This is a genomic window from Pseudomonas sp. BF-B-15, from assembly GCF_019946675.1.
Classification (GTDB): Bacteria; Pseudomonadota; Gammaproteobacteria; order Pseudomonadales; family Pseudomonadaceae; genus Aquipseudomonas; species Aquipseudomonas migulae.
The window spans coordinates 1-52,720 of record NZ_JAGYFZ010000036.1; the positions used below are offsets into that span (position 1 = coordinate 1).

37 protein-coding genes are annotated in these 52,720 nt (G+C 59.3%); 20 read left to right on the forward strand and 17 right to left on the reverse strand.

Annotated features, from left to right (window positions below; translation table 11 throughout):
* Nucleotides 1-88: 88 nt before the first annotated feature.
* From glgX to KGA97_RS13850, 4 genes are all read left to right on the forward strand, one after another.
* Nucleotides 89-2,248, forward strand: a complete 2,160-nt coding sequence (glgX, locus tag KGA97_RS13835) for a glycogen debranching protein GlgX (RefSeq protein ID WP_223480932.1) — start codon at nt 89-91, stop codon at nt 2,246-2,248.
* 215 nt (nt 2,249-2,463) lie between these two features.
* Nucleotides 2,464-3,222, forward strand: coding sequence for a PIG-L deacetylase family protein (locus KGA97_RS13840; RefSeq protein ID WP_192227257.1), 759 nt, complete (start codon nt 2,464-2,466; stop codon nt 3,220-3,222).
* Nucleotides 3,223-3,636: 414 nt separating this feature from the next.
* Nucleotides 3,637-4,437 (forward strand): endonuclease/exonuclease/phosphatase family protein, encoded by an 801-nt coding sequence (locus KGA97_RS13845; RefSeq protein WP_008041048.1) that lies wholly within the window; start codon nt 3,637-3,639, stop codon nt 4,435-4,437.
* A gap of 417 nt (nt 4,438-4,854) precedes the next feature.
* On the forward strand, nt 4,855-5,922 hold the full coding sequence (locus KGA97_RS13850; protein WP_223480933.1) for an autotransporter outer membrane beta-barrel domain-containing protein: 1,068 nt from the start codon (nt 4,855-4,857) through the stop codon (nt 5,920-5,922).
* A gap of 144 nt (nt 5,923-6,066) precedes the next feature.
* On the opposite strand, the gene glgB is transcribed toward KGA97_RS13850, so the two are convergent.
* The 3 genes from glgB to KGA97_RS13865 form a co-directional block, all read right to left on the reverse strand.
* A complete protein-coding gene (gene glgB / locus KGA97_RS13855) occupies nt 6,067-8,298 on the reverse strand; it encodes a 1,4-alpha-glucan branching protein GlgB (RefSeq protein WP_008035616.1) in 2,232 nt (743 codons plus the stop codon).
* Nucleotides 8,299-8,300: 2 nt separating this feature from the next.
* Complete coding sequence (gene treS / locus KGA97_RS13860) at nt 8,301-11,642, reverse strand: maltose alpha-D-glucosyltransferase (RefSeq protein ID WP_223480934.1); 3,342 nt, start codon at nt 11,640-11,642, stop codon at nt 8,301-8,303.
* Between the two features lie 166 nt (nt 11,643-11,808).
* Nucleotides 11,809-13,803, reverse strand: a complete 1,995-nt coding sequence (locus KGA97_RS13865) for an alpha-1,4-glucan--maltose-1-phosphate maltosyltransferase (protein WP_223480935.1) — start codon at nt 13,801-13,803, stop codon at nt 11,809-11,811.
* 216 nt (nt 13,804-14,019) lie between these two features.
* On the opposite strand from KGA97_RS13865, the gene KGA97_RS13870 reads away from it, so the two are divergent.
* The gene (locus tag KGA97_RS13870) at nt 14,020-14,187 is read left to right on the forward strand and encodes a hypothetical protein (RefSeq protein ID WP_192227263.1); all 168 of its coding nucleotides are present in this window, start codon (nt 14,020-14,022) and stop codon (nt 14,185-14,187) included.
* A 110-nt stretch (nt 14,188-14,297) separates the two neighbouring features.
* On the opposite strand, the gene KGA97_RS13875 is transcribed toward KGA97_RS13870, so the two are convergent.
* Entirely contained in the window at nt 14,298-14,792 is a 495-nt protein-coding gene (locus KGA97_RS13875; protein WP_207284273.1) for an MgtC/SapB family protein, read from the reverse strand.
* A 121-nt stretch (nt 14,793-14,913) separates the two neighbouring features.
* Here KGA97_RS13875 and KGA97_RS13880 point away from each other — a divergent pair, with 121 nt between their 5' ends.
* From KGA97_RS13880 to mapR, 3 genes are all read left to right on the forward strand, one after another.
* Entirely contained in the window at nt 14,914-15,147 is a 234-nt protein-coding gene (locus KGA97_RS13880; protein ID WP_008035603.1) for a DUF3203 family protein, read from the forward strand.
* 195 nt (nt 15,148-15,342) lie between these two features.
* Entirely contained in the window at nt 15,343-16,773 is a 1,431-nt protein-coding gene (gene ccoG, locus KGA97_RS13885; RefSeq protein WP_223480936.1) for a cytochrome c oxidase accessory protein CcoG, read from the forward strand.
* Between the two features lie 119 nt (nt 16,774-16,892).
* The gene (gene mapR / locus KGA97_RS13890; RefSeq protein ID WP_223480937.1) at nt 16,893-18,302 is read left to right on the forward strand and encodes a GntR family transcriptional regulator MpaR; all 1,410 of its coding nucleotides are present in this window, start codon (nt 16,893-16,895) and stop codon (nt 18,300-18,302) included.
* Between the two features lie 123 nt (nt 18,303-18,425).
* On the opposite strand, the gene KGA97_RS13895 is transcribed toward mapR, so the two are convergent.
* The 12 genes from KGA97_RS13895 to KGA97_RS13950 all read right to left on the reverse strand — a co-directional run bounded on the left by KGA97_RS13895 (nt 18,426) and on the right by KGA97_RS13950 (nt 38,265).
* Nucleotides 18,426-19,172 carry an SDR family oxidoreductase gene (locus KGA97_RS13895; protein WP_008035597.1) on the reverse strand — a complete coding sequence of 249 codons (747 nt, stop codon included), beginning with the start codon at nt 19,170-19,172 and terminating at the stop codon, nt 18,426-18,428.
* 241 nt (nt 19,173-19,413) lie between these two features.
* Nucleotides 19,414-21,522 carry a putative bifunctional diguanylate cyclase/phosphodiesterase gene (locus KGA97_RS13900; protein WP_192229993.1) on the reverse strand — a complete coding sequence of 703 codons (2,109 nt, stop codon included), beginning with the start codon at nt 21,520-21,522 and terminating at the stop codon, nt 19,414-19,416.
* 319 nt (nt 21,523-21,841) lie between these two features.
* Nucleotides 21,842-23,317 carry an efflux transporter outer membrane subunit gene (locus tag KGA97_RS13905; RefSeq protein WP_008030212.1) on the reverse strand — a complete coding sequence of 492 codons (1,476 nt, stop codon included), beginning with the start codon at nt 23,315-23,317 and terminating at the stop codon, nt 21,842-21,844.
* A complete protein-coding gene (locus tag KGA97_RS13910; RefSeq protein WP_192227267.1) occupies nt 23,314-26,421 on the reverse strand; it encodes an efflux RND transporter permease subunit in 3,108 nt (1,035 codons plus the stop codon). The genes KGA97_RS13905 and KGA97_RS13910 overlap by 4 nt, the downstream gene beginning before the upstream one ends.
* A complete protein-coding gene (locus KGA97_RS13915; RefSeq protein ID WP_008030209.1) occupies nt 26,418-29,522 on the reverse strand; it encodes an MdtB/MuxB family multidrug efflux RND transporter permease subunit in 3,105 nt (1,034 codons plus the stop codon). Before KGA97_RS13915 ends, KGA97_RS13910 begins: the two co-directional genes overlap by 4 nt.
* Entirely contained in the window at nt 29,519-30,835 is a 1,317-nt protein-coding gene (locus tag KGA97_RS13920) for an MdtA/MuxA family multidrug efflux RND transporter periplasmic adaptor subunit (RefSeq protein WP_223480938.1), read from the reverse strand. Before KGA97_RS13920 ends, KGA97_RS13915 begins: the two co-directional genes overlap by 4 nt.
* A 178-nt stretch (nt 30,836-31,013) precedes the next feature.
* Nucleotides 31,014-31,514 (reverse strand): thiol peroxidase, encoded by a 501-nt coding sequence (gene tpx, locus KGA97_RS13925; protein ID WP_008030203.1) that lies wholly within the window; start codon nt 31,512-31,514, stop codon nt 31,014-31,016.
* A 275-nt stretch (nt 31,515-31,789) separates the two neighbouring features.
* Nucleotides 31,790-31,951, reverse strand: coding sequence for a hypothetical protein (locus KGA97_RS13930; RefSeq protein WP_223480939.1), 162 nt, complete (start codon nt 31,949-31,951; stop codon nt 31,790-31,792).
* Nucleotides 31,952-32,095: 144 nt separating this feature from the next.
* The gene (locus KGA97_RS13935) at nt 32,096-32,677 is read right to left on the reverse strand and encodes a hypothetical protein (RefSeq protein WP_223480940.1); all 582 of its coding nucleotides are present in this window, start codon (nt 32,675-32,677) and stop codon (nt 32,096-32,098) included.
* A 49-nt stretch (nt 32,678-32,726) separates the two neighbouring features.
* Nucleotides 32,727-33,083 (reverse strand): hypothetical protein, encoded by a 357-nt coding sequence (locus tag KGA97_RS13940; RefSeq protein WP_223480941.1) that lies wholly within the window; start codon nt 33,081-33,083, stop codon nt 32,727-32,729.
* Between the two features lie 66 nt (nt 33,084-33,149).
* A complete protein-coding gene (locus KGA97_RS13945; RefSeq protein ID WP_223480942.1) occupies nt 33,150-35,714 on the reverse strand; it encodes a hypothetical protein in 2,565 nt (854 codons plus the stop codon).
* A 415-nt stretch (nt 35,715-36,129) separates the two neighbouring features.
* Nucleotides 36,130-38,265: a hypothetical protein gene (locus KGA97_RS13950; RefSeq protein WP_223480943.1), complete on the reverse strand. Its 2,136-nt coding sequence runs from the start codon at nt 38,263-38,265 to the stop codon at nt 36,130-36,132.
* Nucleotides 38,266-38,300: 35 nt separating this feature from the next.
* Here KGA97_RS13950 and KGA97_RS13955 point away from each other — a divergent pair, with 35 nt between their 5' ends.
* A complete protein-coding gene (locus tag KGA97_RS13955) occupies nt 38,301-38,726 on the forward strand; it encodes a YciI family protein (protein WP_223480944.1) in 426 nt (141 codons plus the stop codon).
* A 100-nt stretch (nt 38,727-38,826) separates the two neighbouring features.
* Here KGA97_RS13955 and KGA97_RS13960 read toward each other — a convergent pair whose 3' ends face one another.
* Nucleotides 38,827-39,795, reverse strand: coding sequence for a hypothetical protein (locus KGA97_RS13960; protein ID WP_223480945.1), 969 nt, complete (start codon nt 39,793-39,795; stop codon nt 38,827-38,829).
* A gap of 343 nt (nt 39,796-40,138) precedes the next feature.
* On the opposite strand from KGA97_RS13960, the gene KGA97_RS13965 reads away from it, so the two are divergent.
* The 11 genes from KGA97_RS13965 to KGA97_RS14015 all read left to right on the forward strand — a co-directional run bounded on the left by KGA97_RS13965 (nt 40,139) and on the right by KGA97_RS14015 (nt 52,586).
* Nucleotides 40,139-40,930: a hypothetical protein gene (locus KGA97_RS13965; protein WP_008036310.1), complete on the forward strand. Its 792-nt coding sequence runs from the start codon at nt 40,139-40,141 to the stop codon at nt 40,928-40,930.
* A 14-nt stretch (nt 40,931-40,944) separates the two neighbouring features.
* Entirely contained in the window at nt 40,945-42,384 is a 1,440-nt protein-coding gene (locus tag KGA97_RS13970) for a DUF1254 domain-containing protein (RefSeq protein WP_411738562.1), read from the forward strand.
* Nucleotides 42,385-42,396: 12 nt separating this feature from the next.
* Nucleotides 42,397-43,344 (forward strand): transporter, encoded by a 948-nt coding sequence (locus KGA97_RS13975; protein WP_223434564.1) that lies wholly within the window; start codon nt 42,397-42,399, stop codon nt 43,342-43,344.
* A 72-nt stretch (nt 43,345-43,416) separates the two neighbouring features.
* Nucleotides 43,417-44,397 (forward strand): AAA family ATPase, encoded by a 981-nt coding sequence (locus KGA97_RS13980; RefSeq protein WP_223480946.1) that lies wholly within the window; start codon nt 43,417-43,419, stop codon nt 44,395-44,397.
* Nucleotides 44,397-45,344 (forward strand): DUF58 domain-containing protein, encoded by a 948-nt coding sequence (locus KGA97_RS13985; RefSeq protein ID WP_008030187.1) that lies wholly within the window; start codon nt 44,397-44,399, stop codon nt 45,342-45,344. Before KGA97_RS13980 ends, KGA97_RS13985 begins: the two co-directional genes overlap by 1 nt.
* Nucleotides 45,341-45,931: a DUF4381 domain-containing protein gene (locus tag KGA97_RS13990; RefSeq protein ID WP_223450221.1), complete on the forward strand. Its 591-nt coding sequence runs from the start codon at nt 45,341-45,343 to the stop codon at nt 45,929-45,931. The genes KGA97_RS13985 and KGA97_RS13990 overlap by 4 nt, the downstream gene beginning before the upstream one ends.
* The gene (locus tag KGA97_RS13995) at nt 45,918-46,910 is read left to right on the forward strand and encodes a vWA domain-containing protein (protein ID WP_223480947.1); all 993 of its coding nucleotides are present in this window, start codon (nt 45,918-45,920) and stop codon (nt 46,908-46,910) included. Before KGA97_RS13990 ends, KGA97_RS13995 begins: the two co-directional genes overlap by 14 nt.
* Nucleotide 46,911: 1 nt before the next feature.
* Nucleotides 46,912-48,492, forward strand: coding sequence for a VWA domain-containing protein (locus tag KGA97_RS14000; RefSeq protein WP_223480948.1), 1,581 nt, complete (start codon nt 46,912-46,914; stop codon nt 48,490-48,492).
* Nucleotides 48,489-49,919 carry a hypothetical protein gene (locus KGA97_RS14005; RefSeq protein ID WP_223480949.1) on the forward strand — a complete coding sequence of 477 codons (1,431 nt, stop codon included), beginning with the start codon at nt 48,489-48,491 and terminating at the stop codon, nt 49,917-49,919. The genes KGA97_RS14000 and KGA97_RS14005 overlap by 4 nt, the downstream gene beginning before the upstream one ends.
* Complete coding sequence (locus tag KGA97_RS14010; RefSeq protein ID WP_008030176.1) at nt 49,916-50,941, forward strand: HAD family hydrolase; 1,026 nt, start codon at nt 49,916-49,918, stop codon at nt 50,939-50,941. The genes KGA97_RS14005 and KGA97_RS14010 overlap by 4 nt, the downstream gene beginning before the upstream one ends.
* 70 nt (nt 50,942-51,011) lie before the next feature.
* On the forward strand, nt 51,012-52,586 hold the full coding sequence (locus KGA97_RS14015; protein WP_008036341.1) for an arylsulfatase: 1,575 nt from the start codon (nt 51,012-51,014) through the stop codon (nt 52,584-52,586).
* Nucleotides 52,587-52,720: the final 134 nt, after the last annotated feature.

A 52,720-nucleotide genomic window follows, 5' to 3' on the forward strand; every position in this document is an offset into this window, starting at 1 on the left:
GTGTCATTCAACATTCGAATCGCCTGACACGCCGCCTTCGCGGGCAAGCCTCGCTCCTACAGGGGATTCCCCAATTGCAGGAGCATCTATGACCAGTCCAAAAAAAGCCGCGCCAGAACCTCAGGCCGAGGCTTCGCGAATCCGGGAAGGCCTGCCCTTCCCGCTGGGCGCCACCTGGGATGGTCTGGGGGTCAACTTCGCCTTGTTCTCCGCCAACGCGACCAGGGTCGAACTGTGCATCTTCGATGACGCCGGCGAAGTTGAACTGGAGCGCATCGAACTGCCGGAATACACCGACGAGATCTACCACGGCTACCTGCCCGATGCTCATCCGGGGCTGATCTATGGCTACCGTGTTTATGGCCCGTATGCCCCGGCCAACGGGCATCGCTTCAATCACAACAAACTGTTGATCGACCCCTACGCCAAACAACTGGTCGGCCAGTTGAAATGGTCCGAAGCGCTGTTCGGCTACACCATCGGCCACCCCGACGCCGACCTCAGTTTTGACGAACGCGACAGCGCGCCGTTCGTACCGAAATGCAAGGTGATCGACCCGGCGCACACCTGGGGCCACGACCACCGCGTCAGCGTGCCGTGGGACAAAACGATCATTTACGAAACTCACGTGCGCGGCTTCAGCATGCGTCACCCGTCTGTCCCCGAGAACGTGCGTGGCACCTTCGCCGGGTTGATGGTCGATGACATGCTGGAACACATCCGCAAGCTCGGCGTGTCGACCGTGGAATTGCTGCCGATTCACGCGTTCGTGAATGACCAGCACTTGTTGCACAAAGGCATGACCAATTACTGGGGCTACAACAGCATCGCGTTTTTCGCCCCGGACCCGCGCTACCTGGCCAGCGGCAAGATCGCCGAGTTCAAGGAAATGGTCGCGCACCTGCACGAAGCCAATCTGGAGGTGATTCTCGACGTGGTGTACAACCACACCGCCGAGGGCAACGAACAGGGCCCGACCCTGTCGATGCGCGGCATCGACAACGCCTCGTATTACCGCTTGATGCCCGACGACAAGCGCTTCTACATCAACGATTCCGGCACCGGTAACACCCTGGACCTGAGTCACCCGTGCGTGCTGCAAATGGTCACCGACTCCCTGCGTTACTGGGCGTCGGAAATGCACGTGGACGGGTTCCGCTTCGACCTGGCGACCATTCTCGGGCGCTACCACGACGGTTTCGATGAACGTCACAGCTTTCTCGTTGCCTGCCGCCAGGACCCTGTATTGCGCCAGGTGAAAATGATTGCCGAGCCGTGGGACATTGGTCCCGGTGGCTATCAGGTCGGTCGCTTTCCACCGGGCTGGGTCGAATGGAACGACAAATTCCGCGACACCGTGCGCGCGTTCTGGAAAGGCGACGACGGCCAACTCGCTGACTTCGCCAGCCGGATGACTGCCTCCGGTGAAATGTTCAATCAGCGTGGTCGGCGGCCCTACGCGTCGGTGAACTTCGTCACCGCTCACGATGGCTTCACCCTCAACGACCTGGTGTCGTACAACGAAAAACACAACGAAGCCAACGACGAGAACAACCAGGACGGCAGCAACAACAACCTGTCCTGGAACCACGGCGTCGAAGGCCCGACTGACGATCCCGAGATCAACGCGCTCCGCCAGCGGCAGATGCGCAACTTCTTCGCCACCCTGCTGCTGTCCCAGGGCACGCCGATGCTGGTGGCCGGTGACGAGTTCGCCCGCACCCAGGACGGCAACAACAATGCCTATTGTCAGGACAGTGAAATCGGCTGGGTCAATTGGGACCTGAGCGAAGATGGCAAGGCGTTGCTGAAGTTCGTCAAACGCCTGATCAAGTTGCGCCTGGCCTACCCGATCCTGCGACGCGGGCGCTTCCTGGTGGGTAATTACAACGAGGACATCGGCGTCAAGGACGTCACCTGGCTGGCGCCGGATGGCAGCGAGATGAGCACCGAACAATGGGAGGAATCCCACGGCAAATGCCTCGGCATGTTGCTCGATGGCCGAGCCCAGGAAACCGGGATTCGCCGCAAGGGCGGTGACGCCACCTTGCTACTGGTGGTCAACGCGCACCACGACATCGTCAACTTCACCTTGCCGCAAGTGCCGGATGGCAGGTACTGGACCTGCATGGTCGACACCAATCAACCATCGATCCGCGGTCAGGAGCGCTTCGAGTTCGGCCACGAATATTCGGTCACCGGCCGTTCGCTGCTGCTGTTCGAATTGCAGCGTGAGGAAGAAGAGTGAAATGAATTTACGGAGGTTTCTACATGGCCAGGCAGCGGCCGGATACGGGAGCGACTCCAGCGAAAATTGCGCGATCTGGCACAGCCCGGAGAAAAATATGCACCGGTGGGAACATCGACGCGACGAATAGCGTGACTTGAGCAATACTCTGCTCGCGGCAATCCAGGGTTCGGAGAGCGGCACATTGCTATCAATTAGAACAAGGACGTAGCCCGATGAAATCCGTTTCCATCAGCGACAGCAGCCTTACTGCACAGATCTGGAACAACGCGCCTCAGCTCGACAACATTCCCGTCATCAACACCCAGACCCTGGTCCCGCCCGGCGCCCGCGCCGTGGTGATCGCGCCGCACCCCGGCGATGAAGTCGTGACCTGCGGCGGACTGCTGCAATTACTCAGCGCTCTGGGCCATCCCCTGCAATTGATCTCGATCACCGACGGCAGCGCCAGCCATCCGGGGTCACAGCAATGGTCGGAGAAACGCCTCAGCGTGTTTCGCCCCCAGGAAAGCGTCGAAGCCTTGCGCCGCCTCGGTTTGCCGATGCACAGCCTGAAGTGGATTCGCGGTGGGTTCACCGACAACGCCCTGGCCGAGCGCGAACTTCAGTTGACTCAATTCATCGCGCGGTACTTGCGGCCTGGTGATGTGGTGTTCAGCACCTGGAGCGAGGACGGCAATGTCGACCACGACGTCGTCGGCCGCGCCAGTGCCAAAGCCGCCGCCTCGGTCGGTGCAGCGTTCAACGAAGTACCCGTCTGGGCGTGGCATTGGCCCTCGCGTGATCGCGGGCTGATCCCGTGGCACCGCGCCCGCAAGGTTCGCCTCGACACCTGGACCGTCGCGCGCAAAAGCCACGCCACCCACGCCTACGCCAGCCAGCTCGACGGCGAACCCGCCATCGGTATCGCCCCGCTGCTGCCCCGGGTACTGCTGGAACGCATGCGGTTGCCCTATGAAATCGTCTTCGTCTAAACCAATACCCCCTGCAGGAGCCAGCTTGCCGGCGATGAGGCCCTTGAACCTTGCACTAATCTTGCGGACGCCATCGCCGGCAAGCCAGCTCCTACAAGGTTGTGTCGATCACAGGTTTGAATTTGCCCCCGCCCCTGTAGGAGCCGGCTTGCTGGCGATGGGGCCCTCGAACCTTGCACTAATCTTGCGGACGCCATCGCCGGCAAGCCAGCTCCTACAAGGTTGTGTCGATCACAGGTTTGAATTTGCCCCCACCCCTGTAGGAGCCGGCTTGCTGGCGATGGGGCCCTTGAACCTTGCGCTAATCTTGAAGACGCCATCGACGGCAAGTCGGACCGCAGCGCCCGCTCAAACTGAACTGCCCGCCCCCGCATCAGTCGCATACATAAGCCAGCCTGATTCAGAGGAGTCAAAGTGACCAGTGATTCCAAGCGCCAGACCGTCGAATCGACGCCATTGAACACGCCGCCGGCGATTAATCGACTCAGAGTACTGACGGTCAACACCCACAAGGGCTTCACCGCGCTAAACCGACGCTTCATCCTCCCGGAACTGCGTGAAGCGGTACGCAGTACGTCCGCCGACCTGGTGTTCCTGCAGGAAGTCGTCGGTGAACACGAACGCCATTCTTCCCGTCTCAACAACTGGCCACAGACCTCGCAATACGAGTTCCTGGCCGACAGCATGTGGAGCGATTTCGCCTACGGCCGCAATGCGGTCTACCCCAACGGTCACCACGGTAACGCGCTGCTGTCAAAATACCCGATCCGCGAATACCGCAACCTCGACGTCTCAATCACCGGCCCTGAACGCCGCGGTCTGCTGCATTGCCTGCTCGACGTACCGGGCCACGCCGAAGTCCACGCGATTTGCGTACACCTGAGCCTGCTGGAAAGTCATCGTCAGTTGCAGCTCCAGTTACTCTGCCAACTGCTTGAGTCTTTACCCGACGATGCACCGGTGATCATCGCCGGCGACTTCAACGACTGGCAGCTACAAGGCAACGCCGCCCTCGCCCGCCACGACTACCTGCACGAAGCCTTCGAGCGCCACCATGGTCGCCCGGCAAAAACCTATCCCGCACGGTTTCCGTTACTGCGCCTGGACCGGATCTATCTGCGCAATGCCAGCAGCCATGAGCCGCGGATATTGGGCAGCAAGCCGTGGACGCATCTGTCGGATCATTTGCCGCTGGCGGTGGAAGTGCGTCTTTAGTGTTTCAGGCATGATCCGTCAGGCATCATTGATATTGACAGTAATGTTCTAAGGGATGCGCCCGTGAATCTCGCCGTTCACATCGACTTTCTTACCGACCGTCGGCTGCTCAAACGCCTCTGGAACAATACTTTCACGATGATTTTTCGTACAAACAAGAACTTAGATAAGCGCCAAAAAACAATCAGTTGCAACGGCTAAATTAGACATACCGCTTATCGTTCATTTTCTTGACGCGACGCCATCGGTCTTCTTGACTTGACGTTACTACCCCCGGAAGTACCACCCGGAGCAACCCCCAGACACCCGTCAAAACGGGCCGCCAGCGGCTTGCCCCAGTCCATTCGGTCGCCCCTCAATCAGGGGTAGGAGAGACGCCAGAGCGAGATACCACATGCGACTGCAAGGTAGACCTCCATGAAAACTTCATTCACCCCACAAGAGATCAAAGTTACTTTTTGCACAGTGTCGAGTTCACTCTTGCTGTGTTCATCCATGGAAGTGCAGGCCTCGCCTGCCGAGGAAGAAACAACCCCCTGGTATGACCAGGAGGTCCCGGTGCTCACCTTGCCCTCGCTCGCTACCAACTACCCCGGCCGCTTCAGTGCCAACCCTGATCTGCGAAGTTCACACCTGACCATCGAAGACGCTGCGCCCTCGGCCTGGGATCAGCTCTATGGACAGGTATCGCGTCAGGCACAAACCGATTATCTGTCCCAGGGATTCAGCATTCCTGGCGCCAACGAATTCAAAGGCCCGGCGATCCTCACCCTGCAAAGCGGTAGCGGCCATACCCAGCAGGTCGGGCTGATCGGCGGGATGAGCCAGTTTCAAGGCAACAGCAACGGCCTGCTGACCAGTCGCGCCCTTGCCGCCCCCAACACCGACACCCTCAACCTGCAAGGCCAGAGCCTCGGCGCCTACTGGAGCCTGACCGGCCCACAGGGCTGGCACGTCGACTTGACGGCCAGTGGCGGTCGGGTCAACGGCTTCAGTCGTAATGAACAGGGAGCCCGACAAGCCACCGAAGGCAGCGCAGTCACCTTCTCGGTGGAAGGCGGCTTTCCGATTGGTCTGGGCGACAACTGGGTGGTCGAACCCCAGGCGCAGTTGATCAATCAGCGCATCACCCTGGACACCCCGTACGCCGGTTCCGGCAATGCGTCCTCCAGCGACCTGACATCCTGGAGCGGTCGGGTCGGTGCACGGTTGAAAGGTAGCTACGACATCAACGGCCTCGGGGTCGAACCGTATGTGCGGACCAACTTGTGGCACACGGTGTACACCGGCAATACCGTGACTCTGGATCAAGTCGACAAGATCAGCACCAGCCGCTATTCATCGACAGTCGAAGTGGGTTTGGGCCTGGTGGCCAGAGTGACTCCCGCCGTGAGCCTGTATGTCAGCGCGGATTACAGCAGCAGTGTGGATGAAAATGATTTGAATGGGCTGATTGGCAGTTTGGGTGTGCGGATGCGTTGGTGAGCGTCGGTTTTCAAGAAATGCGTTGTCCCGGCTGACACCATCGCGGGCAAGTCGGGTCGTCGCACCGCTGCTCCCACAGGTACAGCGTGACCCCTGTGGGAGCGAGACCGGCTTGCCGGCGAATGGCAGCGACGCGGTTTCAGATCACCCCTCCGGCCGCAACATCAATACCGCCAACGGCGGCAAATTCAGCACCAGCGAAAGCGCCTGCCCATGGCTCGCCTCTTCCTCGGTAGACGCCCCGCCGCTGTTCCCGTAATTCGACCCGGCATATGTCGCCGCGTCACTGTTGATCACCTCGGTCCAGCGCCCTGCAAACGGCACGCCAATGCGATAGGCCTGACGCGGCACCGGCGTAAAGTTGGCCACCACCAGCACCGGCCGACCATCCTTGCTCCAGCGCAGGAACGCATAAACGCTGTTGATCGCGTCATCGCCAATCAACCACTGGAACCCTTGCGGCACGTCGTCCTGCTCATGCAGCGCCGGTTCTTCGCGGTACAGCCGATTCAGGTCACCGACCAATGTCTTCACACCTTGGTGTTCCGGATACTGCAGCAAGTACCAATCCAGCTGCTGATCATGATCCCACTCGCGCCACTGGCCAAACTCGCAGCCCATGAACAACAGTTTCTTGCCCGGATGCGCCCACATGAAGCTCAGGTACGCACGCAGGTTGGCGAATTTCTGCCAGCGGTCGCCGGGCATTTTGTCGATCAGCGAGTGTTTGCCGTGGACCACTTCGTCGTGGGAGATCGGCAGGATGAAGCGCTCGGACCAGGCGTATACCAGGCCGAAACTCAGTTCGTTGTGATGATGCGCGCGGTACACCGGATCCTGCTGGATGTAATGCAGCGAATCGTGCATCCAGCCCATGTTCCATTTGTAATCGAAACCCAGGCCGCCCTGTTGCGTGCTCTGGCTCACGCCTGGCCACGCGGTGGATTCTTCGGCGATCACCAGTGCGCCAGGGGCTTCGAGGTTGACCACGTCGTTGAGGTGGCGCAGGAAGTCGATCGCTTCAAGGTTCTCCCGCCCGCCGTGACGGTTCGGCACCCATTCGCCGGCCTTGCGCGAATAATCGCGATACAGCATCGACGCCACCGCATCGACGCGCAGGCCATCGACATGGAAATGCTTGAGCCAGTGCAGCCCCGACGCCAGCATGTAGCCGTGCACTTCGGTGCGGCCGAGGTTGTAGATCAGCGTGTCCCAATCCTGGTGGAAACCTTCCAGCGGGTTGCCGTATTCGTACAGCGCGGTGCCGTCGAATTGCGCCAAGCCGTGGACATCGGTCGGGAAATGCGCCGGCACCCAATCGAGGATGACGCCGATGTCGGCCAGGTGACAGGCGTTGACGAACGCGGCGAAGTCATCCGGTGAACCGTAGCGTGCGCTCGGGGCAAATTGCGAGAGCAGTTGATAGCCCCACGAACCGCCGAACGGGTGCTCCATGATCGGCATCAGCTCAATGTGGGTGAAGCCCAGATCCTTGACGTACGGGATCAACCGTTCACCCAGTTCGTGCCAGGTGTACTGGCGCGCGACTTCGCCCAGATCGTCCAGTTCGCACTGCCAGGAGCCAGCGTGCAATTCGTAGATCGACAGCGGCGCGCTTGGTTGTGAACGCTCGACGCGTGCCTGCATCCACGCGTGATCCTGCCATTCGATGCTCAGCGGTGAGGCGACTTTCGACGCGGTGTCCGGTGGCAGCGCGGTGGCCAGGGCCATCGGATCGGCCTTGAGCGGCAGAATGCCGTGGGCACCGAGGATCTCGTATTTGTAAGCCTCGCCTGCCTGCATGCGCGGGATGAACACTTCCCAGACGCCGGTCGGGTGACGCGAGCGCATCGGGTGCCGGCGGCCATCCCAGTTATTGAAATCGCCGACCACCGACACCCGTCTGGCGTTGGGTGCCCACACGGCGAAACGCACGCCGTCGACGCCGTCGACGTTTTTCAGCTGCGCACCGAGACAACTGCTCAAGTCGCGGTGATTGCCCTCGGCGAACAGATACAAGTCCATTTCACCGAGCAACGGGCCGAAGCTGTAAGGGTCCTCGGACACCTGTTCACCGCCGGCCCAACGGGTGCGCAGCACATACGGCTGCGCGTGCTCGAAATGCCCGACAAACAACCCCGGCGTCTGGGTGGCCTCCAGGCTGCCGAGTTCTTCGCCGGAGTCCTTGGCCAGCACCTGAACGCTCAGCGCGTCAGGCAGATAAGCCCGAATGAACTGCCCGCCAGCACCATCGCCATGGGGGCCGAGGATTGCAAAGGGGTCGTGATGTTCAGCGCGTACCAGCGCATCGATGTCCCGGGACCTGGGCAGTAACGCCTCTCTAGCGTGACCCTGTTCCTTGTTCGAGAAACTCATGACTACTCTCCACCAAGATCGGAAAAGGGTTTAAGCCCACTCAATAATCCATATAAACCGTGCAACGGCACGGGCAACCAGGTGGGCCGATTCTCTGCCTCATAGGCCACCTCATACGCCGCTTTCTCCAGACCGAACAACGCCAGCGCGGCGTCCTCGCCTTCCGGATCTTGCCACGCATGAGCAAGACTAGCTGCCGCCAGCCGATAAGCGTCGACAAATGCCTGTCGCGCTTCACTTAAATAGCGATCGGCAACGCGCTGACGGGCCGCCTGCACATCGGCGGTGTGATCGGCGTTGTGCACGTTGATCGTCATCGCCGCAGCGTAGTCGAAGGAACGCAACACGCCGCTGACATCTTTGTAGGGGCTGTGTTTGCCGCGCCGTTCGGCCAGTGGCCGCGCCGGTTCGCCTTCGAAGTCGATCAGGTACGCATCACCCTTGATCACCAGCACCTGCCCGAGGTGCAAGTCGCCGTGGACGCGAATCCGCAGACCACCGACTGCTTTTTTACCCAGTTCCTGGACGTGGGCGAGGATGGCTTTTTTGTTGTCCAGTAAACGGCTGACCAGGGTTTTGTTCGCCGGGTTCAGTTCGCCTTGATGCTGTTTGAGCAACTTCAGCGCGTGCTCCAGTTGCGCCGCGACATCCTTGGCCGAGGCCAGGGCGTCTTTTTGCGTGGTGACGTGCGGGGCGAAGTCCGGGTCGTCGGTAGACGCCGCCAGCACCAGGTGCATTTCACCCAGGCGCTGACCGAGCATAGCGGCGAAGTCTTTCAATTCGCCGAGGGCGTTGTAATGCTGCTCCTGCTCGGACATGGCGTCGGCCAGCTCATCGCGCAGCGCCCGTTCGAGGTTGTTCTGCGTCCATTCCCACGCATCGCCCTGATTGCTCAAATAGCCTTGGGCGATCATCAGCAGATTGTCTTCGCCCTTGGCGTCGCGGCGAACCACCGAACCCAGCAGCGGCGAGATATTGGCAAAGCCTGCGTCGGTCAGGTACGCGCTCATTTCCAGTTCCGGGTGCACGCCCGAGGCGATCTTGCGGATCAGCTTCAGCACCATGGTTTTGCCCACCACCACCGAACTGTTGGACTGCTCGGCGGACAGGTAACGCACTTCCGATTCCGCCGTCAGACCCAGGCCGGCCAGTGCGGCAGTCGGCTCGAAACGGATTTCGCCGCCATCGGAAGGCAACACCGTGTTGTCCTGCATGGCTGACAGCACGGCGCGGATGAAGTGTTCGAGGCTGAAGGCATCGGTGATCAAACCCACCTGCGGTCCGCGTCGCACGCGCGACAACGCCAGTTGCTGCGGCAATGCCGGCCCGACCTGATCGTCCGCAATGAAGCCGAACGGCAACTGGTAACGACTGGTCTGGCCGCCGCTGGTGACTTCGATTTCACTCAACAGCACCGGATGCTGCGCATCACCGAAACGCACGCCGTAGGCCAGATTGACCTTGTCGATGGCTGCGTCCTTGCCGGCGAACCAACGCCGGTTCTGCAACCAGCTCGGCAAGATGCTCTGCTCCAGCGTGCCACGAGACGGCGCTTCGAGCAGTTCCTCCATGCGTTTTTTCAGCACCAGCGTGGTGAAATCCGGCAGGCTTTGCGCCGGCTCGACGTGCCAGCTCGGCATCTGGTTTTCTGCCGCCAGCACAAACCAATAGAAACCGTACGGTGCCAGGGTCAGGAGAAAATTCAGCTGACCAATCGGTGGGAACGCATTCCCGCCGAGCATCTCCACCGGCACCATGCCGACGTAGGCCGACAGGTCGAGTTCTGCCGCTTGCGCGCTGCGGGACACGTTGGCCACGCACAGGATGATTTCGTGCTTGCCGTCGGCACCGGTGAACTCACGGGTGTAGGCCAGAATCCGGCGGTTGCTCGGCGACAGCATTTTCAGGGTGCCACGACCGAAGGCCTTGGACTGCTTGCGCACCGCGAGCATGCGGCGGGTCCAGTTCAGCAGCGAATGCGGGTCGCCGGCCTGGGTTTCGACGTTGACCGACAGGTAGCCGTATTGCGGGTCCATGATCGGCGGCAGCACCAGGCTCGCCGGGTCGGCGCGGGAAAACCCGCCGTTACGGTCGATCGACCATTGCATCGGCGTGCGCACGCCATCGCGGTCGCCGAGGTAGATGTTGTCGCCCATGCCGATTTCATCGCCGTAATACAGCGTCGGTGTGCCGGGCATCGACAGCAACAGGCTATTGAGCAATTCCACGCGACGACGATCACGCTCCATCAGCGGCGCCAGGCGACGGCGAATCCCCAGGTTGATCCGCGCTCGACGGTCGGCGGCGTAGTAATTCCACAGGTAATCGCGCTCCTTGTCGGTGACCATTTCCAGGGTCAGCTCATCGTGGTTGCGCAGGAAAATCGCCCACTGACAGTTGGCCGGGATTTCCGGGGTTTGACGCAGAATGTCGGTGATCGGGAAACGGTCTTCCTGGGCCAGCGCCATGTACATTCGCGGCATCAGCGGGAAGTGGAACGCCATGTGGCATTCGTCACCGTTCAGGCCTTTTTTATCGGTTTCACCGAAGTACAACTGGGTGTCTTCCGGCCATTGGTTGGCCTCGGCCAGCAGCATGCGGTCGGGATAATTGGCGTCGATTTCGGCACGGATCTGCTTGAGGACGTCATGGGTCTCGGGCAGGTTTTCGTTATTGGTGCCGTCGCGCTCGATGAGGTACGGAATCGCATCCAGACGCAAACCGTCGATGCCCATGTCCAGCCAATAGCGCATGACCGAGAGCACGGCTTTCATGACCTGCGGGTTATCGAAGTTCAGGTCCGGCTGGTGGGAGTAGAAGCGGTGCCAGAAGTACTGACCGGCGACCGGGTCCCAGGTCCAGTTGGATTTCTCGGTGTCGAGAAAAATGATGCGGGTACCGTCGTATTTTTGATCGTCATCGGACCACACGTAAAAGTCCCGCGCAGCCGAGCCGGGCTTGGCTTTGCGCGCACGCTGGAACCAGGCGTGCTGGTCCGAGGTGTGATTGATGACCAGTTCGGTAATCACCCGCAAGCCACGTTTGTGCGCTTCAGAGATAAAGCGTTTGGCGTCGGCCATGGTGCCGTAATCGGGGTGCACGCCGCGGTATTCGGCAATGTCGTAACCGTCATCGCGTCGTGGCGACGGGTAAAACGGCAGAAGCCAGATGGTGTTGACGCCGAGGTCGGCAATGTAATCGAGTTTGGCGATAAGGCCGGGAAAGTCGCCGATTCCGTCGTTGTTGGAGTCGAAAAAAGACTTAACGTGAACCTGGTAGATCACCGCATCCTTGTACCAGAGCGGGTCCTTGATAAACGTGGCTGCCTTGGGTTTCTTCGCCATTTGAAACTCCTGTTGAGTTCGAGAAGGTCGCTGGGCCGTACACAGTCCTCCGACGCGATGATTTCCCTGTAGGAGCCGGCTTGCCGGCGATAGCGCTTTGCATTCAACAGTTCCGTTGACTGACCCGTCGCCATCGCCAGCAAGCTGGCTCCTACAAGTCCTGCGTTTAGACGGTGATGCGCCAGATCCCGAACGGCTGATGCGCCGGGTCGATCCGCATGAATTGGTACTTGCCGTGCCAGGTCCAGCGATGCCCGTTCATCAAATCCTCACCCTGGGTGCTGGCGTCGTCGGACAAACCCATTTCCCACAGCGGCAATTCGAAATTCGCTTCCTGAACGTTGTGCGGATCGAGGCTGACGGCCACCAGAATGAAATTGCTGCCATCGGCGCTGCGCTTGCCGAAATACAGAATGTTGTCATTCCAGGCGTTGTAGACCCTTAGCCCCAAATGCGTGTGCAGCGCCGGGTTTTGCCGACGAATGCGATTGAGCTGCGCGATCTCGGCGATGATGTTGCCGGGCGCATTGAAGTCCCTTGGGCGGATCTCGTACTTCTCGGAATCGAGGTATTCCTCCTTCCCCGGCACAGGCGCGGCTTCACAGAGTTCGAACCCTGAATACATGCCCCACAACCCGGAGCCCATGGTGGCCAGCGCCGCACGGATGAGAAAACCGGCGCGCCCCGACTCATGCAGAAACGCCGGGTTGATGTCTGGCGTATTGACGAAGAAATTCGGCCGGTAGCATTCGCGCCACGGCGATTCGTTGAGCTCGGTGAAGTACGTCGACAGTTCATGCTTGGTGTTGCGCCAGGTGAAGTAGGTGTAGCTCTGCGAATACCCCACCTTGCCCAGGCGCGCCATCATCGCCGGCGTGGTGAAGGCTTCGGCGAGAAAAATCACCTCCGGGTACAGCGCCCGCACATCGGCGATCAGCCACTGCCAGAACGGCAACGGTTTGGTGTGCGGGTTGTCGACGCGAAAGATCTTCACGCCCTCCTCGACCCAGCCGACCACGATGTCGCGCAACTCGACCCACAGGCTGGGGATCGCCTCGACCGCATAGAAGTCGACGTTGACGATGTCCTGGTATTTCTTCGGCGGGTTCTCGGCGTATTTGATGGTGCCGTCCGGGCGCCAGTTGAACCAGCCGGGGTGCTGTTTGAGCCACGGATGGTCCTGGGAACACTGGATGGCAAAGTCGAGCGCGATTTCCAGGCCATGGTCAGCCGCTGCAGCCACCAGCCGACGGAAGTCTTCGCGGGTGCCCAGCTCCTTATGAATCGCCTCATGCCCGCCCTCTTCACTGCCAATGGCATAGGGGCTGCCCGGATCGTCGGGGCCAGCGGTGAGCGAGTTGTTCGGGCCTTTGCGGTAGCTGCGCCCGATCGGGTGGATCGGCGGAAAGTACAGCACGTCGAACCCCATGTCGTGGATCATCGGCAGCCGCGAATGCACGTCGTTGAAGGTGCCGTGACGGGCCGGGTCATCGGTGATCGAACGCGGGAACAACTCATACCAACTGGCAAACTGCGCGAGCTCGCGTTCGACATCCAGCGGATACTCGGCGCTCAGGCTCAAAAAAGCGTGGTGATCGGCCTCGGCCATCAGGTCAGCGCTACGCTGGTGCAAAAACAGTGCGACCTGCTCGGTTTCGAGCAACCCGGACAATTCATGGTGCAGCGCGGCCAGCGCTTCGCTGAGTGCTCCTTCAGTGCGTTCGGCCGCCTGCTGGACCTGATTGCGCCCCTCCTGCAACTCAAGACTGACCGGCACCCGGGCCGTGTACTTTTTTTCCAGCTCATAACAGAAGCTGGCGAACTGATCGACCCAGGCTTCGATGCAGAACACATAACGGCCCTGGCGGTCGACGCGGAACTGGCCTTGATAACCGTTGTTGCCCAACTCGCCCATGACGTCGCTCTGCCAGACGTCATCGTCGGCGGCGCGCCAGCGGACCCGGACGGCCAGTTTGTCATGACCGTCGGCGAAGACTTTGCTGGTGACGACCACGTCTTGCCCCACCACCGCTTTAACGGCGAATTGCCCACCATCGAGGGTCGGCATGATGTTTTCGATGGCGATGCGCGGTAGCAGTAATGCCTGCGACAGCGGCATGTGAGGGTTGTAGTTGAGCTCTGTGGGTTTTTCAGCAGTCATCGAGCATCTCTCCTTCACGCCCCATGGACGCTCTTGTACCTGGTCGTCATTCGCGCAAGGCCAGCGGCCCCGGAATGAACTCACTTAAGTTCCGAGCGACCGGCGCCGGTAAAGTTCACGGGGATTTGCCTGGGTATCCGGTGGAATCAATTCCTGCACGAAGTGGTCAACACACTTAAGCACGACTTGCGCCATGTGCCACTGGAGGCTTCAACGATGAGTATTCCAATCCCGGCAGAAACGCCAGATCCGAACATCGACCAACCGACCATTCCGCCGACTGAGCCACAGCCTGTACCCGAGCAGGACCCGCCGGGCACTACCCCGCCACCGCGTGAAGATCCGCCAGAAACCATCCCGCCGGTAATCGTCAGTCCCGAGTGATGCCGCGCCCCCTGTAGGAGCCGGCTTGCTGGCGATAGCGGTTTACAACGCACCATTTGCATTGATTGACACACCGCCATCGCCAGCAAGCTGGCTCCTACAGGACCGTGTCAGTCTTTGTTTTCGAGTAGCTTCACGATCCTCGGCATCACACTGAAAATCCCCAACGCCAGCAACGTACTGAACACCGCCGTCGCCTCGCGCCCCAACCCGGCGGAAACACCAATCGCCGCCGTCATCCACAACCCGGCGGCGGTGGTCAGGCCTTTCACGTGGCCTTCATCACCGTCCTGGTTTTTCAGGATGGTCCCGGCACCGAGAAAGCCGATCCCGGCGATCACGCCCTGCACCACGCGGCTCATGGCATCCGCCTGAGAACCGGACATTTGCGGCACCAGCACAAACAATGCCGCGCCAAGCGCGACCAACATGTGCGTTCGCACTCCGGCCGCCTTGCCCTTGTGTTCACGCTCGAACCCCAGAATCCCGCCCAAAATCGCCGCTATCAGCAATCTGACGGTAATTCGTGTCAGTTGTGAGGCGTCACCGATGTCGGCGAACTCCGCTTGCAGCGTCACCCAAACCTCATGCCACCAGGCGTTCATGGTGCAATCCTTGTAGATGCTCGATAGAGGATGGACCGCGCCGACCATTAATCGGTTGCACAGAACGATGGCGGCCGCGGGTGCCCTAACAGTCATGAACCCGCAGAAAAAGGACCTCTCCATGACTGTGCGCATCGAAAACCAGACCTGCTTCTTCATCACGCAGAACGGCGAAGAAATTCGTCTGTGCCCCGACGTCACCATCATCACCGACGGCGCCAAGGCCATGTCGGCGGTAGACATCGACGGCCAGCGCATTTACATCACCGAAGCAGAAGCCGATGCATTGACCGTAGCAGGTGCAGTGGACGGTCGACGGCATCTGAAGGCAACCAACAGTGATTCGGTGATTTGACTGACCCGGATCAACATCACGCGCGGGCGCCTGATATAGGCGCCCGCGCACCGTTTTGACGGGTGCATCAACTTGTCGCAGGGCGAGGCTCAACGCTCATCTGATCCGCTTTTTATTGCGATACCTGAGTCTGTTATGCAAACAGATCGCCGCTCATAGTGCTCATGCCTGATGGAGGCTGATGAGCGAAAGACCATGAGCGAAAGAATCCCCGTCCGAACCGTAGAACCCGCCCCTTTAATAAAAAGCCATGAACCTTCGCGTCCAAAGATGAAGGCCAAGTCCAGCGACAACCTGATCCACACCCGCAGCTTCACCGGCCTGTTCCGAACCCTGCGCTTGAGCGGTGCGGGGTTTCTGTTTCTGCTGTTTTTCGGCACCGTGTGGTTGAACTGGGGTGGCCGTCAGGCTGTGCTCTGGGACCTTTCCGAAAGCAAATTCCACATCTTCGGTGCGACCTTCTGGCCGCAGGATTTCATCCTGTTGTCGGCGCTGCTGATCATTGCCGCGTTCGGTCTGTTTGCGATCACCGTATTTGCCGGCCGGGTCTGGTGCGGCTACACCTGCCCGCAGAGTTCCTGGACCTGGATCTTCATGTGGTGCGAGAAGATCACCGAAGGCGAGCGTAACCAACGAATCAAGCTGCAAGCCGCGCCCTGGGGCGTGAATAAACTGATGCGTCGCTCGGCCAAGCACACGCTGTGGCTGGCGATCAGTTTGATGACGGGCCTGACGTTTGTCGGTTACTTCACGCCGATCCGGCCGCTGGCCGAAGAACTGCTGACCTTGCAGATGGGCGGTGTCAGCCTGTTCTGGGTGTTGTTTTTCACCGGCGCGACCTACATCAACGCCGGTTGGCTGCGCGAAGCGGTGTGCATGCACATGTGTCCGTATGCACGGTTCCAGAGCGTGATGTTCGACAAAGACACGCTGACCATTTCCTACGATGTCGCCCGTGGTGAAAACCGTGGCCCGCGCAAACGTGAGGTGAAACCTGCCGAGGTCGGCCTCGGTGATTGCATCGATTGCCAACTGTGCGTGCAGGTCTGCCCGACCGGCATCGACATCCGCGATGGCTTGCAGATGGAGTGCATCGGATGCGCCGCGTGTATCGACGCCTGCGATTCGATCATGGACAAAATGGGCTATGCCCGTGGCCTGATCAGCTACACCTCGGAGCACGAGTTGCAAGGTGGCAAGACGCATCTGCTGCGGCCAAGGCTGATCGGCTACACCGCGGTGTTGCTGGTGATGATCGGCGCCCTCGCCCTCGCGCTGGTGGAACGGCCGATGGTGTCGCTGGACGTCAGCAAGGACCGTGGTCTGTTCCGCGAGAACAGCCAGGGGCAGATCGAAAACATCTACAGCCTTAAAGTCATCAACAAGACCCAGCAACGTCAGGACTACCGCTTGACCCTGGTCGATGGCGACGGCTTCCAGCTGCAAGGCAAGACCGAACTGAGCCTGGCGCCAGGCGAAATTGTCGACGTGCCGGTGTCCGTGGCGATGACCACCGAACGGCCGAGCAGCAGCTCGCAGAGCATCAGTTTCAAGATCATCGACAGCGATGAACCTGAGATTTATAGCGTGGCCAAAAGCCGGTTTGTTGCGCCGATGAACCGTTGATCCCTTAGACTGCATCGCCGGCAAGCCGGCTCCTACAGAATCGCGCAGACCTGTAGGAGCCGGCTTGCCGGCGAAGAAGTCACCTCGATTTCACTGAACCACAATGAACCGGGCACTCGATGAAACGCTACGAAAAATTCGCCGACGACATCGCTGAACTGATCCGCTCCGGCGTCCTCGGCCCCGGCCAGCGCGTGCCCTCGGTGCGCTACGCCAGCCAGACCTACGGCGTCAGCCCGTCCACGGTGTTCCAGGCCTATTACCTGTTGGAGCGCCGTGGCCTGATCCGCGCCCGCCCGCGTTCCGGCTACTTCGTCAACACCCATGCGCCGAGCCCGTTTTCAGAGCCGGTGATCAGCAGCCAGGTCAACGAGTCCACCGAAGTCGACGTCAGCGAACTGGTGTTCTCGGTCCTCGACTCGATCAAAGACCCCAACACCGTGCCCTTCGGCTCGGCGTTCCCCAGCCCGACCCTGTTTCCGTTGCAACGCTTGTCCCGCTCCCTGGCCAGCGCCGCCCGGGAAATGGACCCACGCATGGTCGTCACTGACATGTCGCCAGGCAACCCGCAACTGCGCCGGCAAATCGCCCTGCGCTACATGGTCGGCGGCCTGATGCTACCCATGGAAGAGCTGCTGATCACCAACGGCGCCCTTGAGGCGCTGAACCTGTGCCTGCAAGCCGTCACCGAACCCGGCGACCTGGTGGCCATCGAAGCCCCGGCGTTCTACGCCTGCCTGCAAATCCTCGAACGGCTGAAACTCAAAGCCGTGGAAATCCCCGTGCACCCACGCGACGGCATCGACCTTGGCGTGCTCGCGCAAACCCTGGAACGCCACCCGATCAAGGCCTGCTGGTGCATGACCAGCTTCCAGAACCCCATGGGCGCCACCATGCCCGAGGCCAAGAAACAGGAACTGGTGGAGTTGTTGCGCAGCCATCAGGTGCCGCTGATCGAAGATGACGTTTACGCAGAACTCTATTACGGGCAACAGGCGCCAAAACCGGCGAAAGCGTTCGATACCGAAGGGTTGGTGATGCACTGCGGCTCGTTCGCCAAGAGCCTCGCCCCTGGTTATCGCATTGGCTGGGTGGCTGCCGGGCGCTATGCGCAGAAGATTGAGCGGTTGAAGTTGATGACCTCGCTGTGCGCATCGATGCCAGCGCAGGCGGCCATTGCCGATTATCTGCAACATGGCGGCTATGACCGGCATCTGCGCAAACTGCGTTATGCGCTGGAAGAGCAGCAAAGTGCGATGCTGGCGGCGATTGCGCGCTATTTCCCGGCGCAGACTCGCGTCAGCCAACCGGCTGGCGGGTATTTTTTGTGGCTGGAATTGCCGCCGCAGATGGATTCGTTGAAGTTGTTTCAGATGGCATTGGCGCAAGGGATCAGCATTGCGCCGGGGCCGATATTTTCACCGGCGCAGCGGTTCAGGAATTGTATTCGGCTGAATTATGGCAGCCCTTGGGATGAGGCTGCGGAGAAGGCGATGGAGACGTTAGGGCGAATTGTGCGGTCGTTCTGAAGGTTTGATAGTGTTTGGTCTATCGCCTTCGCGAGCAGGCTCGCTCCTACAGTTGACCGTGTTCCACTGTGGGAGCGAGCCTGCTCGCGATGAGACCAGAACAGGCACCACAACACTTGAAGGCTAACGCCCGCCACCAAGATCAACAAACGTCCCCGTCGCATACGACGCCTTATCCGACAACAACCACACAATCGCTTCCGCCACTTCATCCGGCCGGCCACCGCGTGCCATCGGTATTGCCGATTCCAGTTTGCTGACCCGGTCCGGATCGCCGCTCAGTGCATGGAAATCGGTGTAGATGTAACCGGGGCGTACGGCGTTGACGCGGATGCCTTCGCCGGCCACTTCCTTGGACAGGCCGACGGTGAAGGTGTCGAGTGCGCCTTTGGAGGACGCGTAGTCGACGTATTCGTTGGGGGCGCCCAAGCGTGCGGCTACCGAGGAGACGTTGACGATGCTGCCACCCTGGCCGCCATGTTTGGGCGACATGCGAAGGATCGCGTGTTTGGCGCAGAGGATCGGCGCCAGGACGTTGGTTTTGAGAATTTTGAGGATGCGGAATTCGGACATTTCGTCGACCCGGGATTTGTGCCCCACGGTGCCGGCGTTGTTGACCAGTGCAGTGACCCGGCCCAGTTCGGTGTCGACCCGGTGAAACAAGGCGATCACTTCGTCTTCGATGCTGACATCGGCACGGACCGCGATGGCTTGGGCACCGAGGGCGCGGACTTGCTCGAGCACACGGTGCGCAGCTTCTTCGTCGGATTGATAGTTGATGCAGATCCGATAGCCCTGTTCGGCGGCCAACAAGGCTGTGGCGGCACCGATGCCGCGGCTGCCGCCGGTGATGACGATGACTTTGTCCATGCGAGCTTTCCCCGTTCAAGCGTAAGCAGTCGGGGGCAAGAATAACCGTCATCGGCGTTTTTTGCATGGGGTGTTGTGGTGTACGGGCGGACGCTATCGCCGGCAAGCCGGCTCCTACAAGGTTTTGTGGCGGGCCTGAACGATCTGAACAACACGGTCCTCTGTAGGAGCCGGCTTGCCGGCGATAGCGTCTTCGAAATCGACGTAAATCTCACGGCCCCCATCGCCGGCAAGCCGGCTCCTACAGGGGGAGTGACTCGGCGGTAAGCGGTAACGCGGCCGCACGCTCCGCTCGAAGGATGTCGACCATGAAGCGCTCCGCCGGCAGCGGGTGCCCCAGCAGGTAACCCTGCAACGAATCACAGCCCAGCTGGGTGAGGAAATCCTGCTGCACGTCGGTTTCCACCCCTTCGGCGACAATCCGCAAACCCAGTGCCTGGCCCAGCGCGACGATGGCGGAAACGATCGCGGCGTCGTCGCTGTCGCGTTCCAGGTCGCGGACAAAACCGCGGTCGATCTTCAATTCATTGGCCGGCAAACGCTTGAGGTACATCAAACTCGAATAGCCGGTGCCAAAGTCATCGATGGACAAGTCGACGCCCATCTCCGAGAGCTCGTTAAGCACCGTCATGCTCGCATCGGCGTCACTCATGGCGGTGGTTTCGGTGATTTCCAGAGTCAGGCTGTTGGCGGGCAAATGGTGCGTGGCCAGGGCTTTGGCGACACTCTGAACCAGGCCGGCATGGCAGAACTGCAGGGCCGAGAGGTTCACCGCGATGCGCCAGTCGGTGTAGCCGAGCACGTACCACTCGCGCATCTGGCGGCAGGCTTCGTTGAGCACCCAGTCGCCAATCGGGATGATCAGCCCGGTCTTCTCCGCCAGCTCGATGAATTTGTCCGGCAGCAGCATGCCCTGAGTCGGGTGCACCCAACGCAACAGCGCTTCGGCGCCGACCGGCCGGCCATTGCTGGCGTCGAATTTGGGCTGGTAATAGAGGCTGAACTGTTGCTGGTCCACGGCATTACGCAGGTCTTGCAGCAATTGCAGTTGTTTGCGCGCGTTGCTGTTCATCGAGGCGTCGAAGAAGCTGTAGCCGTTTTTGCCCGCGCCCTTGGCGTGATACATCGCCGCATCGGCATTCATCAGCAGCTCTTCGGCCGTTTGACCGTTGCCCGGGTAGAGGGCGATGCCGACACTGGCTGAAATCTGCAAATCATGTTCGGCGACACGGAACGAGCGCGCGATCATTCCGACCTGACGGGCCGCCAGGTTCAGGGCGTCATGTTCGTCGCGCAGTTGCACCAGCAAGACAAATTCGTCACCGCCGATCCGCGCCAGGGTGTCCTGGCTGCGCAGATCCTCGCGCAAGCGCAAGCCGACTTCCCGCAGCAACAGATCGCCCATGTGATGGCCGAAGGCATCATTGACCGGCTTGAAACCGTCCAGATCGATGAACATCAATGCAAAACAACCGCCCTGCTCCTGCACCTTCGACATGGCCTGGCCGATGCGGTCGGCCAGCAATACCCGATTCGGCAAACCGGTCAGGGTGTCGTGCAGCGCCAGTTGGGTGAGTTCACGATTGGCTTCGGTCAGCGAGCGGGCCAGGTCGGCGGTGCGAGCCTCCAGACGCGCATCCAGAATCGAGGTGAGCAAGGCGATGCTCAACACCGCCAGCGTGGTGATCAAGACCAGGCTGTCCAGGCCCTTGCCGCTTAAACCGTTGACGGCCGCGCCACAAAAACTGCCGTCCGGAAACTGCGCTGCGGCCATGGCGGTGTAATGCATGCCGACGATGGCGATGCCCATGATCACCGCCGCGCCGCCGCGAATCAGCCGGACATAAGGTGTGTGCTTGCGCAGGCGGAAGGCGATCCATAACGCCGCGCCCGAGGCGCCAACGGCTATCAGCAGCGATGCGCTGAACAGCGTAGGGTCGTAATCGATGCCCGGCTGCATGCTCATGGCGGCCATGCCGGTGTAGTGCATGGCGCTGATGCCCGCACCCATCACCAGTGCGCCGAACGCCAGTTGCCAGGCCGGTAATTGTGGCTGGCTGACCAGCCACAGGGCGAAGCCGCTGGACAGAAACGCGGTCAGCAGCGACAGCGACGTCAGCGTGACATCGTAGCCAAGGTCAATCGGCAATTTGAACGCGAGCATGCCGATGAAATGCATCGACCACACACCAATGCCCATCGCAAAAGCCCCGCCCGCCGTCCACAAATGCACGGCCCGACCTTTGGCAGTGGCAATGCGCCCGGTCATGTCGAGTGCGGTATAGGAGGCGAGAATCGCTACGAAGAGCGAAATGATAACCAGCGTGGGTGAATAGCTACCGATGAGCATTGGATTTCTCGCGACTACCCCGCCGTACTGCTTCCGTTCTCGGGGGGCAAATCGGGCGATTGTACTGATTGCACAAAAGAACGCACTGAGAAAATTAGCAAAGGGCCATCAAGCCGATGAAACGCTTGTTTGATCGCCCGCAATACCTCTGAAACGTTACGCCCGAGCCCCAACTCCCCCGCTCTCCTGTAGGAGCTGTCGAGTGAAACGAGGCGGCGATTCTTTCAGGCAATGAAGATCTGGAGCAAGATCAAAAATCGCCGCCTCGTTTCACTCGACAGCTCCTACAGGGATACGGGGGAAAGCGGGAATACGGGGGTCAGTTGTTGAGTTCGAGCTGGCCGTCCCATCCGCCGCCCAGCGCCGCAATCAATTGCACGCTGGCGATCAGCCGGCTCTGCAACAAATCCAGCATATTGCGTTCATTGTTCAGCGCCGTGGCCTGCACCACGACCACATCCAGATAAGCAATCAAGCCGGCCTTGTACTGGTTCTGGGTCAGGCGCAGGGATTCACGCGCCGCGTCCAGTGCCTGTTGACGCACGGCGGATTCGTCTTCCAGGACCTTGAGCTGAACCAGGTAATTTTCCACCTCGCGGAAACCGTCGAGCACGGTCTGGCGGTACTTGGCCACGGTTTCGTCATAGGCCGCTTCGCTGCGGTCGACTTCCGCTGAACGCTGGCCGCCGTCGAACAAGGTCATCGCCAGTTGCGGGCCGACCGACCAGAAGCGGTTCGGCACACTGATCCAGTTCGAAGAGGTGCTGCTGCTGTAACCACCGTTCAAACTCAACGTCAGGTCCGGGTAATAAGCGGCCTTGGCCACGCCGATGTTGGCGTTGGCCGCCATCACCGAGCGCTCGGCGGAGGCGATGTCCGGGCGACGTTCGAGCAATTGCGAAGGCAGGTTCAGCGGCACGTCGGGCAGCAACGGGATGTCCGTGGTTTCTGCGAGGCTGAACTCAGCGGGCGGCAGCCCGATCAGTACGGCGATAGCGTTCTCGAACTGGGCGCGCTGCCAGATCAGATCGACCAACTCGGCCTCGGTGCTCTTGAGCTGAGTGGTGGCCTGTGCCACCGCGTCCTTGCCGGAAACACCGGCGCGGTACTGGTTTTCGGTCATTTTCAGCGAGCGCTGATAGGCCTCGACCGTCGCTTGCAGCAGGCGCCTTTGCTCATCGATCACGCGCAATTGCAGGTAGTTCTGCACCAGCTCCGACTGCTGGCTCAAACGCATCGCTGCCAGATCGGCAAAACTCGCCTCGGCGTTGGCAGTATCGGCCTCAAGGCCCCGGCGCAGTTTGCCCCAGACGTCGGCTTCCCAACTGACCCCGGCCTGGGCCGTGTAGGTGTTGCGAATACCGCTGGAGGAACTGCTCAGGCTCGAACTGCTGCTGCCGGTGCCCTGGCTGGAACGGTTTTTCCCGACGGTCAGGTCCACCGTCGGGAAGAAAGCGCCGCGGGCACTGCGCACCAGCGCCTGGGCCTGACGGTACTGGGCTTCGGACTGAGCGACGGTCTGGTTGGCGCTGTTGAGTTTGTCGATCAGGCCGTTGAGCTGTTGATCGCCATACAGCTCCCACCAGGCACCGCGGGCCAGGGAATCGCTCGGGTTGGCCTGACGCCAACCGGCCGCCTCCTTGTACTGCACCGGCGCGGCGGCCGTCGGGCGCTGGTAATCCGGGCCGATGGCGCAGGCACTGAGCAGCGCCACGCACAGCGACAGGCTCAACAAACGCGAGCCTCTGGCCGTGATCAGCGGTGCAGACAGGTTGATAAGCGAACGGTCAGTCATAGCGGAGTTTCCAGAGCAGCATCAGTACGCACCCCACGCCATTTATTGAAACGATGGCGCAGTTTGTCGAGATAGAGGTAAACCACCGGGGTGGTGTAAAGGGTCAGCACCTGACTGAAGATCAGCCCGCCGATGATGGTCAGGCCCAGCGGCTGGCGCATTTCCGCACCTTCGGCACGGCTCAGCAGCAGCGGCAACGCCCCGAGGATCGCGGCCAGCGTGGTCATCAGGATCGGACGCAGACGTTGCAGGCACGCGCTGCGAATCGACTCCAGCGGTTCCAGGCCCTTTTGCCGCTCCAGTTGCAGCGCGAGGTCGATCATCAGAATGGCGTTCTTCTTCACCACCCCGATCAGCAAAAACAGCCCGAGCAACGAGATCAGGCTGAACTCGCCGCCCAATGCATAGATCGACAGCAACGCGCCGACCCCGGCCGACGGCAAGGTCGAAAGAATGGTCAGCGGATGAATGTAGCTTTCATACAGCACGCCCAGCACCAGATACACCGCCACCAGCGCGCCAAGAATCATCCACGGCTGGCTCTTTTGCGTGGCGGCAAAGGCATCGGCTGTACCGGCCATTTTCACGATGACGTCTTCCGGCATGCCGAGCTTGGCAATCGCCCGTTCGATGGCCGCACTGCCCTGCTCCACGGTCACGCCTTCGGCCATGTCGAAGGAAATGCTTTCGGAGGCGAACTGGCCTTCGTGGCTGACGCGGTCATCTTCCAGGCTGTTTTCGTAATGGGCGATGGTCGATAGCGGAATCCGCGCGCCGTCGGCGGTGATCACCTGGACCTGCTTGAGGGTAATCGGGTCCTGGGCGTACTTCGGATTGACCTCCATCACCACCTGATACTGGTTGAGGCTGTCGTAGATCGTCGAAATCTGCCGCTGGCTGTAGGCGTTGTTCAGCACGGCGGTGACCATGTCCATATCGACGCCCAGGCGTTTGGCCTGATCGCGATCGACAATCAAGGTCACTTGCTGCGCGCCGCGCCCTTCACGGGCGTCAATCGCGGTCAGCTCCGGCAACGCCTTGAGCGCGGTGACGACTTTCGGGTACCACTGGCGCAATTCGCCAAGGTCGGCGCTTTGCAGGATGTAGGAATACTGCGAACTGGTCTGTTCACGACCACCGCCAAACTGCAGGTCCTGATCCGCCATCAGCATTAACTGAGCACCGGGAACCTTGGGCATTTCCTTGCGCAGGCGCTCAATGACTTTTTGCGCGGACACGCCCCGTTCCTTGATCGGTTTCAGACGCACCAGCATGAAGGCGTTGTTGGTGCCGTTGGTGCCGCCGATGAAGCCGGCGACGCTTTCCACGGCCTCATCTTTCAACACCGCACGGCGGAAGATTTCCATTTTTGGCTGCATAACGCTGAACGACAGACCATCGTCGCCGCGTACGAAACCGATCAGTTGGCCGGTGTCTTGTTGAGGTAGAAATGTTTTAGGAACAACCACATACAGCGCGATGTTCACGCCAACTGTCACGATCAAACTGAGCAACGTCAGACGACGGTGACGCAGCACCCAGTCAAGGCTGGTGGCGTATTTGCCGACCATCCACTCATTGGCGCGCTGACTCCAGCGCTGCAAACGGTTTTCCTGACCCGGCGTATGTGGCTTGAGCCAACGGGCACACAGCATCGGTGTCAGCGTCAACGAGACCACCAGCGACACCACAATGGACGCCGCCAGCGTGATGGAAAACTCACGGAACAGGCTTTCGATGATCCCGCCCATAAACAGGATCGAGAGGAACACCGCCACCAGCGACACGTTCATCGACAGCAGCGTAAAGCCGACTTCCTGTGCCCCGAGGTAAGCGGCCTTCATCGGCGGCACGCCTTCGTCGATGTGCCGGGAAATGTTCTCCAGCACCACGATGGCGTCGTCCACCACCAGCCCGGTGGCCAAAATCAATGCCATCAGCGACAGGTTGTTCAGCGAGAACCCGTAGAGGTACATCACCGCGAAGGTGCCGACCAGCGACACCGGCACCGCGAGGGTCGGAATCAGCGAGGCGCGGAAGTTACCGAGGAACAGGAACACCACCAGAATCACCAGCGCCACGGCAATCAGCAGGGTCATTTCCGCTTCATGCAGGGTCGCCTTGATCACCGGCGAGCGGTCCATGGCCAGGTTCAGTTTGACGCTGGCCGGCAGCACCGCTTGCAGTGCCGGGAGCTGGGCCTTGATCTCGTTGACGGTCTCGATGATGTTGGCGCCGGCCTGACGGTTGATCACCAGCAGCACCGCCGCGTCGTCGTTGAAGAAACCGCTGTTGTAGCGGTCCTCGACGCCGTCGCTGACCTTGGCCACATCCTTCAGGCGCAATGCTGCACCGCCGTTGTAGTGGATGATCAGCGACTCGTAGTCCTTGGCCTTTTCCAGTTGATCGTTGGCCTGAACCTGCCACAAGCGCTGGCCGTCCTCGACCGAGCCCTTGGGCCGGCGCACGTTGGCGTTGGCGATGGTGTTGCGCACATCGTCCAGCGCCACGCCGTATTGGTTGAGCGCCTGCGGTTCGAGTTCGATACGCACCGCCGGCAAAGAGCTGCCGCCGATCTGTACTTCGCCCACGCCTTGCACCTGGGACAGGCTCTGGGACAGGATCGTCGAGGCCAAATCGTAAAGCTGACCCTTTTCCAAAACGTCCGAGGTCAGCGACAACACCATGATCGGTGCCTGGGACGGGTTGACCTTCTTGTAGGTCGGCATGCTGCGCATCCCGCTCGGCAGCAGGTTGCGCGAGGCGTTGATCGCCGCTTGCACTTCCCGCGCCGCGCCGTTGATGTCGCGGTCGAGGTCGAATTGCAGAATGACCCGGGTCGAGCCCTGGCTGGAGCGGCTGCTCATGGTGTTGACCCCGGCAATGGCGCCGAAGGAACGTTCGAGCGGCGTGGCCACGGTCGAGGCCATTACCTCCGGGCTCGCGCCGGGCAGACTGGCCTGGACCACGATCACCGGGAAGTCCATTTGCGGCAGCGGCGACACCGGCAGCAGGCCGAAGCTCACCCCGCCCAGCAGCATGATCGCGAGGCTCAGCAACATGGTGGCGACCGGGCGCTTGATGAAAGGTCCGGAGAGGTTCATGGCTGCTCGACCACTTCCACGGACTCGGACTTGCGGCCCCAACGACGACCGAGGCGGTCGAAGTACAGGTAGATAACAGGCGTGGTGAACAGCGTCAGCACCTGACTCACCAACAAACCACCGACCATCACCAGACCCAACGGCTGACGTAATTCAGCGCCGGAACCGGTGGCGAGCATCAACGGCACCGCGCCGAACAACGCCGCGAGCGTGGTCATCAGAATCGGCCGGAACCGCAGCAACGCGGCTTGATAGATCGCTGTTTCCGGGTCCATGCCCTGATTGCGCTCGGCGTCTAGGGCGAAGTCGATCATCATGATCGCGTTCTTCTTCACGATACCGATCAGCAGGATGATGCCGATGATCGCGATCATCCCCAGGTCATTGCCACTTAACAGCAACGCCAGCAAGGCGCCGACCGCCGCCGAGGGCAAGGTCGAGAGGATGGTGATCGGGTGGATGTAGCTCTCGTAGAGCACGCCGAGCACGATGTACATGGTCACCACCGCCGCCAGAATCAGCAGCAAGGTGCTCGACAGCGAAGCCTGGAACGCCTCGGCTGCGCCCTGGAACTGGGTCTGCACGCCAATCGGCATGCCGATGTCCTTTTGCACTTGCTCGATGATTTGCACCGCATGCCCCAGCGCCACGCCGGGTGCGAGGTTGAAGGACATCATCACCGCCGGGAACTGGCCGATGTGGGTGATCGCCAGTTGCGCCTGACGCTCTTCGATGTGCGCCAGGCTGGACAGGCGCACTTGCCCGCCATCGGTGGTCTTGACGTGAATCTGGTTCAGCGCATCCGGGCCGATTTTCTCGCCGGACTGCGACTGCAGGACCACGCGATACTGGCTGGCCTGGGTGTAAATGGTCGAAATCTGCCGTTGGCCGAAGGCGTCGTACAGCGCGTCGGTGATGTTCGACACCGATACGCCGACCCGCGAGGCGGCATCACGGTCGATCACCAGGTAAACCTGCAAGCCTTTGTCCTGAAGGTCGCTGGCGACGTCGGTCAGTTCCGGCCGTTGGGCCAGAGCCTCAACCAATCGACTGCTCCACAGGCTGAGCAGCTCGGAATCCGGCGACGACATGCTGAACTGGTACTGCGTGCGGCTGACCCGGTCCTCGATGGTCAGGTCTTGCACCGGCTGCATGAACAGACGGATACCGACCAGTTTGTCGAGTTCCGGTTGCAGGCGGGCAATCACCTCGGTGGCGCTCAAGTCGCGATTGCTGTGTGATTTGAGGTTGATCAGCAGGCGACCGCTGTTCAGCGTCGAGTTATCGCCATCGACGCCAATATAGGACGACAGGCTCTCTACGGCAGGATCCGCCAGAATCACTTTCGCCAGTTCCTGCTGCCGCTCGCTCATCGCCGCAAAGGAAATCGACTGCGGCGCCTCGGAAATCCCCTGAATCACCCCGGTGTCCTGCACCGGGAAGAAGCCCTTCGGTACCACCATGTAAAGGAACACGGTCAGCGCCAAAGTGCCGATGGCCACCAGCAACGTCAGCGGTTGATGCTTGAGAACCCACTTTAACTTACGCCCGTAAGCCGCAATCATCCAATCAATTGCTTCGCCGCTGGCCCGGTAGAAACGGCCCTGCTCTTCTTCCTTGGGCTCACGCTTGAGCAGCCGCGCGCACATCATCGGTGTCAGGGTCAACGACACGACCAAGGAAATCAGGATCGCCACCGCCAGGGTGATGGCAAATTCGCGGAACAAGCGCCCTACCACGTCGGCCATGAACAGCAGCGGAATCAGTACCGCGATCAGCGACAGCGTCAGGGAAATCAGGGTAAAGCCAATCTGCTTGGCACCCTTGAGCGCCGCGTTCAACGGGCTGTCGCCCTCTTCGATGAACCGGGAAATGTTCTCCAGCATGACGATCGCATCGTCCACCACAAAACCGGTGGCGATGGTCAGCGCCATCAGGGTCAGGTTGTTCACCGAGAAACCGGCGAGGTACATCACGCCGAAGGTGCCGATCAGCGACAGCGGCACGGCCACCGATGGAATGATCGTGGCGCTAGCCCGGCGCAGGAACAGGAACGTCACCATCACCACCAGCGCGATGGCGATCAGCAGCTCGTGTTGCACGTCGGTGACCGATGCGCGGATGGTCTGGGTGCGGTCGGTCAGTACGGTGACCTCGAGACCGGCCGGCAGGTTGTCGGTGATGCTCGGCAGCAAGGCCTTGATCCGGTCGACCACCTCGATGACGTTGGCCCCCGGCTGGCGCTGAATGTTCAGCAACACCGCCTGATTTTCATTGGCCCAGGCCGCCAGGCGTTCGTTCTCTGCGCCATCGACGATTTCCGCCACGTCCTTGAGCCGCAACGGCGCGCCGTTGGTGTAGGCCAGGATCAGGTTGGCGTAATCCTTGGGCGAGGTCAGTTGATCGTTTGCATCGAGCATCGAGACCCGGGTCGGGCCGTCGAAATTGCCCTTGGGCTGGTTGACGTTGGAGGCACCGATCAGGGTGCGCACGTCCGACAGGTTCAGGCCGTTGGCCGCCAGGGCTTCAGGGTTGACCTTGATCCGTACCGCCTGACGCTGACCGCCGGCAATGCTGACCATGCCGACGCCACTGATCTGCGCGATTTTCTGTGCCATGCGCGTATCGACCAGGTCATTGAGCTTGGGCAACAGCATGGTTTTGGAGGTGATCGCCAGGGTCAGCACCGGAGTGTCCGCCGGGTTGACCTTGTTGTACACCGGCGGTGCCGGCAGGTCCTTGGGCAGCAGATTGGTCGCGGCGTTGATCGCGGCTTGCACCTGCTGCTCGGCGACATCCATGTTGATGTCGAGGCTGAACCGCAGGGTCAATACCGAAGCGCCGCCGGAGCTGGTCGAAGCCATTTGGGTGAGCCCCGGCATCTGCCCGAACTGGCGTTCGAGCGGCGCGGTGACGGCACTGGTCATGACGTCCGGGCTGGCGCCGGGATAGAGGGTCATCACGCGAATAGTCGGGTAATCGACCTGCGGTAACGCCGATACCGGCAACAGCCGATAGGCGATCACGCCGGCCAGAATAATGGCCAGCATGCTCAGGGTCGTGGCGACCGGGCGAAGGATGAACAGCCGCGAGATGTTCATGCGCCGCCCTTTTTCGCCTTGTCGGTGGTCGCCGGCTCAGTCGCGTCGGCCGCCGATTTACCTTGCAGGTGCCCGGTCGGGGTGGTCGGCACATCCTTGGTGTCGTTGACCACTTCCACTTCGCTGCCTTCCTTCAGGCGGTCGGTGCCTTCCAGGACGACACGGTCGCCGGCGACCAGGCCTTCGGTAATCACGGTGTTGTCACCGTCGCTGGCGCCGACTTTCAACTGGCGGATCGTGACTTTCTTGTCGCCATCCATCGCATAGACGAAGGTGCCATTGGTGCCGAATTGAATCGCTGCCGACGGCGCGAGTACCACGCCTTTGAGGGTGTCGGCCAGCAGGTGGACGTTGACGAACTGATTGGGGAACAGCGCCTGATCACGGTTTTCGTAGCGCGCCTTGAATTTCAAAGTGCCGGTGGTGACGTCGATCTGGTTGTCGAGGCTCTGCAATACACCGGTGGCCTGTATTTGGGTATCGCCACGGTTCCACGCTTCGGCGGGCAACTTGGCGCCGCTGCGATAGCGGGCCAGCACCACGTCGAGGCTGTTTTCCGGCAAGGTGAACGCCACGCTGATCGGTTGGGTCTGGGTGATGATCGCCAGCGCCGTGGTGTCGTTGGCCGCCACCAGGTTGCCGACGTCGAGCTGACGCAGGCCCACACGCCCGGTGATCGGCGCACGGATTTTGGTGAATTCGAGATTGAGCTTGGCGTCGTTGACCGCCGCCTGATTGGTCTTGACCGTGCCTTGGTACTGGCCGACCAGCGCTTCGGCGGTGTCCAGGGTTTGCTTGGCGATGCTGTCTTCGCGGTACAGGTTGCGATAACGCTCGACATCGACCTGCGCGTTTTTCAGTTGCGCCTGATTCTGCAACAAGGTGCCTTCGGCTTGCAGCAAGGCGTTCTGGTAAGGGCGCGGATCGATTTCCGCCAGCAAGTCACCGGCCTTGACCATCTGCCCTTCTTCGAACGACACCTTGATCAGTTCGCCGCCCACCCGACTGCGCACATTAATGGTGTTCAGCGCCGTCACGGTGCCCAACGCCTTGTAATACAGCGGGAAGTCACCCTTGACCGCCGGCGCCACACGCACCGGAACCGGCCCGGTCGCCCCACCGAAACCCGGACGCATGCCACCCGAGCGGCCAGTGTGCCCGGCCACGGCTTTTTGTCCGCTGCCTTCTTTGGGCGCAGCACTGCCAGGCCAGAACTTCCAGCACAGGCCGGCGATGACCAACAGGACAAGCAGGCCGAACAGCCAGCGACGAGGACTACGGGGAGCAGAGGATTGCATTGAATGATCAACCATTGGGCGCGTGGGCTTTTTCTACGGGAGGCTGAACGATAAGCACTGGCGGGGATTTAGCAAAGCGCCTTTACCGGCAATTTACCTTCGGCTTACGTAACAGGAGATTTATCTAAGACACTGAAGCACAAATGAAAACGGCCTGGACAGGGCCAGGCCGTTAACAATTGTAAAGGTATGCTTATTTCAGAACAGCGAGTGCCGCTTCGTAGTTCGGTTCTTCAGCGATTTCCTTGACCAGCTCGCTGTGCAGCACGTTGTCGTTTTCGTCCAGTACCACAACGGCACGGGCGGTCAGGCCTTTGAGTGGGCCATCGGCAATCGCAACGCCGTAGTTCTCGATGAACTCGGCACCGCGCAGGGTCGACAGGTTCTGCACGTTTTCCAGGCCTTCGGCGCCGCAGAAACGGGCCTGGGCGAACGGCAGGTCAGCGGAGATGCACAGCACGACGGTGTTGGCGACATCGTTGGCCTGGGCGTTGAACTTGCGCACCGACGTGGCGCAGGTCGGGGTGTCGACGCTTGGGAAGATGTTCAGCACTTTGCGCTTGCCGGCGAAGCTCGCCAGGGTCACGTCGGACAGATTGCCGGCAACCAGGGAAAAGGCTGGCGCCTTGGAACCGGCTTGTGGCAGTTGGCCGTTGACTTGAACCGGGTTGCCTTTGAGAGTGACTTGAGCCATGAACGGAGTCCTTCTGAACGTTGATGTGGAAAATTCGACGAGGCAGAAGTTAACCATGAAATGGTCTGACGACCTATGGGTGGATACAAATTGTGAAGTGTCCCCCCACTCTTACAAGCGACACAATACCCTATGAGAGCAACTGTCTACACCATGCCGTTCGTCACCGCCATTCGGTACCGTCACGCAGCATATTGCGGTGCCACGCCTAAAAAATCACATCATGTACCCATTGACCATCAGCCATTCCAACGGTGCGCCGCTAATCTCTCTGCTTAAGCCTCCCGGTAGGTGTACAGCGTACCGCCCCCCCCAACCTCGACCTGGTGTTCATGACGAAAGGCAGCCATCGGTCCCTTGAGCATTTCATCGGTGAAATGGCGATTGCCGACGTCACGAACCACTACTGCCCAGTTAGCCAGGATGACATTGAGCATACAATGCCGCATGTGGAGCACTGGCTACCGACTTTGATGCATACTCTGTCATCATCAATATATTGCAAGTGATGCGGCACCGTATTGAAGGGGGAAGGTAAAGCAACTCCACTTATACGTCGAATAAAATAGAACATTAAGGCTTTAAGGCATCCCAACTTTAAACGGAACATCTTCTGTCCATCTAGACTTAATACCTCCCGCTGTTCGTCTTGCTTTGACAAAATAGTAGCCAAGATCGAGACTTTCTTTCAACTGCCCCCCCCAGACGCCATCCGTTCCCCACGGCGTCAGCCCTACTGCAAACTTTACATCACCACCTTCCAGGCCAACTGCCACCTCCACTTCAGTAGTACCACTGCTGAAGTGAACCTTCGCATAAAAAGTGGGGTACGCCCCCACACTTTCATTCGCATGCGGACTTGTAATTATTGGAACATCAGGCAAGGCCGGTAGCACCGTGAAACTAAACTCATCTCCATACCCATGAAATTGACCATTAACCTTTTGACCAACCACTACCGTATGTTTTCCAGGGGGAACCCATAACGACCACTTCCCATGACTATCAACCTGTGACAAATCAACAACACCATCACCGGGGACTTTTTTCGTATAAATCTCCCCTCCTGGTTCCGCACTACCCGACATACTCAGATCAGCTTCATACACACCTCCCGCCTTAGGAAATACAATAACAACCGGTGCAACCAAATTACCCGCCATATTGACCACCCTTGATAATTAACATTAAATAGGTTTCCAATTATCGTTATCATCGCGCTGGGGGATAAACCAGCCGCACCTGATCTTCATCCGTGATCGGGCAAACACCCGAAGTGCTGATCTTTACCCAGGTCGGGCCAGGTTTGGCGGGGGTATAAACACTATCATGCCAACCATCATCACGAGGACCTCCCGCCACACAGTATCCCCAACCGTCAAAAGAAAGAATAAACACTGAATTATATTGGGTTCCTGGCTGGTGCGTCTCTTTATGCAGCACCCTGAATTTAACCCTGAAATGCCCTCCCTCAACCGGTATTAATTCTGCATTGGCAATGTAGTAGTCCACTTTCGCCACCGACTCATCATCGGTCGTCATTCGCTCACCCTTTTCAAGCTTCTTCATAGCCACTTCCTATATGATGAAAAGCACTCCCAGCACAAATAAAATCCAGGCACCACGCAAAAATATCTACTTCAACTCAAGCGCCCTGACTTCCATTACCTCGGGCAACTGAACCCACTTGAACTTCAAGCTGAATTTTCCGGATTTTGTTTCACTCCCCTTAACATCCCAAATGAAATTCATGCCAGGAGCGTCAAACGACGGAGAACATATAAAATCCTGCTGAGTCAATTCTGGTCCCTCTCCCCACTTCAAACTCACCGGCATATACTTGATAGGACTGTTCAACCTTGGATTCAATGATAGTTTATGCAATATTCCGCGATGAAATATGCCCCCCGCCTCTGCAATTTCGACACCATCGAGCTTTATCTCTACTTCGTCCGCGTAACGCTCAGACAACAAAGTAAAAGTCGGAAGTGTTAAGGGAATTCTTGACCCGTCTACTATCAAGTCCAATATAAAACTCCCGCTTTTTATCTCTGAACCTGTGATGTTCCATGCATGGGTCATAGCGGTTTGATCCCAGCGAATATCTGTATTTACAAGTCCAGCTCCTGAGACCCAGCGCAAAGCCACCGGGGCGCCAGCAAAAGGACTGCCGGCTTTCGGATGCAACGTGAGTGCGCGCGGTTTACCCCGCCAAAAAATATTACTTCCATCTCCATCCAGATGCAGCTCAGCTTCGTCTTCAATACTTTGTGAAATCAGCCTGCTGACCACCACCTCTATCGGTTTCGTGGTAAGCGCTGATGAAAAGGAGAGTTGAAAAGTTCCGCTATTTCTAGTCCCAGTGATCATCCAAAGATAAGTGGATTGACCGGTGCCAAAGTCTGGTTCACTTCGCAAATTTCCTGGTTGGATACCGCTGATGAGGTCGCACTTCGCCGTAACAGGAAAGCCGACCAATGGGCTACCATTTCTCAATACCAAAGAGACTGCTCGGGATTTATCACGTAAGAAGTAGTTACCGTTTTCTGGTACGACCTCATCATCTACCTTCACGTATGCCTCATCCGCAAGACTGGTCGACAGCAATATGCAGGTTGGTAGCTGGATGGGCTTAAGCATCTTCTTACAGACCAACTTCAACTGAAATTTTCCGCTCTTGTTCGCTGGACCGGTAATACTCCAACTGTAATGTAGGCTCTCTGCGTCAAAATCTGGTTCGCAAGTGAAGTCCTCGGCCTCCAGCGCCGTCCCGGCGACCCATTGCAGCATCACAGGCAGGCGGCGAAATAGACTATCCAGTTTGGGCACGAGCGTCAGCGTTTGTGCTATGCCCCTGAAGAAAACCAGCCCCTCTGCCGGAATATCGACACCCCCAATCTGGGCTATCGCTTCATCGGTGAGGTCATCCGACAACAATGCATTGAGTGCCAGCGTCATCGACCCGGGGACGCCCTCGCATGTCAGTATCAATTGGAATGTGCCTCTGGTTTTCGACCCGGTGACGACCCAACGGTGGTGATCGCGATTCTCCTCACCAAACCCAGGGCTACTGACCAGGTCGTCTTCACCGATGCCGTCTAGAATCACGCATGTCAGCGTGACATTAAGGCCTGCTATCGAGCTGCCCTCTTTGGGTTCCAAGGTAAGGACGCCGGCTTGGTCGCGGACAAAAAAGTTGACGTCCGACGTGACAGGTTTGCCGTCAATCCGAACTTCCACCTCATCAGCGAAATCGCCTGCAAGCACCCGTCCGTCGTGCTCCCAGGGCTGGGCCACTTCCTGGCTATAGATGACTAACCTGACTCGACCACTCTTCTGCTCGTTCGAGGTGACGGTCCATTTGAACAATCTGGACACTGGATCCAGTTGCTGCCATACAGTGCCCGCAGGCACGGCAACAATTTCCAGCCCTTCGTCATTAATCAACACCAGCCTGAGTGTTTTTGCGATTGCCGGCTCGACTTTCACGGTTACTTCGTTCGCGTGCCCACGGCGCAATACCACGGGTGAACGCCACGCCACGGGTACACCGTTGACTTTAAGGTCCGCTTGTTTCCAGGGACTATCGGCGTACACCTTGATTGGAAAACTGTGTTCGACCCAGGTGTCGTCATAGGGGTTGAACACCTTGGCCGTAATCGACTGTTCGCCGTCCGCTGTGAAGGTGTGACTGAACGTGCTCCAGCCCAGATCGTTGGTTTTTTTCGGGCTTGCGGGTTCCCCACCGACAAACCACTGAACATCGATGTCTTTCAGAGATTTTTGGGTATAGGCAGACACTACCTGCACCTCGGCGGTGACTTCTTCATTTATCAGTGGCGCACCGATCGGATTACGTTTGCCCAGAAATGCACGCAGGTAATGCCCTAATTCGAAAGATATTGGATAAGGCGCTGCAGTGAACTCGCTTTGTAACTGACCTACGAAACTGACTGGTTCTCCATCGTCCGGGCAGGAGATCGTCCACTCTCCTCCATCCAGTGGAAATGGTTGGTATAGACCTATCGCGGGGGCAGTCGATACAGGGAATGTTCCGAGCGCATTTAAACTGACGCTTTGCCCAACCCATGGGCTGTCTGCCTGCCCTACAAATGTCAACCTATGGCTGCGAGCATCCTTGGCGCCATAGCAGAGATACACAGCAGGATCTATCGTTTTGATTTTAAGGTTCGAGGTCATGACGCGTATCCGATAGTTGGAAGTGGACAAAAAACTGGCCACTCGACTATCGAGAAAAAAAGCAGCAGTGGGCACTGTCAGAAATGACAGTTTATAAGATCCATTTACAATAAATGCCCGAGAAAGACAGTTGTCTTGGAATAAGCGGCTTGAACCACGTTGTTCCGATGACAGGCAATATCTTTGGGAAGCGCTGTCGATTTAAACGTCGGCCAATCGACCATGCTGTGAGTCACTCACATCCATTGGAGACAACCCCATGCGATTCGTGATGATTGTCAAAACCAGCCCCGATTCCGAGGCGGGCCTCATGCCCAACGAAGGACTGCTGATCGCGAGAGGTTACAAAGCGTGCTTAAGTTCAAGTTTTTCCACTAAAAGCAGCACCTCCGACACAAACAACGTCATCTTTTAGTTAACCTGATTCAAGAACACACTGAACAACAACCTGCATTGAAACTCCAGCGAATTCCAAGACCAACGCGAACCCCCCGCTGCCGGTATTACCAGTCACCTTCCATACTGGCTGCGTTTGCGCGAGGTTAAATCCAGGCTCACTTATTAAATCTCCTACGCCAACGCCATCAAAACGCAGTCTCTTGAGCGTCACTTTTCGACCAAGTAAGGGCGTATCATTTTTGGGAGTCGCCGTCACGATACGGGGGCGGTTGTGGACAAAAATGGTTCGTGGATCACTTACAGGATTACCGTCAATCAGAACGTCAACTTCTTCGACCATCTTGTCAGACAATAGGAAGTTTTCAGGCAGGCTCATTGGCTCCGCCATTCCCTTACCCGAGAAGCTCATCCCGAACGCACCGCTTTTTTTTGTGCCCGCGCCCGTTAGCAACCAGCCATGCGGACCAAATTGTTTGCAATTAACAATCGTTGGCGAATCACAAGACAAACTGATGGGATAGTCCGATGGTAGTGGGCTGTCAGGCTTGGTGACCGCCCTCAATGTGTTTGGTGTATATTTAAAAAAAACCTGACCCTGTTTGATGGGAAACGAGCGATATTCAATAGTCACCTCATCAGCCAGATCGTTCGATAACAATACATTGTGTTCTAGCGTAATCGGCTCAGGGATGCCTTGGCATGCAAATAATATCCGGAAAGTACCACTCTTGCTGTATCCGGTTACGCTCCAGCGATGATCTGGAGTTGGAACGCCAAATACAGGGCTGGACACCAAATCTGCGTCATCAAGACCGCTGGTGATCACGCAGATCTGCGTCACCCCAACGCCCTCTATTACCGAACTGCCCTCCTTGGGCACCAACGTAATAACACCAGGCTGACCGCGGAAGAAAAAGTTGCTGTCCAACGTGACAGGTTTGCCGTCAATCCGGACCTCCACTTCATCAGCGAGATCGCCTGCAAGCACCCGTCCGTCGTGCTCCCAAGGCTGAGCCACTTCCTGGCTATAGATGACTAACCTGACTCGACCACTCTTCTGCTCGTTCGAGGTGACGGTCCATTTGAACAATCTGGACACTGGATCCAGTTGCTGCCATACAGTGCCCGCAGGCACGGCAACAATTTCCAGCCCTTCGTCATTAATCAACACCAGCCTGAGTGTTTTTGCGATTGCCGGCTCGACTTTCACGGTTACTTCGTTCGCGTGCCCACGGCGCAATACCACGGGTGAACGCCACGCCACGGGTAGACCGTTGACTTTAAGGTCCGCTTGTTTCCAGGGACTATCGGCGTACACCCTGATTGCAAAACCGTGTTCGATCGTGGTGTCGTCATAGGGGTTGAACACCTTGGCTGTAATCGACTGTTCGCCGTCCGCTGTGAAGGTGTGACTGAACGTGCTCCAGCCTAAGTCGTTGGTTTTTTTGGTGCCTGCGGGTTGCCCACCGACGGACCACTCAACATCGACATCTTTCAGCAATTTTTGGGTGTAGGCAGACACTACCTGGACCTCGGCGGTGACTTCTTCATTTATCAGTGGCGCACCGATCGGATTACGTTTGCCCAGGAATTCACGCAGGTAATGCCCCAACTTCACCGGAATACTGAAGGGCTCGGCGGTGAACTCAGTATGTATCCGGCAATCGAAGGCGAGCTCTTCGCCGTCGTTCGGACAATTGACCTTCCACTCACATCCCTGCTCCGAAAACTTCTGGTAATCGCCAGACGCGGGGACGGTCTGGAACGGAAGGGTTTGCCCGGCCGCGGGATTTACGCTGACGCCGTGTCCGACCCACGGGCTGCTGGCTTCGCCGACTGCGGTGAGCGTATGCCCGCGCTCGCCTGAAGCCCCGTAACAAAAATAAACGGGAGAAGTTTCGGTAGCTCCGATTTTAAGATTCGAGGTCATGACACGTTTCCGATAGTTGGGAGTGGACAAAAAACTGGCCACTCGACTATCGAGAAATAAAGCAGCGGGGGGCACTGTCAGAAATGACAGTTGATAAGATCCATTCACAATAAATGTTCGAGAAATACCGTTGTCTTGGAATAAGGGCTTGAGCCATGTTGCTCCGATGACGCGCGATACTTTGGGAAGTGCTGTCGATTTAAACGTCGGCCAATCGACCATGCTGTGAATCACTCACATCCATTGGAGACAACCCCATGCGATTCATGATCATTGTCAAAGCCAGCCCCGACTCCGAGGCCGGCGTCATGCCCAGCGAAGAACTGTTGACCGCGATGGGCAATTACAACGAGGAGCTGATCAAGGCCGGGATCATGCTGGCCGGCGAAGGCCTGCACCCGAGCAGTAAAGGCGCGCGCGTGCGTTTTTCCGGCGACAAGCGCACGGTGATCGACGGCCCGTTTATCGAGACCAAGGAATTGATCGCCGGCTACTGGCTGTGGCAAGTGAAGTCGAAAGAGGAAGCGATCGAATGGGTCAAGCGCTGCCCTAACCCGATGCCGGGTACCGAAGCTGAGATCGAGATCCGCCAGGTGTTCGAGGCGGAGGATTTTGGGGCCGAGTTCACGCCGGAACTGCGGGAGCAGGAGGAGCGGCAACGAGAGCAGATGAACAAGCGCTAAGCCCCCACCATAGCGCCACGATCACGTCCAGGTCCTGTGCCATTGAACGGACGTGATCGGGAGCTCGACGTTCACCCGTTTAACCTGATACTTATCAGGGTTAAACGATATTAATGGTTCTTGGAGAACTAGGTTTTCCGCGCACAAAGGTGTGGGCTGTAATCACACCGACCAATTCCCCCTGTTTAAACTGTATAGAGCTGGATGCATTTTCACCGGTGAATTCAAGTTTCAGACGACTACCGTCTGCCCTAAGCCATTCAACCTTAACCCCCTTCTTCAACTGAACACCTTTCATGGATCTAGTCGTCAGTGTTTTTGAACTGCCAACCGTCTGCAGAATAATGGTTGTCAGTATGACACCACCGTCTTGATAGCCCACGTCCACTGGCAGCTGAATAAATTCTTGCGGGTTACTCTCCAGACTCAATTTGATTGACAAGTCCCCATCTGTATCGTCACCGCAATCCAGGCTCCAACGAGCAACGGGGTTAAGTGTTTGAGATCCTTCTGGCGGTTCGAACACTGGAACCAGTTTCGGCGGTGTCGCCGCAACCGAAGACAATTCAATGTTCTGGCCTATTAACGGGCTACCGCGAAGAGGTTCCACCTCAATTAAATTACTGCTACCCCTCACCGCATAAACAATATCGCCAGACTTGAGCTCTGAGCCATTAATCCGGATGACTAACTGTTCAATTGGCTTGGGCGACATGACCTGACATGAAATTTCCAATGGCATATTCAATTGCCGACTCATTAGAACGAGCACAAGAGCACCGCTCTTTCCAACTTCCGGACTGATTTTATAACTTAACTTTCTGTCGACCAGCTCGTGCCAGGATTCCAATTCCGGTTCCACCAGGAGTTTAACGCCCTCATTATTATCCACGACCGCCAGATAAATCTCTTCGGCGACTTCCGGTGTGGCTTCTATATCGAGAGTATTGTCCTCTCCATAAAGCAGGGCGATTGTCTCGTTCGGCAATACCGGCTTGCCGTTGAAAAGAATCGTGGCCTCGTCCCAGGAACGATCGGGGGCTGATTTTTTATTGGGCTGGTTCATCATGGTGTGTTCTCGATAATCGTCGGTGATTGAAAACTGGGCATTTAACTATCAGCGAAAAACACGCCGCCGAAAACTGTCACAAATCACAGGTCGCAAAGACTGATCGGCAATATGCCGGCTGCTTTTTATTCGAATACGGAATGCCATCCCACGTTTTGTTTGAAGCGCTTGATCATCATCAACAACCACTACACAGGCGGACAAATGCGCCCTTCGACTGGATTACCCGCCGACAACTGCTAACGTCATCAGACATGTCCTACAGGCTTGATAGGAAAGAGATTACGCATAACGGCCGCCAAGTGCCGAGTAGGCCAATGAGCCACCAAGGAACCGGGGAATCATGTCGAACACTCCAGGAGCGAGCGCCCTTTTGTTGGCGGTTTCAATAACGTCCGCCGTGTGTGCCCAGGCGGACAACGCTGACACGGCCAACAAAAGTAACAACCCGTTGAACCTCGCACCGGGGATGAACCTGCAGGACTATTACACCCCGAAGTACTACGACTCGAATATCCACACCAACGATTTGCTGGTGCGCGGGACGCTGCCGATTGCACCCAACGATTTCATCGGCGTCCCGCAATTGCTGCGCGCCACCGCACCGATCAGCACCCGTCCCGATCCGCACGGTGGCTACAGCACCGGCGAAGGCGATCTGAACCTGTTTGATATCTTCCTGCTCAAGACCGAAGGCGTGCAGTTGGGCATTGGCCCGATGATCACCGCGCCCTACGCCGATCGGGACGAGCTCGGCACCGGCAAGTGGCAAGCGGGGCTGGCGGCCATTGCGATTGATTCATCGCCCCGTGGCTTGCTCGGTGCGTTAGTGCAATACCAGAGTTCTTTTGCCGGCGACAGCGACCGCCCGCATGTCGAATCGGCAACCCTGCAGCCGTTTGTCATTCACAACCTCGATAGAGGCTGGTACCTGCGCTCCACTGCCATCTGGACCTTCGACCTGAAAAACGACACCCATTACATCCCCCTCGGTCTGGGTGCCGGCAAGGTCTGGAAGTCCGGGTCCAATATTCTCAACGCCTTCATCGAGCCGCAGTGGACCGTCGAGCGCAAGGGCGATGGCTTGCCGCAGTTCACGCTGTTCGCGGGGATCAACGTCACCTTCGGCAAATAATAAGGACCCTATTTATGCACGGTGCAATTCGCGCAGCCGGTTACAGCTTGATGAGCATGTTTGTCAGTTGCGGCGTTGGCGCTCAAGACGTCAGCGTCAGCCAAAAGACCGGATTCACCGCCAGCCCGGAAGAAGCGCGGGCCATCGCCAAGGAAGCTTATTTGTACGGCTACCCGGTGGTGGAAATGTACAAGACCCTCTACACCCAGGCGGTCGACAAGAAGAGCCCGAACTTCAAGGCACCGCTCAATCAGATCGGCAACACCGCACAGGCTTTCACCGCCAAGGACACGGCCTTCGTCACGCCCAACGCCGACACGCCCTACTCGTTTATCTGGATGGATCTGCGTGCCGAGCCGGTGGTGCTGACCCTGCCGCCCATCGAAGAACACCGTTACTACTCGGTGCAACTGATCGACGCCTACACGCAGAATTTTGCGTATCTGGGCACCCGCAGCACGGGCAACGCCGGCGGGCATTTCATGATCGCCGGGCCGAACTGGCAAGGTCAGCAACCGGTTGAAATCGACCGTCTGCTGCGCAGTGAAACCAACATCGCCTACGCGCTGTATCGCACGCAGTTGTTCGACGAAAAAGACCTGGGCAAGGTCAAGAACATCCAGAAGGGCTACAAGATCGAGCCGCTGAGCCACTACGTCAAACAGAAGGCCCCGCCTGCCGCGCCGAAGGTCGACTGGCCCAAGCCCACGCCGACCATGAGCGAAACCCCGGAACTGTTTGGCTACCTGAATTTCATGCTGTCGTTTGCCCCGCCCCAGGACGCGGAAAAAGACTTGCTGGCGCGCTTCGCCAAAATCGGCATCGGAGCCGGCAAGCCGTTCAAACCCAACGAGCTGCCTGCCAGTCAGCGCAAAGCCCTGGAAGACGGCATCGCCGACGCCAAGGCCGAATTCGCACAGTTTAAAAAGGACAAGGTCGACAGCCATCAGGTCAGCAGCGGCGATTTGTTCGGCACCCGTGACCACCTCAACGGTAACTACCTGTACCGCTACGCCGGCGCCAACATGGGGATCTTCGGCAACTCTGCCGAGGAGGCGAATTACATCGGCTATTTCGTCGATAAGGACGGCCAGCCGGTCGACGCCTCGAAACACGATTACACGCTGCATTTCGACAAAGGCGCCCTGCCCCCGGCCGAGGCGTTCTGGTCGCTGACGATGTACGACGGCAAGAACAAATTGCTGGTCGCCAACCCGTTGAATCGTTACCTGATCAACTCGCGAATGCTGCCGGATCTCAAGCTGGATGCCGACGGCGGCCTGACCCTCTATGTGCAGCACAAAGCCCCGCCCAAAGACCTGCAAAGTAATTGGCTGCCAGCGCCGAACGGGCCTTTCTACGGTGTCCTGCGCCTGTACCTGCCAAGACCGGAAGTCTCCAGCGGCGAGTGGAAAATGCCCTCGTTGACGCCAGTCACCCCACAAAATCAATAAGCGGAGCCAGCCATGGTCAGGTCTTTTGTGGTACGTCCTTTGTTGGCCCTCTGCGTGGTCGGCAGCAGCCCGTTGGTACTGGCGGCAGAAGGCGGTGGCGGCCGGCCGATGACCGGCTTGCAGGTATTTTCCAATGCCGGGATCGTGCCACCGGAACCCGGCTGGGTGATGTCGTTGAGCAGTTTCTGGTACGACGGCGAGCTCAAGGGCAACGTGCAAGTGCCTATCGTTGGCGCCTTGAGTGCCGGCCTGGACCTGAAAGTGTCTTACACCATGGCCAACTTCACCCATGTCTGGGACACCGGCAAGGGTCGCTGGAACTACGCGTCGGCGATTGGCGTGCCGGTGCAGTACACCGACATTACCGCGAGCGTCACCGGGCCTCGTGGCCGGACGCTGGGAACGGAAGATACCGGCACCCAGTTCGCCGACCTGCTGGTGACGCCCATCGCCGCCGGCTACCACTTCGACGAGGTCAACCACCTCTCGTTGTCCTTGCCGATCTACCTGCCGACCGGCGCTTACAACGATGATCGCCTGGCCAACGCCGGGCAGAACACCTACACCTTCATGCCCACCGTGGCCTTCACTCACCTCGACGGCAAAGGCGGCGAGTTCACCTTGTCTGGCGGGCTTGAGTTCTACACCGAAAACGACGCCACGGACTACAAGAACGGCAACCTCTTCACCCTCGATGCGCTATGGACCCACGGCTTCGGCAATGGCTGGAACGCCGGCATGGCCGCGGGCTACATCCAGCAGCTCACCGACGACTCCGGGTCAGGCGCCAACAGCGGCTTTCGCGGACGCTCGGTGGGCGCCGGACCGACGGTGGGCTGGGCCGGCAAATTCGCCGACGCCCAGGCCAGCGTCAACGCTCGCTGGATCCCGGAGTTCGACACCAAGAACCGGCCTGAAGGCAACGGATTCAGCGTCAACCTGACTTTGGCGTTCTTCTAGAAGTGAACAGGGATCGCCAGTTTTATCGATCAACCTGCCAACGCCTTTGGCGACTTGAATAAAGGCCCCTCAATGACCGCACTCAACGACCTCAATGCCCTGCAAGCCAGCATCGCCGAAGCGGTGCTGGGCCAGGATCAAGTGATCCGGCAGATTCTGCTGGGTCTTCTCGCTAACGGCCATTTGCTCCTGGAAAGCTTGCCCGGGCTGGCCAAGACCCGCACGGTGAAAGCGCTGGCCAAGCATCTGGACGCGAAGATGAGCCGCATCCAGTTCACCCCTGATCTCCTGCCGTCGGACATCACCGGTGCCGAAGTGCTGCACCAGATCGAAGGCAAGAACGAGATCCGGTTCCAGCCCGGTCCACTGTTCGGCAACCTGATTCTGGCCGACGAAATCAACCGCGCACCGGCCAAGGTCCAGGCAGCCCTGCTGGAAGCGATGGAAGAACGGCAAATCACCGTGGCCGGCAACAGCCATGGGCTGCCGGAGTTGTTCATTGTGGTCGCCACCCAAAACCCCATCGAACAGGAAGGCACTTACCCGCTTCCGGAAGCGCAGATGGACCGTTTTCTGATGAAGGTGCTGCTCGATTACCCGAGCGCGGAAAACGAGAGCCAAGTACTGCGACTGCTGCGTGAAGAGGAGTTTGCGACAGGCGCCAAGACCGCGCCGGTGCAGGGTTTCGCGCTGTCGCAGGACGTGATTTTCGCTGCACGCCGGGAAGTCAGCGCCATCCATGTGTCCCCGGCCATCGATCGTTACCTGATCGACCTGATCAACGCCACCCGCCATCCGACGGATTACGACGCGGACCTGGGCCGCTGGATCGCCATCGGCGCCAGCCCGCGCGGCGGCATCGGCCTGGACCGTTGCGCCCGCGCCGATGCCTGGTTGCAGGGGCAGGATTTTGTCTCGCCGGACAACGTGCGCGCCGTGGTGCATCCGGTGCTGCGTCATCGTTTGCAGCTGAGTTATGACGCGGTCGCCGATGGCGTCACGGCCGATCAGGTGCTGGATCGCCTGCTCGATAACGTTGCGATTCCTGCCTGATGTTGAAAATAAAAAGTGTCGACGGTCTGGTCTATGTCTCTCTGGCGCAATTGATGGCGCTGGAATTCAAGGCCCGTGACCTGAGTTTCCTCGCACGCCAGCCGCAAGGCAGCATCCTCGCCGGCAACCACGCTTCGCGGCTGCGGGGGCGCGGTCTGAATTTCGATGAGTTGCGCCGCTATCAACCGGGGGACGACTTGCGTCACCTCGATTGGCGCGCCTCACTGCGCACCGGCAAACCGGTGGTGCGCACGTTCACCGAAGAGCGCGATCGCCCGGCGTTGATCCTCGTGGACCAGCGCATGTCGATGTTTTTCGGCTCGCAACGCAGTTTCAAATCCGCGGTTGCCGCCGAACTCGGCGCACTGGCTGCATGGATGGTGTTCAACGCGGGCGACCGGGTTGGAGGGTTGGTATTCAACGACTCACGGATCGACGCGATTGCCCCGCTGCGCAGCCGCAAACGGATCGAAGCGCTGTGCAGTCGCATCGTCCAGCAGAATCAGGCATTGAGCGCGGCCAACCCGGACGCCGAGGGCGAGGATCAACTCGATAAAGTCCTGCAACAGTGTCTGGCAGTGGCCGGTCACGATCACCTGATCTGCATCGTCAGCGACTTTGCCGGTGCGGGCGAACGCACCTTGCAACTGATGCGGCAACTGGCGGCGCACAACGATGTGATTGCCATGCAGGTGTACGACCCGCTGGCGTTGAACCTGCCGAAAAATGGCCGTTTGCTGATTACTCAAGGTCAGTTGCAAGTCGAGCTGGCGGTCGAACAACGCAGTGTTCATCAGCCGCTGGGGGATTTCCTCAGCGGTCGGCTCAAGGACGTCGCCACGCTGCTGCGACGCAGTCAGGTGCCGTTGATGATGTTCAGTACGGCGACCGAGGCGCAGGCACAACTGCGCGCGGAACTGGGCAAACTCGGCGGGGGGCGGCGATGAACCCGAACGTGCCGAGCATTGAGCAACTCAAGGAAATGGCCCTGCCGGCGCCCGTCAGTTATGCGCCGCAGACGTGGGGCTGGTGGGTGTTGTTGGCGGTGTTGATGGCTGCTGTGTTGCTGGTGGGTGCACGGCGGTATTGGCAGTGGCGGCGGGATCGGTATCGGCGCGAGGCATTGGTGCGGTTGGCTGAACTGCAAAGCAGCGATGATCAAATCAGCGCCCTGCGCGAACTCCCCGAACTGCTCAAACGCGTAGCCCTGTCGATGCCAGATCCCGTAGGAGCGAGGCTTGCCCGCGAACCAGGCCCCACGGTATCCCAGACAAACCGTGTAATCGTTCTTCGCGGGCAAGTCGGATCGCCGCACCGCTCGCTACTACAAGGTCCTGCGGCGTTAGGTAATGAGCGTTGGCAGGCATTTCTGGCGCAGCACAGTGCGCAGCCGTTGCCTGCGGATTTCAGCCGGCAATTGGCGTTGCTGGCCTATGCGCCGGATGCAACATTGCTGGCGTTGCCCAATGATCAGCGTCAGCAGCTGTTCGACACCTGCAAACACTGGGTGGAGTCGCACCATGTGGCAGCTTGATTACCCCTGGCTGTTACTGCTCCTGCCGTTGCCCTGGTTGGGTTACCGCTACCTGCCCGATTACCGCGAAGCCCGCAGCGCCGTGCGGGTGCCGTTTTTTGGCGCCATGAGCCGCGCGGTCGGTCAGGCGCCAAGCGCCGCCGGCACACGCAACAATCGCTGGCAATTGCTCCTGAACCTGCTGGTCTGGGCGCTGTTGCTGCTCGCGGCCGCACGCCCGGTGTTCGTGGAAAAACCCATCGAACGCCAGCAACCGGTGCGCGATCTGATGCTGGCCATCGACATCTCCCAGTCAATGGAAACCACTGATTTCACCGATGCCAACGGGCAGAAGATCAATCGTCTGGCGGCGGTCAAGGACGTGGTCCACGTTTTTATCGACAAGCGTAAAGAGGATCGCCTGGGCCTAGTCGTGTTCGGCAGCGGCGCGTATCCGCAGGCGCCACTGACACTGGATCACGCCAGCCTGTCGCTGTTGCTGGACGACACCGGCATCGGCATGGCCGGACCCAACACCGCCATTGGCGATGCGATTGGCCTGAGCCTGAAGTTGCTGGATCAGGCCCATGAACAGGAAAAAGTCCTGATCCTGCTCACCGACGGCAACGACACCAGCAGCGCCATCACCCCGGATCATGCGGCGTCGATGGCCGCCGCCAAAGGTGTGGTGATTCACACCATCGGCATTGGCGACCCGAGCGCCGAAGGCGAAGCCAAGGTCAACCTGCAAGGCTTGCAGCAGATTGCCGACGCCACGGGCGGCAAGTTCTTCCGCGCCGAAGACCGCACGGCGCTGGATCAGGTTTACAGCACCCTCGACACGCTGACCCCGCACCAGGTGAAAACCCTCAGCCACCAACCGAAAAGGGATCTGTTCTGGTGGCCGCTCGGCGCCGCTATCGGTTTGCTCGCGCTCTACCATCTCGGCGCCCTGCTGCGTCCGCACCTGACCCTCGCGCGTCAGCGGCAGGAGGCTTGAGATGGAGATCAACCTCAGCGACTTGCACTTCCTCCGTCCGCTGTGGCTCTTGCTCGTGCCGTTGGGTGCCTTGCTGCCGTGGCTCTGGAGGCGTAGCCGGGATGTGCAGCGGCGTTTGCGCAGCAACATTGCCGAGCACTTGCTGCCGCACTTGCTGATGACCCCGCAGGACCAACAGCGCTTGCGGCCGGTGCATCTGGTGTGTGCGCTGTTGATGTTGGGCGCCCTCGCCGCTGCCGGGCCGACCTGGGAGCAGGACCGGCCGGACTTTCTGGAAAATCGTGCGCCGCTGATCATTGCCATTGACCTGTCGCCCTCGATGGACGCCAGCGACATGCCGCCCAGTCGCCTGGAAGCGGTCAAACACAAACTGCACGACCTGATCCAGCGCCGCGCCGGTGCCCGCAACGCGCTGATCGCCTACGCCGGCAGCGCGCATCTGGTGCTGCCGCCAACCGACGATCCAGCATTGCTCGATACGTTTATCCAGGCATTGAGCAGCGACCTGATCGGCAAACCGGGGAAGGATGTCGGCGCGGTTATCGACGAGGCCAAACGCCTGTTGGCGGCGGAGAAAACGCCGGGCACGTTGTTGCTGATCACCGACGGCGCCGACACCTCGCAACTCGGCGGCCTGGGCAAGCAACTGAACGACAGCACGCTGCAAGTGTTGATCCTCGCGGTCGGGCGCGAGGATGGCGGGATCATTCGTGACGCCAATGGCCAGCCGCGCACCGACAGCAACGGCCGCCCGGCCCTTGGCAGTTTCGACCAGGCCGCGCTGAAGCAGTTGGCATCAGCCATGGCGGCGCCGCTGGGCAGCCTGACGCTCAATGACAACGATCTGGACTGGATCGAACTGCACGCCCGTCAACATTTCCAGGCGGCCAGTGACGAGCAGCGTGAGTTGCATTGGAAAGACGCCGGATACTGGCTGTGCTGGCCGCTGTTGCTGATCGCGTTTTTCTGCGTGCGCAAAGGCTGGAGCCTGAACTGGACGGCCGGTTTGCTGCTGGCGCTGGGTATCGGTTTTCAGCCCACCAATGCCCAGGCCAACGCTTTGACCGATGCATTTTTCACCCCCGACCAGCAAGGTCGCTGGGCCTTCGAACATGAGCATTTCCCGAAGGCTGCCGCCCTGTTTGTCGATCCGTACTGGAAAGGCATCGCGGCCTATCACGCGGCGGATTTTGACCTCGCGCTGGCGAGTTTTGCGCGACTGGAAACACCCCAGGCGTATTTCTACCTGGGCAATATTTACGTGCGCCGTTTCAAGTTTGATCAGGCCATCGCGGCCTACACCCAGGCGCTGAAGCTGCAACCACAGTTCCCGGAGGCCACGGCCAATCTGGCGTTGGCCATCGCCCTGGAGAAAGACACCGAGAGCGCCGAACAGAACGCGCCCGAGGTCAAACCTGACGAAATCAAGATGGACAAGGCGCCGGGCAAGGGACAAAGCAAAGCCGTGGAGACCGAGCAAGCGACGTCGGACGCGTTGTGGTTGCAGAACCTGACGACATCGCCAGCGAAATTCCTCAAGCAGAAGTTCAGCTTGCAGGATCAGGCGGGGGGCAAGCCATGAATCGAGTGATGGCCATCGCCGGCAAGCCGGCTCCTACAGAGGATTCGTGGCGATCACAAAAATTTGATTTCAATCCAATCAACTGTGGGAGCGAGCCTGCTCGCGATGGCGTCAGTTCACTCACCGCAAATCTCTGCGCCTTGCTCTGCTGCCTGATCACCACATCCGCCCTCGCCGCCGAACCCGAACTGCGTATCCAGACCCGCCTGCAACCCGCTGACCCGGTCATGGTCGGCGGCCTCCTGGAGCTGCAACTCGACGTCCTCACTGACAGTTGGTTCACCGACGCCCCCGCCCTGCCCGACCTGAAACTGCCCGGCGCGCTGGTGCTGCCGCCCGACGGCCACGCCGAGCACATCAACCAGACGCTGGACGGCAAGGCGTTCAACGGCATGCGCTACAGCTACCGGATCAGCCCGAATCAGGCCCGGGGTTTCGATATTCCGGCGCTGACTGTGCAGGCCACGCCGGGCCAGGCCAGCGCCCCGTTGAGTGCGCAAAGCCAGCCGCTGCATTTCACCGCCAAGCAACCACCTGGATTCAAATCCGGCGAACCGGTGTTGGTGGCGCAACGGCTGCGTTTCACGCAAAAAGTCATCGACTCGGCAACGCCCTTGAAGGTCGGGGACAGCCTGACCCGGCAACTGACCTTGCAGGCCGACAACGCCATGGCCATGTCGCTGCCCGCGCCGTCACTGGGCGACGTCAGCGGCCTGAGCCGTTACCCGAAGAACCCGCAAATCAGCAGCCTGGACGACGGCCGGGGCAACTTCACCGGCGGCCAACGCATCGACACCGTGACTTACCGTATCGACAGCGAAGGCCATCACAGCCTGCCCGCGATCGAGCTGAAATGGTGGGACGCCAGCAGCCAGCAAACCCGCACCGCGCAAGTGCCGGCAGTGAGCTTCGAGGCCATCGCCAACAGCGCTTACACGCCAGTGTTCTCGATTGCCGAAGACCTGAAACAAATGGGCGAGCACAGTCGCGTGCGTTTTTCCAGGCACTGGCTGGTTGTCTTGCTGCTGCCGGCAGTGCTGCTACTGGGCTGGTTCGCAAGGCCTTTCATGCATCGCGTTTACCTGTCCGTGCGCGACCGACGCCGTGCCCGATACGCCGCGTGGCTGCAATCCGCCGACTACGCCTGGCGGCAGATTCCACGGCAAATCAACGCCACACCGGCGCAACTCAGCGCCCTGTACCTGTGGCTCAAACGCAGCCGCGGAGGCCTGAAATTGAGCGTCCTCGGCCCGCGCCTGCAGGACCTGTTACGCGCCTGTTACAGCCGTCAATCGACCGAAGATCAGGCGCTGCGCCAACTCGGGCAATCCTTGTCTACGCTGCATAGTCAGGCGCGAGGCAGCAACGTCCGGACCGTTCCCGCACTGCGGCCGCTCAACCCCGTCCACGAGAAGGAATTCCCATGACGAACGCGACATCAAGCCACCATCGTTTCGGGCTGACGCTGCTCTTCACGCTGATCCTGCCGCTGCTGGCGCACGCCAACGAGCCATTGCCGTCGTGGAATGACGGCCCGGCGAAAAAGCACATCATCGAGTTCGTCCAGACGGTCACCGACCAATCCAGCAGGGACTTCGTCAAGCCCGCTGACCGCATCGCCGTGTTCGACAACGACGGCACCTTGTGGAGCGAGCAGCCGATGTACTTCGAACTGCTGTTTGCCCTGGAAGAGGTCAAGCGCACCGCGCCGCAGCACCCGGAATGGAAAACCACCCAGCCCTTCAAGGCCGTCCTGGAAAACGATCACCAGGCACTCGCCGCCGCCGGCATGGACGGCATCATGAAGATCTTCGGTGCGACCCACACCGGCATGACCACCGAAGCTTTCGACGACTACGCCAAGACCTGGCTGAGCCAGGCCCGGCATCCGAAGACCGGCAAGCCGTACACCGAGATGATCTTCCAGCCGATGCTGGAAATGCTCGACTACCTGCGCGGCCAGGACTTCAAGACCTACATCGTCTCTGGTGGCGACACCGGGTTCATGCGCGCCTTCGCCGAGAAGGTCTACGGCATCCCGCCCGAGCAAGTGATCGGCACCACCTTCGTCACGGCGTTCCAGTTCAAGGACGGTAAAGCCTCGATCGTGCGCACGCCCAAACTGGCCCACAACGACGACGGCCCCGGCAAACCGGAAAGCATCGACGCGGTGATCGGCAAGCGGCCAATCCTGGCGTTCGGCAATTCCGACGGCGACCTGCAAATGTTGCAGTGGACTGCCGCCGGCCCCGGCAAACGATTCATGGGGTTGGTGCACCACACCGACGCCAAACGCGAATGGGCCTATGACCGTAAGTCCGATATCGGGCGCCTGGACAAAGCCCTGGACGAAGCAAAAACCCGTGGCTGGACTATCGTCGACATGGCGTCCGAATGGCGCCGGATCTATCCGTTCGAGGCAGCCGCCACTCCCGAGCAAGTGCAATAAAAAGCGTGACGCAGGACTGCAATAAACGTTTGTCGCACCACGCGACACTAGCGCAAAAGGAGCAAGTCAGATGACTCGCATACGCAAGTGGCTACCGAAACTCGCCCTGGTGGCGGCCTCGGTGATGGCGATTTCGGCGACTGCCGGGGCCGCCGAAAAACCCAATATCCTGGTGATCTTCGGCGATGACATCGGCCAGACCAACATCAGTGCCTACTCCATGGGCGTGGTCGGGTACAAGACTCCGAACATCGACCGTATTGCCAAGGAAGGCATGCTGTTCACCGACTATTACGCGGAGAACAGCTGCACGGCCGGACGCTCATCGTTCATCACCGGCCAGACGCCGTTGCGTACCGGCCTGTCGAAAGTCGGCGTTCCAGGTGCGCCGGTCGGCATTCAGAAACGCGACATCACCATCGCTCAGGCACTCAAATCGCAAGGCTACGCGACAGGCCAGTTCGGCAAAAATCACTTGGGCGACCGGGATGAATACCTGCCAACGAACCACGGCTTTGACGAATTTTTCGGCAACCTGTACCACCTCAATGCCGAAGAAGAGCCGCAACGACCGTATTGGCCCAAAGATGACCCCGAGTGGGTCAAGGCCAACTCTCCACGCGGCGTGATCCACAGCTTTGCCGATGGCAAGATCGAGGACACCGGCGCCTTGACGACCAAGCGCATGGAAACCATCGACGACGAAACCACCGCCGCTGCGCAAGCGTTCATCGAGAAACAGGCCAAGGCCGATAAGCCGTTCTTCGTCTGGATGAACACCACGCGCATGCACGCCTTCACTCATGTGCGTGAATCGATGGCGGGCCAGAGCGGCATGCCAGGCAACGAGTACGCCGACGGCATGCTCGAGCACGACGGCGATGTCGGCAAACTGCTCAAGACCCTCGATGACCTGAAAATCACCGACAACACCATCGTGGTCTACACCACCGACAACGGCCCGAATCAATGGTCCTGGCCGGACGCGGCGACCACGCCGTTCCGTAACGAGAAGAACTCCAACTGGGAAGGTGCCTACCGCGTTCCGGCCATGGTGCGTTGGCCGGGCAAGATCAAACCGGGCGAGGTTTCCAACGAACTGTTCTCGGGCCTCGACTGGTTCCCGACCCTGCTGGCGGCTGCCGGTGACGACGGGGTCAAGGACAAGCTGCTCAAGGGCTGGGCGCCGGCTTCAGGCGGCACCAGTTTCAAGGTGCACCTGGACGGGTACAACCAACTACCGTACCTGACCGGCCAATCGCCTAAGAGTGAGCGCACGCAGTTCTTCTACTTCAACGATGACGGCGTGCTCGTGTCCATGCGCTCCGGCAACTGGAAAGCGGTGTTCTGCGAACAACGCAAACCGGGTGGTTTCGAAGTCTGGGCTGAACCGTTCGTCTGCCTGCGCGTACCGAAAATCTTCAACCTGCGCATGGATCCGTATGAACGTGCCGACGTGGTTTCCGACCAGTATTACGACTGGACGGCCAAGAATGCGTACCTCGTATCGCTAGCGTCCACCCAGGCCGCGAGATTCCTGGAAACCTTCGTCGAGTATCCGCCTAGCCAGAAACCGGCGAGCTTCAGCATCGATCAGATCCGCGCGGATGTGGATCGGCGGATTGAAGAAAAAGCCAAGAAATAATGTTTGACCGCCGCTCGCCCTGACCGGGCAAGCGGCCCTATTCCATGGTGCAAACACAAACCCTGTAGGAGCCGGCTTGCTGGCGATAGCGGTCTTCCAGTCAATCAATCGGTGTCTGACCCACCGCTATCGCC

What these genes read in the sequence shown, in the direction of transcription:
- KGA97_RS13945 (WP_223480942.1), bottom strand. Translation starts at nt 35,714, where the DNA reads ATGACCTCGAACCTTAAAATCAAAACGATAGATCCTGCTGTGTATCTC.
- KGA97_RS13895 (WP_008035597.1), bottom strand. Translation starts at nt 19,172, where the DNA reads ATGGACAAAGTCATCGTCATCACCGGCGGCAGCCGCGGCATCGGTGCC.
- tpx (WP_008030203.1), bottom strand. Translation starts at nt 31,514, where the DNA reads ATGGCTCAAGTCACTCTCAAAGGCAACCCGGTTCAAGTCAACGGCCAA.
- KGA97_RS13985 (WP_008030187.1), top strand. Translation starts at nt 44,397, where the DNA reads ATGTTGAAAATAAAAAGTGTCGACGGTCTGGTCTATGTCTCTCTGGCG.
- KGA97_RS13975 (WP_223434564.1), top strand. Translation starts at nt 42,397, where the DNA reads ATGGTCAGGTCTTTTGTGGTACGTCCTTTGTTGGCCCTCTGCGTGGTC.
- KGA97_RS13965 (WP_008036310.1), top strand. Translation starts at nt 40,139, where the DNA reads ATGTCGAACACTCCAGGAGCGAGCGCCCTTTTGTTGGCGGTTTCAATA.
- KGA97_RS14015 (WP_008036341.1), top strand. Translation starts at nt 51,012, where the DNA reads ATGACTCGCATACGCAAGTGGCTACCGAAACTCGCCCTGGTGGCGGCC.
- ccoG (WP_223480936.1), top strand. Translation starts at nt 15,343, where the DNA reads ATGAGCGAAAGAATCCCCGTCCGAACCGTAGAACCCGCCCCTTTAATA.
- KGA97_RS14010 (WP_008030176.1), top strand. Translation starts at nt 49,916, where the DNA reads ATGACGAACGCGACATCAAGCCACCATCGTTTCGGGCTGACGCTGCTC.
- KGA97_RS13865 (WP_223480935.1), bottom strand. Translation starts at nt 13,803, where the DNA reads ATGACTGCTGAAAAACCCACAGAGCTCAACTACAACCCTCACATGCCG.
- KGA97_RS13880 (WP_008035603.1), top strand. Translation starts at nt 14,914, where the DNA reads ATGACTGTGCGCATCGAAAACCAGACCTGCTTCTTCATCACGCAGAAC.
- KGA97_RS13950 (WP_223480943.1), bottom strand. Translation starts at nt 38,265, where the DNA reads ATGGTCGATTGGCCGACGTTTAAATCGACAGCACTTCCCAAAGTATCG.
- KGA97_RS13915 (WP_008030209.1), bottom strand. Translation starts at nt 29,522, where the DNA reads ATGAACATCTCGCGGCTGTTCATCCTTCGCCCGGTCGCCACGACCCTG.
- KGA97_RS14000 (WP_223480948.1), top strand. Translation starts at nt 46,912, where the DNA reads ATGGAGATCAACCTCAGCGACTTGCACTTCCTCCGTCCGCTGTGGCTC.
- KGA97_RS14005 (WP_223480949.1), top strand. Translation starts at nt 48,489, where the DNA reads ATGAATCGAGTGATGGCCATCGCCGGCAAGCCGGCTCCTACAGAGGAT.
- KGA97_RS13930 (WP_223480939.1), bottom strand. Translation starts at nt 31,951, where the DNA reads ATGCTCAATGTCATCCTGGCTAACTGGGCAGTAGTGGTTCGTGACGTC.
- KGA97_RS13995 (WP_223480947.1), top strand. Translation starts at nt 45,918, where the DNA reads ATGTGGCAGCTTGATTACCCCTGGCTGTTACTGCTCCTGCCGTTGCCC.
- glgB (WP_008035616.1), bottom strand. Translation starts at nt 8,298, where the DNA reads ATGAGTTTCTCGAACAAGGAACAGGGTCACGCTAGAGAGGCGTTACTG.
- KGA97_RS13980 (WP_223480946.1), top strand. Translation starts at nt 43,417, where the DNA reads ATGACCGCACTCAACGACCTCAATGCCCTGCAAGCCAGCATCGCCGAA.
- KGA97_RS13875 (WP_207284273.1), bottom strand. Translation starts at nt 14,792, where the DNA reads ATGAACGCCTGGTGGCATGAGGTTTGGGTGACGCTGCAAGCGGAGTTC.
- KGA97_RS13840 (WP_192227257.1), top strand. Translation starts at nt 2,464, where the DNA reads ATGAAATCCGTTTCCATCAGCGACAGCAGCCTTACTGCACAGATCTGG.
- KGA97_RS13955 (WP_223480944.1), top strand. Translation starts at nt 38,301, where the DNA reads ATGCGATTCATGATCATTGTCAAAGCCAGCCCCGACTCCGAGGCCGGC.
- treS (WP_223480934.1), bottom strand. Translation starts at nt 11,642, where the DNA reads ATGGCGAAGAAACCCAAGGCAGCCACGTTTATCAAGGACCCGCTCTGG.
- mapR (WP_223480937.1), top strand. Translation starts at nt 16,893, where the DNA reads ATGAAACGCTACGAAAAATTCGCCGACGACATCGCTGAACTGATCCGC.
- KGA97_RS13960 (WP_223480945.1), bottom strand. Translation starts at nt 39,795, where the DNA reads ATGATGAACCAGCCCAATAAAAAATCAGCCCCCGATCGTTCCTGGGAC.
- KGA97_RS13920 (WP_223480938.1), bottom strand. Translation starts at nt 30,835, where the DNA reads ATGGTTGATCATTCAATGCAATCCTCTGCTCCCCGTAGTCCTCGTCGC.
- KGA97_RS13870 (WP_192227263.1), top strand. Translation starts at nt 14,020, where the DNA reads ATGAGTATTCCAATCCCGGCAGAAACGCCAGATCCGAACATCGACCAA.
- KGA97_RS13910 (WP_192227267.1), bottom strand. Translation starts at nt 26,421, where the DNA reads ATGAACCTCTCCGGACCTTTCATCAAGCGCCCGGTCGCCACCATGTTG.
- glgX (WP_223480932.1), top strand. Translation starts at nt 89, where the DNA reads ATGACCAGTCCAAAAAAAGCCGCGCCAGAACCTCAGGCCGAGGCTTCG.
- KGA97_RS13900 (WP_192229993.1), bottom strand. Translation starts at nt 21,522, where the DNA reads ATGCTCATCGGTAGCTATTCACCCACGCTGGTTATCATTTCGCTCTTC.
- KGA97_RS13935 (WP_223480940.1), bottom strand. Translation starts at nt 32,677, where the DNA reads ATGGCGGGTAATTTGGTTGCACCGGTTGTTATTGTATTTCCTAAGGCG.
- KGA97_RS13905 (WP_008030212.1), bottom strand. Translation starts at nt 23,317, where the DNA reads ATGACTGACCGTTCGCTTATCAACCTGTCTGCACCGCTGATCACGGCC.
- KGA97_RS13850 (WP_223480933.1), top strand. Translation starts at nt 4,855, where the DNA reads ATGAAAACTTCATTCACCCCACAAGAGATCAAAGTTACTTTTTGCACA.
- KGA97_RS13940 (WP_223480941.1), bottom strand. Translation starts at nt 33,083, where the DNA reads ATGAAGAAGCTTGAAAAGGGTGAGCGAATGACGACCGATGATGAGTCG.
- KGA97_RS13970 (WP_411738562.1), top strand. Translation starts at nt 40,945, where the DNA reads ATGCACGGTGCAATTCGCGCAGCCGGTTACAGCTTGATGAGCATGTTT.
- KGA97_RS13990 (WP_223450221.1), top strand. Translation starts at nt 45,341, where the DNA reads ATGAACCCGAACGTGCCGAGCATTGAGCAACTCAAGGAAATGGCCCTG.